The sequence below is a fragment of the Belnapia sp. AC561 genome, from assembly GCF_979252845.1.
On sequence record NZ_CEEDBP010000039.1, the window covers coordinates 1 to 55,670 of the forward strand.

General features: G+C 69.4%; 52 protein-coding genes and 3 tRNA genes (1 of these 55 running past the window's edge). 43 read left to right on the forward strand and 12 right to left on the reverse strand.

Features of this window, described 5'->3' with window-relative positions:
- Nucleotides 1-332: 332 nt before the first annotated feature.
- From AC0IW9_RS24450 to AC0IW9_RS24460, 3 genes are read right to left on the reverse strand one after another with little or no spacing between them, the layout of a single operon-like run.
- A complete protein-coding gene (locus AC0IW9_RS24450; protein ID WP_471650926.1) occupies nucleotides 333-1,322 on the reverse strand; it encodes a Bug family tripartite tricarboxylate transporter substrate binding protein in 990 nt (329 codons plus the stop codon).
- Entirely contained in the window at nucleotides 1,319-2,308 is a 990-nt protein-coding gene (locus AC0IW9_RS24455; protein WP_471650927.1) for a Bug family tripartite tricarboxylate transporter substrate binding protein, read from the reverse strand. The genes AC0IW9_RS24450 and AC0IW9_RS24455 overlap by 4 nt, the downstream gene beginning before the upstream one ends.
- Before the next feature lie 52 nt (nucleotides 2,309-2,360).
- Nucleotides 2,361-3,383 (reverse strand): Bug family tripartite tricarboxylate transporter substrate binding protein, encoded by a 1,023-nt coding sequence (locus AC0IW9_RS24460; protein WP_471650928.1) that lies wholly within the window; start codon nucleotides 3,381-3,383, stop codon nucleotides 2,361-2,363.
- A 195-nt stretch (nucleotides 3,384-3,578) separates the two neighbouring features.
- On the opposite strand from AC0IW9_RS24460, the gene AC0IW9_RS24465 reads away from it, so the two are divergent.
- The 6 genes from AC0IW9_RS24465 to AC0IW9_RS24490 all read left to right on the forward strand — a co-directional run bounded on the left by AC0IW9_RS24465 (nucleotide 3,579) and on the right by AC0IW9_RS24490 (nucleotide 9,488).
- Nucleotides 3,579-5,375 (forward strand): glucan ABC transporter ATP-binding protein/ permease, encoded by a 1,797-nt coding sequence (locus AC0IW9_RS24465; RefSeq protein ID WP_471650929.1) that lies wholly within the window; start codon nucleotides 3,579-3,581, stop codon nucleotides 5,373-5,375.
- Nucleotides 5,376-5,518: 143 nt separating this feature from the next.
- Entirely contained in the window at nucleotides 5,519-5,956 is a 438-nt protein-coding gene (locus tag AC0IW9_RS24470) for a CBS domain-containing protein (RefSeq protein ID WP_471650930.1), read from the forward strand.
- Nucleotides 5,957-6,040: 84 nt separating this feature from the next.
- Nucleotides 6,041-6,307 carry a hypothetical protein gene (locus AC0IW9_RS24475; protein ID WP_471650931.1) on the forward strand — a complete coding sequence of 89 codons (267 nt, stop codon included), beginning with the start codon at nucleotides 6,041-6,043 and terminating at the stop codon, nucleotides 6,305-6,307.
- Nucleotides 6,308-6,393: 86 nt separating this feature from the next.
- Entirely contained in the window at nucleotides 6,394-7,386 is a 993-nt protein-coding gene (locus tag AC0IW9_RS24480; RefSeq protein WP_471650932.1) for a TRAP transporter substrate-binding protein, read from the forward strand.
- Between the two features lie 258 nt (nucleotides 7,387-7,644).
- Complete coding sequence (locus tag AC0IW9_RS24485; RefSeq protein ID WP_471650933.1) at nucleotides 7,645-8,178, forward strand: TRAP transporter small permease; 534 nt, start codon at nucleotides 7,645-7,647, stop codon at nucleotides 8,176-8,178.
- A 5-nt stretch (nucleotides 8,179-8,183) separates the two neighbouring features.
- Nucleotides 8,184-9,488 (forward strand): TRAP transporter large permease, encoded by a 1,305-nt coding sequence (locus AC0IW9_RS24490; RefSeq protein WP_471650934.1) that lies wholly within the window; start codon nucleotides 8,184-8,186, stop codon nucleotides 9,486-9,488.
- 23 nt (nucleotides 9,489-9,511) lie between these two features.
- On the opposite strand, the gene AC0IW9_RS24495 is transcribed toward AC0IW9_RS24490, so the two are convergent.
- Both AC0IW9_RS24495 and AC0IW9_RS24500 read right to left on the reverse strand, forming a co-directional pair.
- On the reverse strand, nucleotides 9,512-10,057 hold the full coding sequence (locus tag AC0IW9_RS24495; protein ID WP_471650935.1) for a hypothetical protein: 546 nt from the start codon (nucleotides 10,055-10,057) through the stop codon (nucleotides 9,512-9,514).
- 151 nt (nucleotides 10,058-10,208) lie between these two features.
- Nucleotides 10,209-10,628, reverse strand: a complete 420-nt coding sequence (locus tag AC0IW9_RS24500) for a VOC family protein (protein WP_471650936.1) — start codon at nucleotides 10,626-10,628, stop codon at nucleotides 10,209-10,211.
- 87 nt (nucleotides 10,629-10,715) lie between these two features.
- Here AC0IW9_RS24500 and mscL point away from each other — a divergent pair, with 87 nt between their 5' ends.
- Nucleotides 10,716-11,198: a large conductance mechanosensitive channel protein MscL gene (mscL, locus tag AC0IW9_RS24505; protein ID WP_471650937.1), complete on the forward strand. Its 483-nt coding sequence runs from the start codon at nucleotides 10,716-10,718 to the stop codon at nucleotides 11,196-11,198.
- 13 nt (nucleotides 11,199-11,211) lie between these two features.
- On the opposite strand, the gene AC0IW9_RS24510 is transcribed toward mscL, so the two are convergent.
- Nucleotides 11,212-12,870 carry a Na+/H+ antiporter gene (locus AC0IW9_RS24510; protein ID WP_471650938.1) on the reverse strand — a complete coding sequence of 553 codons (1,659 nt, stop codon included), beginning with the start codon at nucleotides 12,868-12,870 and terminating at the stop codon, nucleotides 11,212-11,214.
- 69 nt (nucleotides 12,871-12,939) lie between these two features.
- On the opposite strand from AC0IW9_RS24510, the gene AC0IW9_RS24515 reads away from it, so the two are divergent.
- Nucleotides 12,940-13,890, forward strand: coding sequence for a S1C family serine protease (locus AC0IW9_RS24515; RefSeq protein WP_471650939.1), 951 nt, complete (start codon nucleotides 12,940-12,942; stop codon nucleotides 13,888-13,890).
- A 55-nt stretch (nucleotides 13,891-13,945) separates the two neighbouring features.
- Complete coding sequence (locus tag AC0IW9_RS24520) at nucleotides 13,946-15,166, forward strand: MFS transporter (RefSeq protein ID WP_471650940.1); 1,221 nt, start codon at nucleotides 13,946-13,948, stop codon at nucleotides 15,164-15,166.
- Between the two features lie 15 nt (nucleotides 15,167-15,181).
- Here the strand turns inward: AC0IW9_RS24520 and AC0IW9_RS24525 are convergent, their stop codons facing one another.
- The 4 genes from AC0IW9_RS24525 to AC0IW9_RS24540 all read right to left on the reverse strand — a co-directional run bounded on the left by AC0IW9_RS24525 (nucleotide 15,182) and on the right by AC0IW9_RS24540 (nucleotide 18,745).
- Nucleotides 15,182-15,835: an ABC transporter permease gene (locus AC0IW9_RS24525; protein ID WP_471650941.1), complete on the reverse strand. Its 654-nt coding sequence runs from the start codon at nucleotides 15,833-15,835 to the stop codon at nucleotides 15,182-15,184.
- Nucleotides 15,835-16,890 carry an alginate O-acetyltransferase AlgX-related protein gene (locus AC0IW9_RS24530; RefSeq protein WP_471650942.1) on the reverse strand — a complete coding sequence of 352 codons (1,056 nt, stop codon included), beginning with the start codon at nucleotides 16,888-16,890 and terminating at the stop codon, nucleotides 15,835-15,837. Before AC0IW9_RS24530 ends, AC0IW9_RS24525 begins: the two co-directional genes overlap by 1 nt.
- A gap of 114 nt (nucleotides 16,891-17,004) precedes the next feature.
- Nucleotides 17,005-18,135, reverse strand: a complete 1,131-nt coding sequence (locus AC0IW9_RS24535; protein ID WP_471650943.1) for a glycoside hydrolase family 5 protein — start codon at nucleotides 18,133-18,135, stop codon at nucleotides 17,005-17,007.
- A 55-nt stretch (nucleotides 18,136-18,190) separates the two neighbouring features.
- A complete protein-coding gene (locus AC0IW9_RS24540) occupies nucleotides 18,191-18,745 on the reverse strand; it encodes a type 1 glutamine amidotransferase domain-containing protein (protein ID WP_471650944.1) in 555 nt (184 codons plus the stop codon).
- Between the two features lie 168 nt (nucleotides 18,746-18,913).
- On the opposite strand from AC0IW9_RS24540, the gene AC0IW9_RS24545 reads away from it, so the two are divergent.
- The 3 genes from AC0IW9_RS24545 to AC0IW9_RS24555 are packed head-to-tail and all read left to right on the forward strand — an operon-like array spanning nucleotide 18,914 to nucleotide 22,023.
- A complete protein-coding gene (locus AC0IW9_RS24545) occupies nucleotides 18,914-19,882 on the forward strand; it encodes a Bug family tripartite tricarboxylate transporter substrate binding protein (protein ID WP_471650945.1) in 969 nt (322 codons plus the stop codon).
- A 22-nt stretch (nucleotides 19,883-19,904) separates the two neighbouring features.
- Nucleotides 19,905-20,879: a tripartite tricarboxylate transporter substrate binding protein gene (locus tag AC0IW9_RS24550; protein ID WP_471650946.1), complete on the forward strand. Its 975-nt coding sequence runs from the start codon at nucleotides 19,905-19,907 to the stop codon at nucleotides 20,877-20,879.
- Nucleotides 20,880-20,889: 10 nt separating this feature from the next.
- On the forward strand, nucleotides 20,890-22,023 hold the full coding sequence (locus AC0IW9_RS24555; RefSeq protein WP_471650947.1) for a zinc-dependent alcohol dehydrogenase family protein: 1,134 nt from the start codon (nucleotides 20,890-20,892) through the stop codon (nucleotides 22,021-22,023).
- Nucleotide 22,024: 1 nt separating this feature from the next.
- On the opposite strand, the gene AC0IW9_RS24560 is transcribed toward AC0IW9_RS24555, so the two are convergent.
- Together AC0IW9_RS24560 and AC0IW9_RS24565 are read right to left on the reverse strand one after the other, a co-directional pair.
- Entirely contained in the window at nucleotides 22,025-22,798 is a 774-nt protein-coding gene (locus tag AC0IW9_RS24560) for an arginyltransferase (protein ID WP_471650948.1), read from the reverse strand.
- A gap of 81 nt (nucleotides 22,799-22,879) precedes the next feature.
- Nucleotides 22,880-25,285, reverse strand: coding sequence for a penicillin acylase family protein (locus AC0IW9_RS24565; protein WP_471650949.1), 2,406 nt, complete (start codon nucleotides 25,283-25,285; stop codon nucleotides 22,880-22,882).
- 184 nt (nucleotides 25,286-25,469) lie between these two features.
- Between AC0IW9_RS24565 and AC0IW9_RS24570 the strand changes: the two genes are divergently transcribed.
- The 31 genes from AC0IW9_RS24570 to AC0IW9_RS24720 form a co-directional block, all read left to right on the forward strand.
- Nucleotides 25,470-25,554 (forward strand) — tRNA-Leu (locus AC0IW9_RS24570).
- A gap of 55 nt (nucleotides 25,555-25,609) precedes the next feature.
- Nucleotides 25,610-26,938 carry a trigger factor gene (gene tig / locus AC0IW9_RS24575; protein WP_471650979.1) on the forward strand — a complete coding sequence of 443 codons (1,329 nt, stop codon included), beginning with the start codon at nucleotides 25,610-25,612 and terminating at the stop codon, nucleotides 26,936-26,938.
- Nucleotides 26,939-27,150: 212 nt separating this feature from the next.
- Nucleotides 27,151-27,798, forward strand: coding sequence for an ATP-dependent Clp endopeptidase proteolytic subunit ClpP (gene clpP, locus AC0IW9_RS24580; protein ID WP_471650950.1), 648 nt, complete (start codon nucleotides 27,151-27,153; stop codon nucleotides 27,796-27,798).
- A 241-nt stretch (nucleotides 27,799-28,039) separates the two neighbouring features.
- On the forward strand, nucleotides 28,040-29,296 hold the full coding sequence (clpX, locus tag AC0IW9_RS24585) for an ATP-dependent Clp protease ATP-binding subunit ClpX (protein ID WP_471650951.1): 1,257 nt from the start codon (nucleotides 28,040-28,042) through the stop codon (nucleotides 29,294-29,296).
- 166 nt (nucleotides 29,297-29,462) lie between these two features.
- A complete protein-coding gene (gene lon / locus AC0IW9_RS24590; RefSeq protein WP_471650952.1) occupies nucleotides 29,463-31,880 on the forward strand; it encodes an endopeptidase La in 2,418 nt (805 codons plus the stop codon).
- A 201-nt stretch (nucleotides 31,881-32,081) separates the two neighbouring features.
- Complete coding sequence (locus AC0IW9_RS24595; RefSeq protein WP_471650953.1) at nucleotides 32,082-32,354, forward strand: HU family DNA-binding protein; 273 nt, start codon at nucleotides 32,082-32,084, stop codon at nucleotides 32,352-32,354.
- 32 nt (nucleotides 32,355-32,386) lie between these two features.
- A tRNA-Val gene (locus tag AC0IW9_RS24600) sits at nucleotides 32,387-32,458 on the forward strand.
- Nucleotides 32,459-32,569: 111 nt separating this feature from the next.
- Nucleotides 32,570-33,373 (forward strand): hypothetical protein, encoded by an 804-nt coding sequence (locus AC0IW9_RS24605; RefSeq protein WP_471650954.1) that lies wholly within the window; start codon nucleotides 32,570-32,572, stop codon nucleotides 33,371-33,373.
- 19 nt (nucleotides 33,374-33,392) lie between these two features.
- The gene (locus AC0IW9_RS24610; protein WP_471650955.1) at nucleotides 33,393-34,337 is read left to right on the forward strand and encodes a tetratricopeptide repeat protein; all 945 of its coding nucleotides are present in this window, start codon (nucleotides 33,393-33,395) and stop codon (nucleotides 34,335-34,337) included.
- Between the two features lie 67 nt (nucleotides 34,338-34,404).
- Nucleotides 34,405-34,481, forward strand: a tRNA-Asp gene (locus AC0IW9_RS24615).
- 241 nt (nucleotides 34,482-34,722) lie between these two features.
- On the forward strand, nucleotides 34,723-35,091 hold the full coding sequence (locus AC0IW9_RS24620; protein WP_471650956.1) for an NADH-quinone oxidoreductase subunit A: 369 nt from the start codon (nucleotides 34,723-34,725) through the stop codon (nucleotides 35,089-35,091).
- A 28-nt stretch (nucleotides 35,092-35,119) separates the two neighbouring features.
- Nucleotides 35,120-35,677, forward strand: coding sequence for a NuoB/complex I 20 kDa subunit family protein (locus AC0IW9_RS24625; RefSeq protein ID WP_471650957.1), 558 nt, complete (start codon nucleotides 35,120-35,122; stop codon nucleotides 35,675-35,677).
- Entirely contained in the window at nucleotides 35,670-36,311 is a 642-nt protein-coding gene (locus AC0IW9_RS24630) for an NADH-quinone oxidoreductase subunit C (protein ID WP_471650958.1), read from the forward strand. Before AC0IW9_RS24625 ends, AC0IW9_RS24630 begins: the two co-directional genes overlap by 8 nt.
- On the forward strand, nucleotides 36,308-37,519 hold the full coding sequence (locus tag AC0IW9_RS24635; protein ID WP_471650959.1) for an NADH-quinone oxidoreductase subunit D: 1,212 nt from the start codon (nucleotides 36,308-36,310) through the stop codon (nucleotides 37,517-37,519). The genes AC0IW9_RS24630 and AC0IW9_RS24635 overlap by 4 nt, the downstream gene beginning before the upstream one ends.
- Nucleotides 37,516-38,130: an NADH-quinone oxidoreductase subunit NuoE gene (nuoE, locus tag AC0IW9_RS24640; RefSeq protein WP_471650960.1), complete on the forward strand. Its 615-nt coding sequence runs from the start codon at nucleotides 37,516-37,518 to the stop codon at nucleotides 38,128-38,130. The genes AC0IW9_RS24635 and nuoE overlap by 4 nt, the downstream gene beginning before the upstream one ends.
- A 3-nt stretch (nucleotides 38,131-38,133) precedes the next feature.
- Nucleotides 38,134-39,441, forward strand: a complete 1,308-nt coding sequence (gene nuoF / locus AC0IW9_RS24645; protein WP_471650961.1) for an NADH-quinone oxidoreductase subunit NuoF — start codon at nucleotides 38,134-38,136, stop codon at nucleotides 39,439-39,441.
- A 5-nt stretch (nucleotides 39,442-39,446) separates the two neighbouring features.
- Entirely contained in the window at nucleotides 39,447-41,450 is a 2,004-nt protein-coding gene (gene nuoG, locus AC0IW9_RS24650) for an NADH-quinone oxidoreductase subunit NuoG (RefSeq protein WP_471650962.1), read from the forward strand.
- Between the two features lie 5 nt (nucleotides 41,451-41,455).
- Nucleotides 41,456-42,466: an NADH-quinone oxidoreductase subunit NuoH gene (gene nuoH / locus AC0IW9_RS24655; protein WP_471650963.1), complete on the forward strand. Its 1,011-nt coding sequence runs from the start codon at nucleotides 41,456-41,458 to the stop codon at nucleotides 42,464-42,466.
- A gap of 10 nt (nucleotides 42,467-42,476) precedes the next feature.
- Nucleotides 42,477-42,965 carry an NADH-quinone oxidoreductase subunit NuoI gene (nuoI, locus tag AC0IW9_RS24660; RefSeq protein WP_471650964.1) on the forward strand — a complete coding sequence of 163 codons (489 nt, stop codon included), beginning with the start codon at nucleotides 42,477-42,479 and terminating at the stop codon, nucleotides 42,963-42,965.
- Between the two features lie 13 nt (nucleotides 42,966-42,978).
- Nucleotides 42,979-43,665 carry an NADH-quinone oxidoreductase subunit J gene (locus AC0IW9_RS24665; RefSeq protein ID WP_471650965.1) on the forward strand — a complete coding sequence of 229 codons (687 nt, stop codon included), beginning with the start codon at nucleotides 42,979-42,981 and terminating at the stop codon, nucleotides 43,663-43,665.
- Nucleotides 43,665-43,973: an NADH-quinone oxidoreductase subunit NuoK gene (gene nuoK, locus AC0IW9_RS24670; protein WP_471650966.1), complete on the forward strand. Its 309-nt coding sequence runs from the start codon at nucleotides 43,665-43,667 to the stop codon at nucleotides 43,971-43,973. The genes AC0IW9_RS24665 and nuoK overlap by 1 nt, the downstream gene beginning before the upstream one ends.
- A 4-nt stretch (nucleotides 43,974-43,977) precedes the next feature.
- Entirely contained in the window at nucleotides 43,978-45,888 is a 1,911-nt protein-coding gene (gene nuoL, locus AC0IW9_RS24675; protein ID WP_471650967.1) for an NADH-quinone oxidoreductase subunit L, read from the forward strand.
- Between the two features lie 2 nt (nucleotides 45,889-45,890).
- Nucleotides 45,891-47,402, forward strand: coding sequence for an NADH-quinone oxidoreductase subunit M (locus AC0IW9_RS24680; protein WP_471650968.1), 1,512 nt, complete (start codon nucleotides 45,891-45,893; stop codon nucleotides 47,400-47,402).
- Between the two features lie 4 nt (nucleotides 47,403-47,406).
- Nucleotides 47,407-48,828 (forward strand): NADH-quinone oxidoreductase subunit NuoN, encoded by a 1,422-nt coding sequence (nuoN, locus tag AC0IW9_RS24685; protein ID WP_471650969.1) that lies wholly within the window; start codon nucleotides 47,407-47,409, stop codon nucleotides 48,826-48,828.
- Complete coding sequence (locus AC0IW9_RS24690; protein ID WP_471650970.1) at nucleotides 48,825-49,562, forward strand: biotin--[acetyl-CoA-carboxylase] ligase; 738 nt, start codon at nucleotides 48,825-48,827, stop codon at nucleotides 49,560-49,562. Before nuoN ends, AC0IW9_RS24690 begins: the two co-directional genes overlap by 4 nt.
- 3 nt (nucleotides 49,563-49,565) lie before the next feature.
- Nucleotides 49,566-50,369 carry a type III pantothenate kinase gene (locus AC0IW9_RS24695; protein ID WP_471650971.1) on the forward strand — a complete coding sequence of 268 codons (804 nt, stop codon included), beginning with the start codon at nucleotides 49,566-49,568 and terminating at the stop codon, nucleotides 50,367-50,369.
- Between the two features lie 121 nt (nucleotides 50,370-50,490).
- On the forward strand, nucleotides 50,491-52,161 hold the full coding sequence (locus AC0IW9_RS24700; RefSeq protein ID WP_471650972.1) for a ribonuclease J: 1,671 nt from the start codon (nucleotides 50,491-50,493) through the stop codon (nucleotides 52,159-52,161).
- Nucleotides 52,162-52,227: 66 nt separating this feature from the next.
- Nucleotides 52,228-52,488: a DUF1467 family protein gene (locus tag AC0IW9_RS24705; protein WP_471650973.1), complete on the forward strand. Its 261-nt coding sequence runs from the start codon at nucleotides 52,228-52,230 to the stop codon at nucleotides 52,486-52,488.
- A gap of 491 nt (nucleotides 52,489-52,979) precedes the next feature.
- Nucleotides 52,980-54,290, forward strand: a complete 1,311-nt coding sequence (proS, locus tag AC0IW9_RS24710; protein WP_471650974.1) for a proline--tRNA ligase — start codon at nucleotides 52,980-52,982, stop codon at nucleotides 54,288-54,290.
- Nucleotides 54,291-54,298: 8 nt separating this feature from the next.
- Entirely contained in the window at nucleotides 54,299-55,555 is a 1,257-nt protein-coding gene (locus AC0IW9_RS24715) for a lipoprotein-releasing ABC transporter permease subunit (RefSeq protein ID WP_471650975.1), read from the forward strand.
- Nucleotides 55,548-55,670: the 5' end (the start) of an ABC transporter ATP-binding protein gene (locus tag AC0IW9_RS24720; RefSeq protein WP_471650976.1), read on the forward strand. Its footprint extends 558 nt past the window's final position; only the first 123 of its 681 coding nucleotides appear in the window; it begins with the start codon at nucleotides 55,548-55,550; the stop codon falls past the right edge of the window. The genes AC0IW9_RS24715 and AC0IW9_RS24720 overlap by 8 nt, the downstream gene beginning before the upstream one ends.

The window sequence follows — 55,670 nt, forward strand, 5'->3', positions numbered from 1 at the left end:
GGACAAGATGGGGCGGGGCAGGGTCATCAGGGTCTCCCGGGGTTTGCGGGCGCCCTAACCCCTGGGACCCCGCAAGGCAACCCGGCCCGGGCGCGGCGAACGGCATCGTCATCGCCGGCCTTGCACCGCCGGCCGCACCAGGCTATAGGAATATAGTCAAAGGCACCGTCGCGCCCGGCCAGGGCCTGGACCAGCTGGAATCACCTATCTCGCCGGGATGAATCCAACAAAATCAGTCACTTACCGCGATAAATTTTAGTCAATTTGAGCCGAATTTTAGCGAATTGAGGCGAATTTTACGGAATTGAGCAGGTTTTAGCGGAATTGAGCGCTCATTCCACCCGCGCCCCGCTCCGCTTCGCCACGTCCAGCCACTTCGCCCGCTCCGCCGCCAGGAAGGCCTCGAAGGGGGCCGGGGCGCTGCCGCCACCCGGCGTCAGCGCCGGCAATTCCGCCCCGAGCACCCCCATCCGCGCCCGGAAATCGGCATCCCGCGCGGTCTCGTCCACCGCCCGGCCGAGCGTCTCGATCACCGCCCGCGGCGTTCCCGCCGGCGCCAGGATCCCGAACCAGGCCGTCGCCTCGAACCCCTTCAGCCCCGCCTCGTCCAGGGTCGGCACGTCGGGCAGCACCGCGCTCCGCGTCGCGCCGGTGGTGGCGATCGCCCGCAGCTTGCCGTCCTTGATGAAGGGCAGGGAGGACGGGATATTGTCCATGCCGGCATCCACCCGCCCGGCCGTCAGTTCGGTGATCATCGGCGCGCTGCCGCGATAGGGCACATGCGTCAGCGCCGCCCCGGTCATCAGCCCGAACAGCTCCATGCAGACATGCGGGGAGGAGCCGATGCCGGCGGTGCCGTAGTTCAGCCCGCCGGGGCGTGCTTTGGCCTGGGCCACCAGCCCGGCCACGTCGCGCACGGCAACCTCGGGCGGCACCATCAGCACGTTGGGCACCCGGATGAACAACCCGACCGCGGCGAGGTCCGCCGGCTTGTAGGGCATCTTGTCGCCATAGACGGCGAAGTTGATCGCCCCGGTGCCGATCGTGGTCAGCAGCAGCGTATAGCCATCCGGCTCCGCCCGGGCGACGTATTCCGCCCCGACGTTGCCGCCCGCGCCGGCCCGGTTCTCGACCACCACCGGCTGGCCCAGCCGCCGGCCGAGCTGTTCCGCGCCCAGCCGCCCGGTCAGGTCGGTGGTGCCGGCCGGGGTGAAGGGGATCACCAGCCGGATCGGCCGGTTGGGGAAGCCTTCCTGGGCAATCGCGGGTGCCGCCAGCAGCGTCCCCGCCGCCAGCAGGCCGCGGCGCCCGAGGCCGCTCATTCCGCGGTCGCCCCGGACTTGCGGACCACCTCGGTCCATTTGACGATCTCGGCCTTGATATAGGTCTCGAAGGCGGCCGGGCTGGTGCCGCCGTCGGGTGTCAGCCCCGGCGCCATGCCGCCGAGGTCGGCGATCTTCGCGCGGGTCTCCGGCTCCTTCACCGCCGCGTCGATCTCGGTCCCGAGCCGGTCGACGATGGCGCGCGGCGTCGCCCGCGGCACCTGGATGCCGAACCAGGCCGTCGCCTGCACGTCGGGGAAGCCGGCCTCGGCGGTGGTCGGCACATCCGGCAGCGCCGGGCTCCGCATCGCCGTCGTCACCGCCAGCGCCCGCAGCCGCCCGTCGCGGATATGGCCGATGACGCTGGGCAGGTTGTCCACCGCCACCTCGATCCGCCCGGCGATCACTTCCTGCAGCATCGGCCCGGCGCCGCGGAAGGGAACGTGCTGCATCTGGATGCCGGTGACCGCCTTCAGCAGCTCCCCGGTCAGGTGCAGCGAGGTGCCGATGCCGGAGCTGCCGTTGTTGAGCTGGCCCGGCCGGGCGCGGGCGTAGTCCACCAGTTCCTTCAGCGTCTTCACCGGCAGCGCATTGGTGACGAAGATCGCGTTCGGCACCTGCAGCATCAGCCCGGCGGCGGCCAGCTCCTCCGGCTTGTAGGGCATCTTGGCGCCGTAGAGGCTGTAGTTGATGGCGCCGGAGCTCACCGTGCACATCAGCAGGGTATAGCCATCCGGCTCGGACTTCACGACGAAGTCGGAGCCGATGTTGCCGCCGGCGCCGGGCCGGTTCTCGACGATCACGCTCTGCCCCAGCCGCTGCGTCAGCCGCTCCGCCAGGATGCGGGCGGCGATGTCGGTGGTCCCGGCCGGGGTGAAGGGCACCACCAGGCGGATGGTGCGGTTCGGCCAGCCGCCCTGGGCGAAGGCCGGCGCGGCCAGCAGCGAGGCCCCCGCCACGAGGGTGGCGCGACGCGTGACTGTCATTGAACGGACTCCCCGGATTTTTCGGCAGGCTAGCACCCTGCGATCCGGAAGGTCAGTCCACTTGCGCGCCGGAACGCCGGATCACCGCGGCCCAGCGATCATTTTCCTGGGCGATGAAACGGGCGAAATCCGCGGGTGAGCCGCCGCGCATCCGGGCACCGACGCTGGTGACGCGCTCGATCGTCTGCGGCTCGGCGCAGATCGCGTTCACCTCCCGGTTCAGCCGGTCGATGATCGGGGCAGGCGTGCCGCGCGGCACCTGCAGGCCGAACCAGGCGGTCGCGGCGTAGCCGGCCAGGCCGGGGACGCCGCTCTCGGCGATGGTCGGCACCTCCGGCAGCGCCTCGCTCCGCTCCGGGCTGGTCACCGCCAGCGCCCGCAGCTGCCCGCCGCGGATCAGGGCGATGACCGAGGGGACGTTGTTCATCCCGAGGTCGATCCGCCCGCCCATGATCTGGTTGGCGGTATCGGCGCCGCCGCGGAAGGGTACGTGCAGGATATCGACGCCGGCATCCGCCTTCAGCATCTCGCCCGAGAGATGCAGGCTGCTGCCGCTGCCCGAGGAGGCATAGGTCAGCTCCCCCGGCTTGGCCCGGGCCGCCGCCACCACATCCGCCACGCTGCGGAAGGGGCTGTCCCGCCGCACCACCAGCACATTGGGCAGGTCGGCAAACAGCGCGACCGGCAGCAGGTCCTCCGGCCGGTAGCTCAGCTTGCTGTGGAGATGCGCATTGATCGAGGCGGTGCCGATCGAGCCGAAGAACAGCGTGTAGCCATCCGGGTCCGCCCGGCTGGCGGCCTCGGCCGCGATCACCCCGGCGGCGCCGCCCCGATTCTCCGCCACCACGGTCTGGCCGAGCCGCGTCCCCAGCCGGTCCGCCAGCACCCGCGCCAGCAGGTCGGTCGCGCCGCCGGGCGGGAAGGGGATGATCAGCCGCATCGAGCGGGTTGGCCAATCCGCCGCGGTGATGGCGGGTTGCGCCGGGCTCGGGCGGGGGGACAGCAGCAGAACGGCGGCAGCGGCCAATCCTTGCCGCGCCAACCTCCGCCGCAGGTGGCTCCTTGACAGCATCATTCCGGCATCTCCTCCGCCGCTGGGGAACTCCCGCCCCCTTGCGCCGATCCAACCCTGTTCCTGCCGCATCGGCGGTGGGGCGGGCAAGCCCCGCCGCCTTGGCACTGACGAGCCTTGCCGTCGGGGGTGGCTCGCCTGTAGGCAAGGCCGCGCCCGGACTTCGCGGGCGCGGGATCTGAGCAAGGGCGCTGCGGGATGCAATTTATCAGGCTCTATGGCCGGGTCCTGCGTGTGCTGGCACCGGACCGCTGGGTCGCGGTCGGCCTCGCCATCGCCAACATCGCCCTCGCCGGGCTGCTGTTCCTGGAACCGGTCCTGTTCGGCCGGGTGGTCGACGTGCTGTCGCATGCCGCAGGGATGGGGCGGGAACAGGTCTGGGAAAGGGCGCTGGTGCTGCTGTCGCTCTGGGGCGCGGTCGGCCTTTCCGGCATCGGCGCGACGGTCGCCGTCTCGCTGCTCGCCGACCGCATGGCGCATCGCAACCGTCTCACCTCCATGCACCGCTACTTCGAGCATGTGCTGTCCCTGCCGCTGTCCTTTCACGGGGATGTGCAATCCGGCCGGCTGATGAAGGTGATGCTGGTCGGTGCCGACAACCTGTTCAGCATCTGGCTGTCCTTCTTCCGCGACCATTTCTCGACCTTCGTCGCCGCCATCGTGCTGCTGCCGCTGACCCTGGCGATGAACTGGCGGCTCGGCCTGCTGCTGATCTCGCTGGTGGTGGTCTTCGCCATCATCACCGCCATCGTCATCCGCAAGACCGAATTCGCCCAAGGGCGGGTGGAGATGTTCCAGTCCCGCCTCGCCGGCACCGCGCAGGATGCGCTCTCCAACGTCATCGTCGTGCAGTCCTTCACCCGGCTGAACTCCGAGGCGCGGATGTTCGGCGATATCGTGCGTCAGGTGCTCGACCACCAATTCCCGGTGCTGAACTGGTGGGCCGTGGTCAGCGTGCTGACCCGCGCCGCCAGCACGCTGACGGTCATTGCCATCTTCATCCTCGGCACCGTGCTGCATCTGGACGGCAAGGCGACGGTCGGCGAGATCGTCAGCTTCATGGGCTTCGCCACGCTGCTGATCGGCAAGCTGGAAGGCGCCGTCGCCTTCGTCTCCCGCCTGGTCTTCCAGGCACCCGGCATCGCGGAATTCTTCGAGGTGATGGATGCCCAGACCAGCGTGCCGGAACGCCCCGGCGCCCTGGCCATCGGCCGCGCCGAAGGCGAGGTCGCCTTCGAGGACGTCGCCTTCGCCTATCCCGGCGGCAACCGCATCCTCTCGGACGTCAATTTCAAGGCCGCCCCGGGACGCACCCTGGCCCTCGTCGGCCAGACCGGCGCCGGCAAGTCCACCGCCATGGCGCTGCTGCAGCGGCTCTGGGATCCGGTCGGCGGGCGGGTGACGCTGGATGGCCGGGACCTGCGCGACATCACCCTGGAAAGCCTCCGCCGCAACATCGGCGTGGTCTTCCAGGAGAGCATGCTGTTCAACCGCACCATCAAGGACAACCTGCTGATCGGCCGGCCCGAGGCGACCCAGGCCGAGATCGAGCGGGCCTGCCAGATGGCCGAGGCGCATGACTTCATCATCCGCCAGCCGCAGGGCTACGACACCATGGTGGGCGAGCGCGGGGCCAGCCTCTCGGGCGGCCAGCGCCAGCGCCTGGCCATCGCCCGCGCCCTGCTGAAGGACCCGCCGGTTCTGATCCTCGACGAGGCGACCAGCGCGCTGGATGCCGCGACCGAGGCCCGGGTGCAGATCGCGCTCAAGGCGCTGATGGCCGGGCGCACCACCTTCATCATCGCCCATCGGCTGTCCACCGTGCGCGACGCGGACGAGATCCTGGTCTTCGAGGGCGGCCGCATCCTCGAACGCGGCAGCTTCGACACGCTGGTCCAGCAGGGCGGCCGCTTCGCCGAGCTGGTGAAGACCCAGCTCACCGCGGCGCCGCTGCCGGTGCCGCCGGCCACGGCGCCGGTGAAGGCGGCGGAATGACGCGGCGGCGGGGCTGGTTTTTCTTGCAAGCGCTCCATCCGGTGGCGCAGCCTTTCGCCCAAGGCCGCGACTGATGCTGGCCAGGGCGGGGCGGGGCATCCCGCCGCCCAGCCAGCAAGGCCCGGTCCATGGGAGGGCTTCGCATGATCATCGCCTCGATCCTCAAGGGCAAGGGCAACGCGGTCGTCTCGGTCGGCCCCGACGACACCATACTGGACCTCGCCAGGCTGCTGGCCCGCCACCGCATCGGCGCGGCGCTGGTGCGCGACCCCGACGGCCGGCTGCGCGGCATCGTCAGCGAGCGTGACGTCATCCGCGGCATGGCCGGGCATGGCCCCGGCACCACCGGCCTGCCGGTGCACCAGTTCATGACGCGGGACCTGGTGACGGTGCGGCCGGAGGCGCTGGTGGTGGAAGCGCTCACCCTGATGACCACGCGCCGGGTACGGCATCTGCCGGTGCTGGATGCCGGCGGCGGGCTGGTCGGCATGGTCTCGATCGGCGACCTGGTGAAGGCGCGCATCGAGGCGGCGGAGCAGGAGGCGGAGGAGCTCAAGCACTACGTCACCGCCGCCGGCTAGCCGCCGTGCCGGGGGCGGCTTGACCTGGCGCAAGGACGGCGGGCGTTCCGGGTGCTTCAGTGCGGCAACCCCGAGGAGGCCCGCATGAACCACCATCACCGCAAGGTCCTGCACGCCCTGTTCAGCCACCCCGTCAGCAGCAACCTGGACCCGCGGCAGGTCCAGTCCGCGCTGGAGGAGATCGGCGCCACCGTCGCCCATGGCGGCCATGGCCAGATGCTGATCAGCCTGAACGGCCATACCCAGGGCTTTCCCGCCCAGCACCATAGCCTGTCGAAGGAGGAGGTCGGGGCGATCCGCAGATTCCTGGCCGGGGCAGGGGTGGACCCGGCGCGCGACTGGCCGCTCTAGCCCGGAAGTTGCAAGGAGCGGAGACTTGCCAGGGCGGCGCCGCCCGCGCATCTCTGCGACCAGGCAATGTTTTCGGGAGTGTTTCGATGCCGCATCTTCACCGCCGCATGCTGCTGGCGGCCCCCGCCCTGCTGGCCGCCCCCGCCCTGTTGCGCGGCGGGGAGGCCCATGCCCAGACCAAGTGGCAGATGGCCACCGCCTATCCGGACGGCAATTTCCACACCCGCAACATCCGCGAGTTCTGCGCCGACGTCGAGCAGACGACGGGTGGCAAGCTGCAGATCCAGCTCCACAGCAATGCCTCGCTGCTGCCGATGCCGCAGATCAAGCGCGGCGTGCAGACCGGGCAGGTGCAGATCGGCGAGATCCTGCTGACCGCCTATTCCAACGAGGACCCCTTCTTCGACGCCGATGCGGTGCCCTTCCTGGTGCCCGACTTCGCCGGCGCCAAGAAGCTGGCGGAGCTGCAGAAGCCCTATATCGAGGCGCGCTTCGGCCGCCAGGGCCTGTCGCTGCTCTATTCCGCCACCTGGCCGGCGGCGGGCTTCTATACCCAGGTGCCGATGACCTCGCTGGACGTGCTGAAGGGCAGCCGCTTCCGCACCTTCAGCCCGCTGACCAACCGCTTCGCCGCGCTAGTCGGCGCCAACCCGGTGCTGGTGCAGCAGGCGGAGCTGGCCCAGGCCTTCGCCACCGGCATCGCCACGGCCATGGTCACCAGCGCCCAGACCGGCGTCGATACCTCCGCCTGGGACTATGCCAAGATCTTCACCCCGGCGGTCTTCTCGATGACGAAGAATGCCGTGCTGATCTCCCGCCGGGCGCTCGAAGGCCTGCCGGCCGACCAGCAGGCCGCCGTCCGCGCCGCCGCCGCCCGCGCCGATGCCCGCGGCTGGACCTATGCCGCCGAGGCGCAGGAGCACAGCCAGGCGCGGCTGGCCGAGAAGGGCCTGACCATCGGCACCATCCCGGCAGATGTGCGCGCCGGGCTGCTGGCGATCGGCGCCACCATGACCGAGGAATGGGTCGCCCGCACCGGCGAGGACGGCAAGAAGCTGGTCGAGGCGCTGCGCGCCTGACGTCGACCGGCGCCTGACCACCTGCCGGGCAGCCGCCGCCATGGCTGCCCGGATAGCGGGCAGAGCCCGCCTTGGTCGCCGATGGCGCCGCCGTCCGGCCCCTTGCGCCGGCCGTTTGTCGCAGCGCATGGTTGGAGGACGGGGATACCGACCCATCGCGGGTCGTCATGAGGGGGCTTCGATCATGCCATTCACCAGCCGCCATCCGGGCGCGGCGCCCCCCGTTCATGCCCATTCGCATGGGGCCGGCTGAGCCGCATGCGCCGCCTGCTCGATACCCTCTACAGCGCCGGGGCCGGCCTCGCCGCGCTGTCGCTGCTCGGCATCTTCTGCATCATGATGGCGCAGGTGGTGATGCGGGAACTGCAATTGCAGCTTCCCGCCGCGGATGACATCAGCGCCTACCTCTGCGTCTCCACCACCTTCTTCGCGCTCGCCGCCACCTTCAAGCGGGGCGAGCTGATCCGCGTCGGCATGCTGCTCGACAAGCTGGCCCCCGGGCCGCGCCGGCTGGCGGAGATGGCGGTGCTCGCCCTGGCGGCGGCGCTGATGGCCTATGTCACCTTCTGGACCGCGCAGGACATGTGGTTCAGCTGGGAGATCGAGGAGGTGGCGCAGGGCACCGTGCCCATCCCGCTCTGGATCCCGAAGATCGCGGTGCCGGCGGGGGCGGGCCTCCTGCTCATCGCCATCATCGACGAGCTCATCATCGTCCTTGGCGGTGCCAAGCCCAGCTACGTGGTGGCCGCGGAAGAACGCGCCGCCGCCGGCGACTTCTCGGCGGAGGTTTAGGCACCATGGATCTCTTGACCTTCGCGCTGCTCCTGCTGGTGCTGCTCTGCCTGCTGCTCGGGGCCGGGCTCTGGATCTCGATGGCGCTCGCCGGCGTCGGCTATATTGCCATGGTCTTCGTCCACCCCAGCCCGGGGCTCTTCCTCGCCTCGGCCTTCTGGGAATCGACCGGCTCCTGGACGCTCGCGGCGCTGCCGATGTTCGTCTGGATGGGCGAGATCCTGTTCCGCACCAAGCTGTCGGAGGAGCTGTTCAACGGCCTCGCCCCCTGGGTGCGGCGCATCCCCGGCGGCCTGCTGCACGTGAACATCCTGGCCTGCGGCATCTTCGGCAGCGTCTCGGGCTCGAGCGCGGCGACCTGCGCCACCGTCTCCAAGATCGCGCTGCCCGAACTCAAGCGCCGCGGCTACGACGAGAACGTGGCGATCGGCTCGCTCGCCACCTCCGGCACGCTCGGCATCCTCATCCCGCCGTCGATCATCATGGTGGTCTATGCGGTCGCGGCCGAGGTCAGCATCATCCGCGTCTTCATCGCCGGCTGCATTCCCGGCCTGCTCGTGATGCTGCTGTTCAGCGCCTATATCGCGGTCTGGGCGCTGCTGAACCCGGACAAGCAGCCGCCGCGCGACGCGAAGATGAGCTTCGCGGCGAAGCTGCGCGCCAGCGCCCAGCTCATCCCCTGCGCGCTGCTCATCATCGGCACCATCGGCACCATGTTCGTCGGCTGGGCCACGGCGACGGAGGCCGCGGCCTTCGGCGTGCTGGGGTCGCTGATCCTCGCCGCCGTCACCGGCACGCTGTCCTGGCGGGCCTTCGTCGACAGCCTGAAGGGCGCCACGCGGCTGTCCTGCATGATCATGTTCATCCTGGCCGGCGCCGCCTTCCTCACCAAGGCCATGGCGCTGACCGGCATCCCGGCGGCGCTGGCGGAAGGTGCCGCGGCGCTGAACCTCGGCCCCTATGGGCTGATCGCCATCCTGACCGTGGTCTATGTGCTGCTGGGCACCGCGCTCGACGGCGTCTCGATGATCGTGCTCACCACCTCCATCGTCATCCCGATGGTCCAGGCCGCCGGCTTCGACCTGGTATGGTTCGGCATCTTCATCGTGCTGCTGGTCGAGATCGCCGAGATCACCCCGCCGGTCGGCTTCAACCTGTTTGTCATGCAGACGATGACGGGCAAGGAGCAGACCGAGGTGGCGATGGCCAGCCTGCCCTTCTTCCTGATGCTGGTGCTGACCGTCGTGCTCTGCACGGTCTTCCCGGTGACGCTGGTCACCGGGCTGCCGGAGCTGCTGCTGGCCCGCTGATCCGGGCCCGAGACCTGCGCCGCTCAGCGCACCGCGGGCGGCGGCACGACCGCCGGGGCGGTGCTCATGGGGGCCGCCGTCGTGGGGCCGGAGGCCATGGGCGCCGTGGTCATGGGGCCCGTCATCGGCGGGGCATTTACCGGGGCGGTGGTCGTCGCCGTGCCGCCGCCGGCCGCCGGGGCGGGGTTGGCCGTCGTGCCGGTCGCCGCATCGGTGCCGACCATGCCGCCGCCCATGTAGGCCTTGTTGGGATCGTTCGCCCGCGCCGTGGCGGTGCGGCCACGGCGGGCACGGCGGCCCTCGCCGACCGGGGTGCGGACTTCCGGGTTGCTCCAGGGCGGCGTGCCGAGGTTGACGTCGCGCGGGCTGGTGGTGGCACCGGTGACCGCGCCGACGCCGCCGCCGATCGCGGCGCCGGCCAGCGCCCCGACCGGGCCGCCGAAGGCGCCGATGCCGGCGCCCGTCGCCGCACCCGCCGCGGCGCCGCCCTGGGTCCGGTCCTGGCTATTCGTCCCGCAGGCGGCCAGCGCGAGGGCCAGACCAGCGGCACCCACCCATTTCCAGCTCATCGTCCTCTCCTTCGCATCGTGGTGCGTCGGGCGGCGATGCCGTCTCGGCATGACCTGCCCGGCCAGGTCGGAACGCCGGCGGGCCGATGGGGTTGCGGGCCGCACCGCAACCTCAAGGCGAAGTCAGCGTGGCAAGGTCAGCTTGGCAAGGTCAGCCTGGCGGGGGCCAGTCCGGCCGGTCGAAGCGCTGGATCTCCAACAGGTAGCCGGCCGGGTCGCGGAAGAAGAAATGGGTGATGCCCATGGCCGCGGCATGGCGCGGCGGGGCCTCGAGGGCGATGCCGGCGGCGGCCAGGTGGTCGTGCCAGGCATCCACCTCCGGCGTGACCAGCGTGACCACCACGCCGCCCTCCCGCCGTGGGTCGGTCACCTCCCGCGGGCCGCGCGCCTGGACCACGCCGAGGAAGCCGCGATGCCCGCCGACCGCGTAGATGGCGGCGAAGCCCTGGTCCTGGACCAGCTCCAGCCCCAGCACGGTGCCGTAGAAATGCCGGCAGGCGGCCGGATCCTCGGCATAGAGGAAGGTGATCTGCTGCGCGAAGGCCGGGGGCGGCGATGGGGGTCGGCTCATGCGGTATTTTTCCGCCGGCGCGATGGTTGCGGCAATCCCCCGGTGCGATTCCGCGTTGCAGCAGGAGGAACCCTTGGGGAGTCGCCGATGCCGCCGTCCATCCCGTTGCACGAGCCCGCTTGGCTGCGTGAGTTCAAGGCCTTCCTCATGCGCGGCAGCGTGGTGGACCTGGCGGTCGGCCTCGTCATCGGCGCCGCCTTCACCACCATCGTCACCTCGCTGGTCGAGGATCTGATCAACCCGCTGATCGGCCTGGCGATCGGCGGCGTCGATTTCTCCAATATCTTCGTGGTGCTCAAGGGGGAACGCATGGCCTCGCTCGAGGCGACGCGGCAATCCGGCGCGGCGGTGCTGGCGGTCGGCAAATTCCTCAACACGATCATCAAGTTCCTGATCGTCTCCTTCGCCATCTTCTGGGTGGTGCGGCTGCTGTCGAAGCTGCGGCTGGACCGGCTCGGCGCCGCCGAGAAGGCGACCCCGCCGGCCGAGCTGCTGCTGGCCGAGATCCGCGACGAGCTGCGGACGGCAAGGCTCGGCCCGGTGGCGACGGTCCGGCCCCCCGCCGGCTGAGCCGGCCGGGCTTTCAGGCCGCGGCGGCGGCGGCCCGGTCGGTCACCTCCGCCGCCTTGCGCTTCGCCGCATCGGCCCGCTTCTGCCCCGCGGTGCGTTCGTCGCCGAGGACCTGGCGGACCCGGATCTCCTCCAGGTCCAGCTCCTGCTCCAGCCTCACCAGGCCTTCCTCCTGCAGGTGCCCGGCCTGGTAATGCGCGATCAGCTCGGCCCGGGCGGCCTCCAGCGCCGCCAGCCGGATGCGCCGCCGCCCCGCGCGCTCCGCCATCGCGGCGCCCTGGCTGCGGGCGGTGCGGTGCAGATGCCCGGCGCGGTCGCGGAACTCGGCCAGCATGTCGGCGGCGATGGCGCCTTCCAGCGGGTCCTCCGCCCGGCGCTCGATCTCCGCCAGGGATGCGATGGCGATGAGCCGGCGGCCCTCCGCCTCCTCCGGGTCGATCCCGTTCGGATGCGGCGGCAGCTCGGCCCCCAGCTTGCGGATCACCCATTCCAGGGTGGTGCCCTGCAGCACCAGGGTCGCCAGGATGGCGGTGAAGGCGAGGAAGATGAGCAGGTCGCGCTCGGGGAAGTCCTCCGGCAGGGCGAGCGCGGCGGCAAGGCTGACGACGCCGCGCATCCCCGCCCAGGAGATGATGGTGACATAGCTCCAGGGCGGCACCGGGTCCCGGCGACTGAGGCCCGGCAGGCAGCGGGGCAGCCGCGTCGCCGGGAAGACCCAGAGGAAGCGGGTCAGGATGAGCGCTGCCGAGAGGCCGAGCGCGATGCCCGCGAGTTCCGGCACGCCGCGGTCGGCAATGCGGTGGAGGATCTGGTTGAGCTGCAGGCCGATCAGCAGGAAGACCAGGCTGTTGAGGATGAACTCGACGAATTTCCAGACCGCGCTGGCATTCAGCCGGGCGCTGTAGCTGAAGACCGTGTGCTGCGCCCGGCCATAGAGCAGCCCGGCCGTCACCACCGCCATCACCCCCGAGACATGCAGCGCCTCCCCCGCCAGATAGGCGGCATAGGCGGCGAGGAATCCGGTCGTCGTCTCCAGCATGACGTCGTCGAGCCGGGCGAGCACCCAGAGCGTCGCCTTGCCGACCACCCAGCCGACGGCGATGCCGCCGAGCGCCAGCGCCACGAAGGTCGCCACGCCATTGGCCGCGCCGAGCCCGCCGCTCGCCAGCGCCGCCGCGACGGCGAGCTTGTAGAGCACGAGGGAGGAGGCATCGTTGATGAGGCTCTCGCCCTCGAGCACGGTGACGATGCGCTTGGGCAGCCGCAGCCGCTGCAGCACCGCGCCGGCGGCGACCGCATCCGGCGGGGCGACGATGGCGCCGAGCGCCAGGGCGGCGGCGAAGGGCAGGCCGGGGACCAGCCAGGTGGCGACGAGGCCGATGCAGAAGGCGGTGAAGGCCACGGCACCGACCGCCAGCAGCAGGATGGGGCGCAGGTTGCTGCGGAAGGCCCGCCAATCCGTGCGATAGGCCGAGAGCTGCAGCAGCGGCGGGAGGAAGAAGGCCAGTGCCAGCTCCGGATCCAGCGGCACCTCCGGCACGCCGGGGATGAAGGCCAGGACCATGCCCCCGAGCACCAGGATGACGGCGTAGGGAAACTGCAGCTTCCGCGCGATCAGGGCGAAGCCGATGCTGGCGGCGATCAGCGCGAGCAGGATTTCGAGCAGGTCCATGCCTGCTTCTACCCGGCCGGATGGCCGGCTTGCGAGGGGGCCGGATGGCGCACCACCTCTCCGCTTGCCATGTCCGATGCCGATTTGCTCTTCCCCGACGCCGAACTGCTCGATGCCTATTCCAGCGCGGTCACCGCGGCCGTCGCCCGGGCCGGGCCGGCCGTCGTGCATGTCGCGGTGCGCGGGGCGCGCGGCGGCGGCACCGGCTCCGGCGTCGTCGTTTCCCCGGATGGGCTGGTGCTGACCAATGCCCATGTCGTGGCCGGCGCCGAGGCTGTGCAGCTGACCGCCGCCGACGGCCGGCCGATGCCGGCGCGGCTGCTGGGGGAGGACCGCGACACCGACCTGGCGCTGCTGCGGGCCGAGACCGGCGCGGCGCTGACGGCGGCCAGCCTCGGCGATTCGGCGGCGCTGCGGGTCGGCCAGCTGGCGATCGCCATCGGCAATCCGCTGGGCTTCTCCTCGACGGTGACGGCCGGCGTAGTGAGCGCCATCGGGCGCAGCCTCGCCGGCCGCGGCGGGCGGCCGATCGAGGATCTGGTGCAGACCGATGCGGCGCTGAACCCGGGCAATTCCGGCGGGGCGCTGGTCGACAGCGGCGGCCGGGTGATCGGCATCAACACCGCCATCATCGCCGGCGCCCAGGGCCTCTGCTTCGCGGTCGCGGCCAATACCGCGCAGCTCGTGCTCGGCCAGCTCATCCGCTTCGGCCGGGTGAAGCGGGCCAGCCTCGGCCTGACCGGGCAGCGGGAGGCGGTGCCGCGCCGCTTCGCCCGCGCCATCGGGGTGGCGCAGGAGACGGGCGTGCTGGTCGCCGCGGTGCAGCCGGGCGGGCCGGCCGACCGGGCCGGGATCGCCGCCGGCGACCTGCTGCTCTCGGTTGGCGGCCAGCCGGTGACCGGCGTGGATGCGCTGCTGCGCTGGCTGACCGGGGAGCGGGTGGGGGAGCCGGCCGAGGTGCTGGTGCTGCGGCGGGGCGACCCCCGCCGGCTGCGGGTGGTGCCCGCCGAGCGGCCATAGGCAGGCGATCCGCGCCGGCGCTATGCTGACGGCATGGCGCGCAAGGCGATGGCGGTTGGCTGAACCCGAAAGTCCCCAGCCGAGCATCCTGCGGCATCGCCCCTTCCTGCTGTTCTGGTGTTCCCGGGTCCTCTCGACCCTCTGCTTCCAGATGCTGGCCGTCGCGGTCGGCTGGCAGCTCTATGCGCTGACCGGCAGCGCGCTCGACCTCGGGCTGGTCGGGCTGGTGCAGTTCATCCCGGTGCTGGTGCTGACCCTGCCGGCCGGGCATTGGGCGGATCGCGGCGACCGGCGGGCCATCGTCGCCGGCTGCCAGGGGCTGGTCGCGGTGCTGGCGGCGCTGCTGCTGCTGGGCAGCCTGCAGGGCTGGCTGGGGCGGGAGCAGATCTTCACCCTCATCGGCCTGGTCGGCTGCGCCCGCGCGGTGGAGGCGCCGAACATGGCCTCGCTGCTGCCGGGGCTGGTCCCCCGCGCGGTCTTCCCGCGGGCGGCGGCCTGGTCGGCCTCGGCCAACCAGACGGCGCAGATCCTGGGGCCGGCGCTGGGCGGGGTGCTGTACGTCTTCGGCCCGGCGGCGGCCTATGGCACGGCGGCGGGGCTGCTGCTGCTGGGCGCCGGGGCGGCCATCGCCATCCGGGCGCCGCGGCTGCCGCCAAGCGATGCGCGGGGTCTGGCGGCGCTGCTGATGGGCTTCGGCTTCGTGCGGCGGCACCGGCTGGTGCTGGGGGCCATCTCGCTCGACCTGTTTGCGGTGCTGCTGGGCGGCGCGGTGGCGCTGCTGCCGATCTTCGCCCGCGACGTGCTGGGGACGGGGCCGGCCGGGCTCGGGCTGCTGCGGGCCTCGCCGGCGCTGGGGGCGTTGAGCATGTCCGTGCTGCTGGCCAACCGGCCGCTGCGGGCGCCGGTGGGGCCGAAGATGTTCGGCGCGCTGCTGGTCTTCGGCGTCGCCAGCACGGTCTTCGCGCTTTCGGCCAGCCTGTGGCTCTCGATCGCGGCGCTGGCGGTGGTCGGCGCGGCGGATGTGGTCAGCGTGGTGGTGCGGTCGTCGCTGGTGCAGCTGCAGACGCCGGACGAAATGCGCGGGCGGGTCTCGGCGGTGAACTCGCTCTTCGTCGGGGCGTCCAACCAGCTCGGCGACTTCCGCGCCGGGGCGGTGGCGGCGCTGGTCGGGGCGGTGCCGGCGGCGGTGCTGGGCGGCCTCGGGACGGTGGCGGTGGCCTTGCTCTGGATGAAGCTCTTCCCGGAATTGCGGAAGCTGCGGGACCTGGACGGCTAGGCTTTCGGCGCCGCGTCAGGGCGCCCAGGGCTTGTTGCCATCGGCGGTGACGAAGGCGGTGAGCCGGCCGCCCGGCGCCATCAGCCAGATCGAGTAGCCGGCGCCGACCTCGAGGTTGCGCAGCGCGATGGCCGGGGCCTCGCCGGCGGCGCAGCCGGCCTGGACCTCGGCGGTCACCGGATTGACCGCGCGCATCCGCGCCTCGCCCGGCGGCACCTCGGCGAAGACCCGGGCGCCGGCGGGCTGCACCGAGAGCGATGCCGCGTCGCAATCGGAGGTGGCGTTGTAGAAGCGCAGCCGGGCGCGGGTCTGGTTGAACTCCACCTCGTCGGCGATGACCTGGGCGCGCGGGCCCTCGGCGCCGGCGACCAGCAGGACGGTCACCTGGCGATCGGGCGGCAGGCTGAGCGGAATGGCGTGGCCGCCGATGCCGACCGAGAAGGCCTTGCCCGCGACTGCCGGCACCACGGCGTAGCGGCCGATGCGGGCGGCGGGATCGGTGCCGAGGTTCAGCGGCTGGGCGAAGCTGGGGCGCAGTTCCACCGGCTCGGCCAGGGCATTGACGAAGCGGACCTGGGCGGCGCCGCGGGGTGGCGGCGGTTCGTACAGGAACTGCTGGGCCGACGCCGGGCCGGCGAGCAGCGCCAGGGCAACAGCGGCGCGGCGCATCAGCGGCCGCCCAGGGCGGTGCCGAGCGCAGCGAGGAAATCCTGCGACGCCATGGCGCCGCTCTCGCCCCACCAGTCCTTCGCCTCCGGCATCTGGTCGGCGCTGCCTTCGAGGAAATGCCAGAGGATCAGCCTGGGCTTGGGCTGGGCCTTGAACTGGCTGCTGCCGAGGTAGTCCAGCATCACCTTGAAGGGCCCGACCCGCTGCGCCTTCAGCGCCAGCCCGACCGGGCGGTCGAGCTGGTTGGAGAGCATCTGCGGAAAGCCGAATTGCGGCAGCATGTAGCTGTTGCCGACGATGACGACGTCGTTCCCATCCTCCTCCACCAGCTCCCCGGCGGCGCTGGCGTAGCGGAAGCGGCCGGCATGGACCTTGTAGGATTCCTGCGCCGGGACCTTGGCCGCCTCGGCGGGAGTCATCAGGCTGCGGAATTCGCCGGGATAGGTCCGGGTCTCCCAGCCGCCGAGCGCCGTGCCCTTCCTGGCGGCGGCGGGCAGGGTCACGCGCTCCTTGATGAGCTTCGCGGTCTCGATCGCCGCGGCCTCGGCGCCGACGCCGGTCCAATGCGTATCGGTGCGGAAGAAGACGAGGTCGGGGCCGGCCTGGCGCTGAGCGTCCAGCGCGGCGGCGAGGTCCGGGACCAGGGTGCCGCTGCGGCGGAGCGCGGTCAGCAGGGCGGCGTAGCGCTGCCTGGCATCCTGGTTCGGCTGGAAGTCCGGCGGCAGCATGTCGGCATAGGTGCGGGCGCGGGTGGGAGAGAGGGTCAGCAGCAGCTCGATCCCGCTGCGGCGGAATTCATCGGCGGTGCGGTTCAGGAAATTGGCCGCGGTGCGGGTATGCTGCAGGTTGACCCGGCGGATGTCCTCCCAGGCGCCGAAGAGCCAGCCCTCCTTGCCGAAGACGGCGCGGCCGCGGATCTCGGCGCCGGCCCGGTGCGGTGCCAGGGTCCCGAGTCCCAGCGTTCCGAGGCCCAGGGTTCCGGCTCCGCCCAGCAGGCCGCCCGCTGCCAGGAGGCGGCGGCGCGAGGGGCGCGGGTCGGGACGGATCGGGCTCATCGCGGCAGCTCCTGCGGGCATCCCGGCCGCAGCATCCTGCGCCGGCCCGGTGGAGGCTTCCCGTATTCATAATGATTTTGCAAGAGTTGTGCATCAGGGTTGCGGCAGGCGGCCCTAGGTGGCGATGAAGACCCCGCGCACCGGGCCGATCGGCGGGGCGCGCTGCCGCAGCGCCTGCAGCACCACCAGCCCGTAGTCGGTTGGCCGATAGGTCCGGGCATCCTGCAGCAGGGCCGGGGTGAAGCTATGCGAGAAGGCCCAGGCGGCCCAGCCGATGCCGGCCGCGTCGAAGGCCTCGAAGATCGCCTCCCGGTACGGCCTGGGACCGCGATGGGCGCTTTCCGGATGGTCCTTGGCGTCCCAGCCGAATTCGGTGGCGATCACCGGCAGGGTCCGGGCCGGGCCGAGGAAGGCCTCCTCCCAGCCGCGCCGCCAGTCGGAGCCGGCATAGGGATGCGTCGCATAGACGATGTTGTCCCGCCGCACCGGCGCGGCCGGGGCATGGGAAAGGTCGTAGCTGTACTGCAGCCCGCCGACGATGATCGGCTTGCGGAAATCGACCAGCCGGATGGCATCGACCAGCCCCTCGGCATAGTCGCGCCAGCGCAGCCAATGCTCCGGCCCATCCGCGTCGGAGGGGGTGCGGTCCGGGTTGACCAGGGTCGGTTCGTTGAAGAGTTCGTAGAAGGCGACGGTGGGATTGCCGGCGTAGCGCCGGGCGACGGTCTGCCAGAAGCGGTAGATCTCCGCCCCATCGGTCGCGTGCAGGTCGCCGTAGAAGCCGTCCCGCGTCAGGGTGTAGCGGCCATCGGGCGGGAAGCCGATCGAGTGGAAGCAGATGATGAGATAAAGGCCGTAGCGCCGCGCATAGGCGACGCCCGCATCCAGCACCCGCAGCATCACCGCCTCCCCCTGGTGCCGCAGCACCGCGGGCATGACGGAGAGCCGCACGATATCCGCCCGCCATTCGGCCGCGGCGCGGAAGAGGTTGCGGTTGAAATGGCCCAGCTTGTCGTCCTGCCGCTGGGAAAGCCAGACCGCCTCCGGCACCGCCACCCCGTGGAAGCTGCGGGGCCGGCCGGCCTCATCGATGATGCGGTTCCGCAGGGTGCGGAAGCTCTGCGGGTAATCGGCGGCGACCGGCCAGGGGGGCTCCGGCGCGTCGAGGTCCTGCGGCAGGGGCAGGGTGCAGCCCCCGGCCAGCAGGCCGAGCGGCAGGGTCGCAAGGGCGGCGCGTCGGTTCATACGATAGCGTTATAGACCGTCCGCGCCGCCGCTGTCTTGGTTCAGCCGGTGGCTGTCACCGGTCGTGACGGCCTTCGGCGAATTCCTCGATCATCTTGCGGCTGAAGGCCGGGATGTCGTCCGGCTTGCGGGAAGTGACGAGGCCGCGGTCGGTGACCACCTCGCTGTCCTCCCACTGCGCCCCGGCATTGGTCAGGTCCACCTTCAGCGAGGGCCAGCTCGTCATCCGCCGGCCGCTGACGCCGCCGGCATCGATCAGGGTCCAGGGTCCGTGGCAGATCGCCGCGATGGGCTTCTTCGCCTGGACGAAATGCCGGATGAAGTCGATCGCCTTGGGCTCCAGCCGGAGCTGGTCCGGGTTGACCACGCCGCCGGGCAGCAGCAGCGCGTCGAAGCGCGTCGGGTCCGCCCCATCCAGCGCCTGGTCCACGGCGATGGCATCGCCCTTGTCCATGTGGTTCCAGCCCTGGATCGTGCCGGACTTCGGCGAGACCACGGTTACCTGCGCCCCGGCCTGCTTCAGCGCCTTCACCGGCTCGGTCAGTTCCACCTGCTCCACGCCATCCGTCGCCAGCACGGCGACCGAGCGGCCATTCAATGCGGCTGCCATGTCAATCTCCTGAGGGGGGGGTGATGAGGGGAGAACGGCGGCGGTTGCGGCGGGTTGCGCCGCCGCGTGCCCGGCGCCCCCTTGCTTGGCGCCCCCTTGCTTGACGTCCGGAACCGCACGGCGGATCGTCCGGGCAAGGGCACAAGCCGGACGCAGGCGGGGAAACGGATGATCGAGCGACGCGGGATGCTGGCCGGAGCCGGCGCGATGATGCTGGCCGCGCGGCCGGGCGCTGCCCAGGCGAGCTGGCCAGACCGGCCGGTGCGGCTGATCATCGGCTATCCCGCCGGCGGCCCGACCGATTTCGCCGCCCGGCTGCTGCAGCCGCATCTCCAGGCGCTCTGGGGCCAGCCGCTGGTGATCGAGAACCGCGCCGGGGCCAATGGCATCATCGGCTCCGAGGCGGTCGCCCGGGCGGCGCCGGACGGCTATACGCTGCTGCTCGGCAATAGCCCGAATACCATCAACCCGGCGATCCAGCCGCGGATGCCCTTCGACAGCCTGACCGACCTGGCGCCGGTGGTGCTGATCTACTTCTCGCCCACCGTGCTGTTTGCCGGGCCGGAGACGAAGCTGCAGTCCGTGGCGGATGTGGTGGCCGCGGCCAAGGCGCAGCCGGGGATGGCCTATGCGGTCTCCGGCATGGGCTCGCCCGGGCATTTCGCCGGCGAGGTCTTCAAGCTTGCCGCCGGGATCGACATCATCCCCGTCGTCTATCGCGGCGCGCCGCCGGCGCTGGCGGATGTGGTGGGCGGCCGCGTCGCCATCACCTTCAGCACGCTGTCGGGCGCCATCGCGCTGATGCGGGACGGCAAGCTGCGGCCGCTGGCGGTCTCCGGCCCCGACCGGATCGAGAGCCTGCCGGGCGTGCCGACCTTCGTCGAATCCGGCTTCGACGTGGCGGATACCAATGGCTGGTACGGGCTGATCGCCCCGGCCGGGACGCCCGCCGCCATCCAGCAGAAGATCGCCGACGACATCGCCGGGCTGCTGGCCCGGCCGGAGATCCGCCAGCGATTCCTCGACAGCGCCGCCATCCCGCTGGCCGAGGGCCCGGCCGCCTTCACCGCGCGCTACCGCGCCGAGATCGGCCGTTGGACCGCCATCGCCCGGGCCGCCAATATCAAGGCCGAATGAACAAGAACAAGGGACGTCCAGGATGAACCTGACCCGCCGCTCGCTCGCCGCTGCCGCCGCCCTGCTGCCCGCCGCCGCCCGCGCCCAGGGCCAAGCGGCCGGACCATGGCCGGACCGGCCGATCCGCCTGCTGGTCGGCTTCCCCGCCGGCGGCCCGACCGATTTCGCCGCCCGCATCCTGCAGGATGCCCTGCAGCAGCTCTGGGGCCAGCCGCTGGTCATCGAGAACCGGCCCGGCGCCAGCCAGATGATCGCGGCCGAGGCGGTCGTGAAGTCGCCGCCCGATGGCTATACGCTGATGCTCTGCACCAGCAACCTGACGACCAATCCGGCGGTCTTCTCCCGGCTGCCCTACGACACGATCCGCGACTTCACGCCGATCGTCGTCATCTATTCCTCGCCCACCGTGCTCTTCACCGGGCCGGACCAGCCCTACCGCACGGTAAAGGACGTGGTGGAGGCGGCGAAGCGTCAGCCGGGCATGGCCGCGGCGACCTCCGGCGTCGCCACCTCCGGCCACTTCGCCACCGAGATGTTCATGCGCGCCGCCAAGGTGGAGCTGACCCACGTGCCCTATCGCGGCGCCATGCCGGCGGTGCAGGACGTGATCGGCGGGCGGGTGCCGATCACCTTCTCGACCCTGTCGGGGGTGATCGCCCTGGCCCGCGACGGCAAGCTGCGGCCGCTGGCGATCGCCGCGCCGCGCCGCTCCCCGGCCTTCCCCGAGGTGCCGACGATGGAGGAGGCGGGCTTCCCGATCCGCGATACCTCCCCCTGGTACAGCTTCGTCGCGCCCGCGGGCCTGCCCGCGCCGCTGCTCGACCGCATCGTGCGCGACGTGCAGGGGCTGCTGAAGCGGCCCGACATCATCGCCCGCATCGAGGACAGCGGCGGCGTGGTGGAAGGCGAGGGACCGGACGCCTTCCGCGCCCGCATCCCGCGCGAGATCGCCATCAATACCGAGGTCGCCCGCGCGGCCAATATCCACATCGAATAGGACCCGTCCCATGCGCATGCAGGCCGCCATCATGTTCGAGCAGGGGCTGCCCCGCCCCTATGCCAGCAGCAATGCCCTGGTGATCGAGGAAGTGAACCTCGAGGGCCCCGGTCCCGGCGAGGTGCTGATCGAGGTCGCCGCCGCCGGGCTCTGCCATTCCGACCTCTCGGCGATCGAGGGCATCCGGCCGCGGCCGCTGCCCGTCGTCATCGGCCACGAGGGCGCGGGGATCGTGCGCGAGGTCGGCCAGGGCGTGACCGACCTGAAGAAGGACGACCATGTCATCACCGTCTTCGTCGCTTCCTGCGGGGTCTGCCGCAATTGCGTGCGGGGGCGGCCGAACATCTGCAACGTCGGCAATGCGGCGCGCGCGGCGGGGACGCTGCTCTCGGGCGCCAAGCGGATCAGCCGGCTGGACGGCACGCCGATCAACCACGGCAGCGGGCTGTCGCTGTTTGCCCAGTATGCCGTGGTCGGCCGCCGCTCCGCGGTGAAGATCGACCCGGCGGTGCCGCTGGACGACGCCGCCATCTTCGGCTGCGCGGTGATGACCGGCGCCGGGGCGGTGCTGAACACCGCGGGGATGCGGGCGGGGGATACCATCGCCGTGCTGGGGCTGGGCGGCGTCGGGATGAATGCGCTGTTCGCGGCCGTCGCCGGCGGGGCGGAGCGGATCATCGCCATCGACACCAGCCCGGAGAAGCTCGGCCTCGCCCGGCAATGGGGGGCGACGGATACCTTCCTCGCCACCGACCCCGACGTGGTGGAGCAGATCAAGGCGGCGACCGATGGCGGCGTCGATACCGTCGTCGAGACGGCGGGGAACATCCGGGCGATGGAGCTCGCCTATGCCGTCACCGCGCGCGGCGGCAGCGTGGTCAGCGCCGGGCTGCCGGCCCAGGGCGCCAATTTCAGCTACATGCATTCGGGGCTGGTGGGCGACGAGAAGTCGATCCTCGGCAGCTACATGGGCAGCTGCGTGCCGGAACGCGACATCCCGCGCTTCCTCGGCATGTACAAGCGCGGCAAGCTGCCGGTGGAGCGGCTGAAGTCGGGCAGCCTGCCGCTGTCCGAGATCAACGCCGGCTTCGACCGGCTGGCGGATGGCAACGTGCTGCGGCAGGTGCTGCGGCCGAACGGCTGATTCAGCCCGGCTCGACCACTTCCCCGACCGCCTCGCTCTCGGGCGTGGCGGCCGGTTCCTCCAGCACCCGCCAGGTGCCGCCGATCAGCACCTCGCTCGGCCGGTAGCGGCTTTTGTAGGTCATCTTGCGGCTCTCGGGGACCCAGTAGCCGAGGTAGACATAGGGCAGGCCGAGCGCCTGGGCCCGGGCCACCAGCCAGAGGATGGCCCAGCCGCCCAGCGAACGCCGCGCCGCCGCCGGATCATAGAAGGAATAGACCGCCGAGAGCCCGTCGCTCAGCCAGTCGGTCAGGCAGGCGCCGACCAGCTTGTCCTGGCTGTCGCGAAACTCGATCATGCCGGTGGTGATCGGCGTGTCCTCGACCATGGCGCGGTAGTCGTAGAAGCCCATGGCCGCCATGTCGCCCTCGCCGTGCCGGGCCTGCTGGTAGCGCTGGAACAGGGCGAACTGCTCCGCCGTGGCGCGGGCCGGCATCTCGAAGGCGGCGATATCGGCGTTGATCCTGCCGAGCTTCCGCTGCGCCCGGTTGGGCTCGAATTGCGGGGCCAGGATGCGGATGGGGATGCAGGCGGTGCAGCCGGGGCAGACCGGGGAATAGGCGATGTTGTGGCTGCGGCGGAAGCCGGCGCGGGAGAGCCTATCGTGCAGCGCTTCCGAGTCCGGGCCGGTCAGCTCGGTCACGATCTTCCGTTCCGTCCTGCCGGCCAGATAGGGGCAGGGCAGGGGCGCGGTCGTGTAGAAGAACTGCGGACGGCGGTTGGGGCGGTGGAGCATAGGTCCGGTAGTCTCGGCGTGCCGGGCGGCGGAATCAACCGCCCTGCGCCGTCCCGGCGGGGGAAATCCGGTCCCGGCCGGTCACGGGCTCAGGCGCAGCCGGCCGGAGACCATCTCCGGCGTGCGGCCGAGCCGCTGCATGCCGCCGTCGCGCCCCCCGTCACGCCCCCCGTCACGCCAGGGTGCCAGCAGGTCGCCCCAATGCGCCGAGAGCGGGTGGCCCGATTGCCCGGTGGCGATGCTGGCGAGAAGCCCATCCGGATCGGCGAGGTCGGCGACCAGCCTGAGCCCGGCGCCATGCACATGCGACCAGGCCTCCGGCCCCTCGCCGCCGCGCAGCCCGCCGCGGGAGACGGTCCATTCGTCGCCGCCGGTCGCCGCCTCCAGCCGGGTCAGCGCGCCGAGGCCGGGGAGGAAGCGGAACAGCGGATGCTCGAATCGGGCGACGTGGCGGTGCCCCCAGCGCCAGGCGGCGGGATCGGGCCCCTCGCTGGCCTGCAATTCGGTGACGGCCTCGGCCAGGGCGCGGGCGGCAAGCGCCGGGCAATCGCCCGCGCACCAGGCGGCGCCGGCATTGTCCGGGGCCAGGACGCGCTGGAGGAAGCCGCTGGTGGCCGCGGCACCGCCTTCGGGGACTCCGCCGGCGGCCAGCGCCAGCCGGCCGAGCCGGCGCAGCCAGGCATTGAAGATCAGCGGCTCCGGCCGGTCCGCGGCGATATCGCCGTCCCAGCCGAGCAGCAGCGCCTGGGCGGTGCCGGCCGCGCCCTGCTGCGGCGGCAGGTCCCGCAGCAGGGAGCCGGGGCCGGTCAGCGCCTGGGCGAAGGGGGAGAGCGTATCCCGCTGCATGGCGGCGAAGCCCGCAGCATCATGCCGGGGCTGGGCTGCGAGCAGTGCCCGGATGCGCTGGAAGCGCCAGTCGGCGATCCAGTCCCGGCCGAGGAAAACCGGGAAATCCGCCGGGGCGACCCGGTTGTTGGCATTGGCCAGCGCCCCGCCGGGGGGCGAGACGGCATGGGGCAGCGCATCGAAGGGCGCCCAGCCCAGCCAGTCATGGCTGCCGTCCCAGCCGGGGACGGGGCGGGTGCCGTCGCCGGCGCGGCGGACCGGGGTGCGGCCGGTCAGCAGCATCCCGATCGGGCCGGCGGCATCGGCGACCATGAGGTTCTGCGAGGGGCTGGTGATCAGCGCCGCCGCCGCCCGCGCCTCGGCGAGCGACCCGGCTTGGTTCAGCGCCTGCAACCCGGCGGCGGCGGTATCGGCCGGGGCGAGGTTGGCCATGGCGACGGCGAGCACCGTGCCCGATTCCTGAGCCATGCCCTCGCCCGTCATGCCTTCGAGGTCCGAGAGGACCGGGCCGTGCCGGGTCTCCCGCACCCGCAGCACCACCGGCTCAGCGCCGCGCACCCGGATGGTCTCCTCGGTCACCTGGAAGGGGCGGGGGCCTTCCGGCGTTTCATAGGCATCCGGCCCGGCCAGGCGCTCGACGAAGACATCCTGAGTATCCGACTGGGTGGTGGTGAAGCCCCAGGCCAGCCGGGCATTGCGGCCGATGACCAGGAAGGGCACGCCCGGGCTGGTGGCGCCGGCCAGCATCCGCCCATCCGGCAGGTCGATCCGGGCGAGGTACCAGAGAATCGGTGCCTGGAAGCCGAGATGCGGGTCGGATGCCAGCAGCGGCGCGCCCGAGGCCGAGCGGGACGCGTCGACCGTCCAGGCATTGCTGGCGGAGGCGGGCAGGGTGCCGATGCCGGGGAAGCGGGGCAGCGCCTCCGCGAGGCGGCCGAGGGTGCCGGGGTCCAGCGCGGCGCGTGGGTCGCCCGCGCTGCGGTCCTCCGGCCAGAGGTCGCGCAGGCGCTCGGGCGGCAGGATGGCGGCCAGCCGGGCGCGGTCCAGCTCGCTCCGCCAATTGCCGGAAAGCCAGAGGCCCATGACCTTGCCCCAGAGCAGGCTGTGCTCGGGCCGCCAGGGCTCCGGCGCGCCGAGGGCGAGGAATTCCGGGGCGGCGAAGCGGCCGCGGGCGCCGATCCAGGCATTCACCCCGGCGGCATAGGCCTCCAGCAGCTCCCGCGTTTCGGCCGGCAGGGTGGCGAGGTCGGCCTCCGCCCGCCGGGCCAGGCCGAGGGTGCGGGTGAAGCGGTCCACCCGCAGCGCCGGCTCGCCCACCAGCTCGGCCAGCCGGCCGGCGGCGCCGCGGCGCATCAGCTCCATCTGGAACATCCGGTCCCGGGCATGCAGCCAGCCGAGCGCCATGGCGGCATCCCGCGGCGAGCCGGCGGCGATGCGGGGAATGCCCCGGGCGTCGAGGGTGATGGCGACGGGGGCGGAGAGGCCGGGCAGGCGAAGGCTCGCCTCGGCGGCGGGCAAGGTCCACCAGACGGCGCCGGCCAGGCTGCCCAGCGCCAGCAGGACCAGGGCCAGCAGGCCGAGGCCGATCCGGGCGGGCCAGCGCCGGCCGCGCCGGGCTGGGGGCTTGGGGCTTGGGGTCATGCGGCGATATGGCGCCAATGGCCCGCGTCCGTCCACGCGGTCGGAGCGGGGTTTCACGCCGCCGTCATGCCGATTTCGCCGCGGCAGCCCGGGGTGCCTTGGAAACCGGCGCCTGCTGCGCTAAACGCCGCAATTCAGCGCTGTCGCGGCCGGCCAAAACCCATGGCCCGGCCCTGCGGCGTGGGCGGGCGTGGTGGAATTGGCAGACACGCTGGATTTAGGTTCCAGTGGCGCAAGCCTTGGGGGTTCAAATCCCTCCGCCCGCACCACCCCCGCCGGACTGGTCGATGCCGCGACATGGATTTTGGGAAGAGAGTGACGACGATGCAGGTGACCGAGGTCGCGAACGACGGGCTGAAGCGGGCCTATACCATCCTGGTCCCGGCGGCCGATATCGCGGCCGAGCGGACCCGCCGGCTGGCGGAGCTGGGCCGTGACCTGCGCCTGCCCGGCTTCCGCCCCGGCAAGATCCCGGCGACGGTGGTGCAGCAGCGCTATGGCCAGGCGGTGATGAGCGAGGTGCTCGAGCAGTCGGTCAACAAGGCGACGCAGCAGACCATCACCGACCGCGGCCTGCGCCCGGCGCTGCAGCCCAAGATCGAGCTGGTGAATTTCGCCGATGGCGCCGACCTGGAGTTCAAGGTCGAGGTCGAGATCCTGCCCGAGATCCCGATGCCCGACTTCGCCGGGATCGAGGTGGAGCGGCTGAAGGCCGACCCGACCGAGGAGCAGGTGGCCAAGACGATCGAGCAGATCGCCTCGCGCAACCGCACCATGGTCGACATCACCGAGGACCGCGGCGCCGCCAAGGGCGAGGTCGCGGTGTGCGACTTCGTCGGCACGCTCGAGGGCGATGCCGAGCCCTTCCCGGGCGGCACCGCCAACGACATGCCGATCGAGGTCGCCGGCACCGGCTTCATCCCCGGCTTCACCGAGCAGCTCGAGGGCATCAAGGCCGGCGAGAGCCGCACCGTGAACGTGGCCTTCCCGGAAGAATACGGTGCCAAGGAACTGGCCGGAAAGTCCGCGGTCTTCCAGGTGACCTGCAAGGCGCTGAAGACCCCGACCAGCCCGGCCGCCGACGACGAGCTGGCCAAGACCATGGGCTTCGAGGACCTCTCGAAGCTGCAGGAGGCCGTCCGCGGCAGCCTGCAGCAGGAATACGACGGGCTGTCCCGCCTGAAGGTGAAGCGCGCGCTGCTCGACGGCCTGGCCGAGCGGGCCAGCTTCCCCGTGCCGGAGGGCATGGTTGAGGCCGAATTCGCCCAGATCTGGCAGCGGATCGAGGCCGACATGAAGGCCGAGCGGCTGGACGAGGACGACAAGGGCAAGGACGAGGACACGCTGAAGGCCGACTACCGGGCCATCGCCGAGCGCCGCATCCGGCTCGGCCTGCTGCTGTCCGAGATCGGCCGGACCAACAACATCTCGGTCTCGGCCGACGAACTGTCCCGCGCGATGCGGCAGGAAGCCGCCCGCTACCCCGGCCAGGAGCAGCAGGTCATGGAGTTCTTCCGCAAGAACCCGCAGGCCGCCGACAACCTCCGCTCCCCGATCTTCGAGGAGAAGGTGGTCGACTTCATGCTGGAACTGGCCAAGGTGACCGAGCGGTCGGTGGCGCCGGAGGAACTCTCCGCGGCGGCCGCGGCCTGATTCACTGACGGGAAAGGCTCTGGGGCCAAGCTGGGTGACCAGGCCGGGACCCCCGCCGATTGGCGGGGACTTCCGGCACGGCCCCGGTTGCACCACATTAACGGCCTCGGGTTAGGATGGAGGGCGGCGGCGCCTCCTTCGGCCAACCCCGGGTTCCCGGTTCGGGGCCCTGGCGAAGGCCGGGGTGCCCCCTTTGTCTGAAAGGTACGTCCATGCGGGACCGTGATCCTGTCGAGGTCTTCAACAATACCCTGGTCCCCATGGTCGTCGAGCAGACGGCGCGGGGCGAGCGGTCCTACGACATCTATTCGCGCCTGCTGAAGGAGCGGATCATCTTCCTGACGGGTCCGGTCTTCGACCAGGTCTCCTCGCTGATCTGCGCCCAGCTGCTGTTCCTCGAAAGCGAGAATCCGAACAAGGACATCGCCTTCTACATCAACAGCCCGGGCGGCGTCGTCTCCGCCGGCCTCGCGATGTATGATACCATGCAGTATATCCGTTCCCCGGTCAGCACCGTCTGCATCGGCCAGGCTGCCTCCATGGGCTCCCTGCTGCTGACCGCCGGTGCCGCGGGCAAGCGCTTCTGCCTGCCGAACAGCCGGGTCATGGTGCACCAGCCCTCGGGCGGGGCCCAGGGCCAGGCGACGGACATCGAGATCCAGGCCAAGGAGATCCTGAAGCTGCGGCAGCGGCTGAACGAGATCTACGTGAAGCACACCGGCCAGCCGATCGAGGCGATCGAGAAGAAGCTGGAGCGGGACAGCTACATGTCCGCCGAGGAAGCCCGGGACTTCGGTCTGGTGGACCAGGTGGTCGACCAGCGGCCGCTGGCCCCGGGTGCCGAAGCCGGCAAGAGCTGAGCCGGAGCCCCGAGATGGGGTCAGGGCCGGGGGATGGCGCCACGGGATGCCCTGCCAAGGGGCATCCTTTCCGCGTGACCCCCCGGCCCGTGACCCCACAAAGCTTTTCCCCCGATGACAGGGGGGCTACAGTCCCGTGGAAAGCCCCCCTTTGGGCCCGCAAGGGCCATGGGGGGCGCGGCCTGCTGGCTGCCCGCACAATTCGCGGGCGTTACGGCCGGCCCTTTCAGGCGGAGTGCCCATGAGCAAGTCCGGCGACTCGAAGAATACCCTCTATTGTTCGTTCTGCGGCAAGTCGCAGCACGAGGTCCGCAAGCTTATCGCCGGGCCCACCGTCTTCATCTGTGATGAATGCGTCGAACTCTGCATGGATATCATCCGTGAGGAGCACAAGACGCATCTGGTGAAGTCGCGGGACGGGGTGCCGACTCCGAAGGAGATCTGCAAGGTCCTCGATGATTACGTCATCGGCCAGGATCATGCGAAGAAGGTGCTCTCCGTCGCGGTGCACAACCACTACAAGCGGTTGGCGCATGGCGCGAAGAACAACGACGTCGAGATCGCCAAGTCGAACATCCTGCTGCTGGGCCCGACCGGCTCCGGCAAGACCCTGCTGGCGCAGACGCTCGCGCGCATCCTCGACGTGCCCTTCACCATGGCCGATGCGACCACGCTGACCGAGGCCGGCTACGTCGGCGAGGATGTCGAGAACATCATCCTCAAGCTGCTGCAGGCGGCCGACTACAACGTCGAGCGGGCGCAGCGCGGCATCGTTTACATCGACGAGGTCGACAAGATCAGCCGCAAGTCGGACAACCCCTCCATCACCCGCGACGTGAGCGGGGAGGGCGTCCAGCAGGCGCTGCTGAAGATCATGGAAGGCACGGTGGCCTCCGTCCCGCCCCAGGGCGGCCGGAAGCATCCGCAGCAGGAATTCCTCCAGGTCGATACCGCCAACATCCTGTTCATCTGCGGCGGGGCCTTCGCCGGCCTCGAGCGGATCATCGGGGCGCGCGGCAAGGGCTCGGGGATCGGCTTCGGCGCCGAGGTCCGCTCGCCGGACGACCGCCGCGCCGGCGCCGTGCTGCGGGAGGTCGAGCCCGAGGATCTGCTGAAATTCGGCCTGATCCCCGAGTTCATCGGCCGTCTGCCGGTCATCGCCACGCTCGAGGACCTCGACGAGAAGGCGCTGATCGAGATCCTGACCAAGCCGAAGAACGCCATCGTCAAGCAGTACCAGCGGCTGTTCGAGATGGAGGGGACCAAGCTCACCTTCACCGAGGATGCGCTGCGGTCGGTCGCCACCCGGGCGATCCAGCGTAAAACCGGGGCGCGCGGGCTGCGTTCGATCATGGAGCAGATCCTGCTGACCACCATGTTCGAACTGCCCGGCCTGGACGATGTCGACGAGGTCGTGGTGAACCGCGAAGTCGCGGAAAGCCGTGCCAGCCCGCTATTCATCTATGGCGAGCGTGCGGCCGAGCAAAGCTCCGCCTGACGGGCCAGCCGGGGGGCGGTACCCCCGCCATCCGGCTGATCGGGCTTGCGGGGGGGTGTCAGGCAGACCATTTGCCTAGGCATCCCCGTGGCGCCGCGGGTCACGCCGCCAACCAGCACCTGCTGGGGGTGGCCCGCGGGCCGACTGTCCTACAGTGAGGTCCATAATGGCGGATAACAACCCAGACCTGATTCGCGGCGATTTGCTGCCTGTCCTGCCGTTGCGGGACATCGTGGTGTTTCCGCATATGATCGTGCCGCTCTTCGTAGGGCGCGAGAAGTCCGTTCGCGCGCTGGAAGCGGTGATGCGCGACGACAAGCAGATCCTGCTGGTCGCCCAGAAGAATGCCGCGCAGGACGACCCGGAAGCCGAGGATCTCTATACCGTCGGCACCGTCTCCACCGTGCTGCAGCTGCTGAAGCTGCCGGACGGCACCGTGAAGGTGCTGGTCGAGGGCGGCAAGCGCGCGCAGATCACCGGCTTCAAGGAGACCAAGACCCACTTCGAGGCCTATGCCGCGCCGCTCGAGGAGCAGCCGGCCGAGCCGCCGGAGACGGAGGCCCTGGCCCGCACCGTGGTTGGCCAATTCGAGCAGTACATCAAGCTCAACAAGAAGATCGCGCCTGAGGTGCTGGTCTCGATCAACCAGATCGAGGATCCCGCGAAGCTGGCCGATACCGTCGCCAGCCACCTGTCGCTGAAGATTCCCGAGAAGCAGGAGCTGCTGGAGATCGGCGGCGTCGCCGCGCGGCTCGAGCGCGTCTTCGGCCATATGGAATCCGAGATCGGCGTCCTGCAGGTCGAGAAGCGCATCCGCAACCGCGTCAAGCGGCAGATGGAGAAGACCCAGCGCGAGTACTATCTGAACGAGCAGCTCAAGGCGATCCAGAAGGAGCTGGGTGAGGGCGAGGACGGCAAGGACGAGATTGCCGAGCTGGAAGCCCGCATCAAGGCGACGGCGCTGAGCAAGGAAGCCCGCGAGAAGGCGCTGCAGGAGCTGAAGAAGCTCCGCACCATGTCGGCGATGAGCGCCGAGGCGACGGTGGTGCGCAACTACCTCGACTGGATGCTCTCGATCCCCTGGAAGAAGAAGACCCGGGTTCGGCGCGACATCGTCGCGGCGGAGAAGGTGCTCGACGCCGACCACTATGGCCTGGAGAAGGTCAAGGAGCGGATCATCGAGTATCTGGCGGTGCAGTCGCGCTCGCCGAAGATCCGCGGCCCGATCCTCTGCCTGGTGGGTCCGCCGGGCGTCGGCAAGACCTCGCTCGGCAAGTCGATTGCCAAGGCGACCGGCCGCAACTTCGTCCGCATGTCGCTGGGCGGCGTGCGTGATGAGGCCGAGGTGCGCGGCCATCGCCGGACCTATATCGGCTCCATGCCCGGGAAGGTCATCCAGGGCATGAAGAAGGCCAAGATGTCGAACCCGCTCTTCCTGCTGGATGAGATCGACAAGCTGGGTGCCGATTGGCGTGGCGATCCGTCCTCCGCACTGCTCGAGGTGCTGGATCCGGAGCAGAACGCGACCTTCGCCGACCATTACCTGGAGGTCGACTACGACCTCTCGGACGTGATGTTCGTCACGACGTCCAATAGCCTGCGCATGCCGCAGCCGCTGATGGACCGCATGGAGATCATCCGCATCCCCGGCTATACCGAGGATGAGAAGGTCGAGATCGCCAAGCGCCACCTGATGGCCAAGCAGTCGCAGGCGAATGGCTTGAAGCCCGGCGAGTGGAGCGTCTCCGAGGAGGCGCTGCGCGACCTGGTCCGCTACTACACGCGGGAAGCCGGCGTCCGCAGCCTGGAGCGCGAGATCGGTGGCCTCGCCCGCAAGGCGGTGCGCGAGATCGTCTCCAAGAAGGCCAAGAAGGTCACGATCACCGCCAAGAACCTCGAGAAATTCGCCGGCGTGCGCAAGCACCGCTATGGCGAGGCCGAGGCGGAGGACATGGTGGGCGTGGTCACCGGCCTGGCCTGGACCGAGGTGGGCGGCGAGATCCTGACCATCGAGTCGGTGACCGTGCCCGGCAAGGGCAAGGTGCAGACCACCGGCAAGCTGGGCGACGTGATGCAGGAAAGCGTCTCCGCCGCCATGTCCTATGTGCGGTCGCGCGCGACGAGCTTCGGCCTCAAGCCGACGCTCTTCGACAAGCGGGACATCCATGTGCACGTGCCGGAAGGTGCGACGCCCAAGGATGGTCCGAGCGCCGGCATCGCCATGGCGACCAGCATCGTCTCCGTCCTCACCGGCATCCCGGTGCGGCGGGAAGTGGCGATGACGGGCGAGATCACCCTGCGTGGCCGCGTGCTGCCGATCGGTGGCCTGAAGGAGAAGCTCCTGGCGGCGCTGCGCAGCGGCATCACCACGGTCTTCATCCCGAAGGACAACGAGAAGGACCTCGCGGAGATTCCGGACAACGTGAAGAAGGGCCTGACCATCAGGGCCGTCTCCCACGTGGACGAGGTCATCTCCGCGGCGCTGGTGCGCAAGCCGGAAGCGATCTCCTGGGAGGAGCCGCCGGATGCGCCGGCACCGCGGGCCGCGGAAGCCGATGGCACTGTGCCGACATTACCGCACTGACAGATGTGCGTTGGTGCGGGGTGAAAGCCCCGCACCAACGCGCCTCACAAGCCACGATGCGCCAGGAAATGGCGGATAACTGCGGCGCAGGACATGCGCCGTGATTGACGCCCAAGAATTCGCACCCGTACAGTCCCCCGCGAGTGACAGCCTGGAATCGTCCGGGCAGGCTGATGCATAACGGCGAAGGGGGGCTGGCCTATGAACAAGCAGGATCTCATCACGATCGTGGCCGAGGCAGGCGATCTGCCGAAGGCGAAGGCCAGCGATGTACTTGACGCGGTTTTCGACGCGATCACCGAATCGTTGAAGACCAAGACGGATGTCCGGCTCGTCGGCTTCGGCACCTTCTCGACCTCCAAGCGCAAGGCCGGCAAGGGCCGCAATCCCCGCACCGGCGAGGAAATCAAGATTCCGGCGACCACCACCGTCCGCTTCAAGGCCGGTAAGGGCTTGAAGGACGCGGTGAATTAAGCAGGCCGGTCTGGTCCTGCCGCCCGGGTGACGGGCGCTTAGCTCAGCGGTAGAGCGCCTGTCTTACACACAGGTGGTCGGCGGTTCGAACCCGTCAGCGCCCATTCCTCCCGCCACGGTCCGCCACGGGCTTTCTATGAACGTAACCAATGCTCGTGTAGGCTTCCCCCGTTAGAATGTCTGGCAGAGGCCAGCAGGTATCGGCGGAGGCGAAGTTGCGGACTGGTCTCGTACAATTCGGTGTTGCGGCGCTTGCCCTGGTGTCCCTGGGCGGCTGCATCCAGCAAGGGAATGCCAGCGGCCCGGTGACCGGGGCCGCCGGCGGCTCCGCCAGCGTCGGTGCCAGCGGCGTCGAGCGTTGCGCCGAGCCGCTCGGCACCGTCGCCGTCGACGACGGGCGGGAGCAGAGCTGGTGGGGGCCCTTCACCGCCCGCACCCAGATCACCACCATCGAGCCGATGGTGCGGCTGGTCATCCAGCAGTCCAACTGCTTCGTCATCACCGCGCTCGGCAACAACCGGCTGGAAGGCCGGATGCGCGGCATGGTGGGCGACATGCGCAACAGCGGCGAATTCCGCGCCGGCTCCAACATGCAGCGCGGCCAGCGGGTCGCCGCCGATCTCTTCATCGAGCCGGCGATTCTCTTCTCGAACCAGGACCTGGGCGGGCTGGGCGGCGGCATCGGCGGCTGGGGCGGGCTGGCCGTGGGCCTGGCCGGGGCGGCGATGTCGACGTCGGCAACCTCGGTCACCATGTCGGTCTTCGACATGCGTAGCGGCGTGCAGGTCGCGGCCTCGGAAGGCTCCGCCACGGCTACCAACTTCGGCGCGGTGATGGGCGGCTTCGGCGCCACGGCGGGCGGCGTGCTGGGCGGCTACCAGCGCACGCCGGCGGGTCAGGCGACGGTCGCGGCCTTCGTCGATTCCTACAACAAGTTGGTCGTCGCGGTGCGGAACTACCGCGCGCAGGACGTCCGCGGCGGGCTCGGCACCGGTGGCGGCGCGCTTCGTTCGCGCTGAGGCGGGTGGCCGCGGTGGCATGGCCACCGCGGCGCTCGGCTTCGGCCTGCTGCTGGCGGGATGCCAGCCGCAGATGGTCGGCGGCAGCGGCTTCGGCCCCGGCATGCAGGTCTGCGACCAATCCGGCTGTCGGATCCAGTCGAGCCAGGCGCAGACCCTGGTCGTTGCCGACGATGCCCGGCTGCAGCGCCAGGCGGACCCCGATCTCTACAAGGGCGAGTCGGTGGCCGAGCTGCGGGCCGGGGCGGCGGCGGGCGATCCCGGTGCGGCCTATCGGCTGGGCCAGGCCTATGAGTTCGGCGCCGGCGGGCTGCCGCGCAACGCCGCCCAGGCGGCGCAAAATTACGAAGTCGCGGCCAGCGCCGGCATGCCCTTCGCCATGTACCGCCTCGGCAAGCTGGCGGAGCAGGGGGCGGCCCCGGGCGGCCGGGCCCGGGCCATCCAGCTCTATACCGATGCGGCCAATGGCGGCGTGGCCCAGGCGGCGCACAACCTCGGCTTCCTGTTCCTGCAGGGCCGCGGCCTGCCGCGCGACTCGGCCGAGGCAGCCAAATGGTTCACCCTGGCGGCCGAGAAGGGCGTGCCGGAAAGCCAGTACAACCTCGGGCTCATGTATTTCCGCGGCGACGGCGTCTCCCGCCGCTCCTACGAGGCGCTGCAATGGATGCGGCGCTCCGCCCAGAACGGCTTCCTGCCGGCGCAGAAGGCGGTCGGGCGGCTCTACATGACCGGGCTCGAGGAAATGGGCCAGGACCTGCAGGAGTCGCGGAGCTGGCTGTCGCTCGCGGCAAGCCGGGGCGATGCCGAGGCCCGGCGCTGGCTGCAGCAGGTGGACCAGGCGGTGCAGGCCGAACAGGCCTTCCAGCAGCGACTTGCCATGCAGGCACAGGAAACTGCGACGATGTGGGCCTCGGTCGCCCTGGCCGCGGCGCTCACCCCGCCGCCCATCGTGGTGATTTACTGAGGCGGGATGCTTCGGGGGCGCTTGACACCATCGGCTCCTCCCCATAAACCCCGGCTCCTGTTCGCGGGCGGGTGTAGCTCAGTTGGTTAGAGCGCCGGCCTGTCACGCCGGAGGTCGCGGGTTCGAGCCCCGTCACTCGCGCCACGCGGACAGCAAGGCACCAGAGGCGCCGTTCCTGTGAAGGGACGGCGCCTCTGCCGCATTCTGGCCCCTTTTCGTTCCAGTTCAGCGACCCCAAATGCAGGCTGTTAAAGGCTGCTCCCCCTATGGCGGAGCGCGCGGGGCAGGGCTAATGTCCGGCCGCGCTGCGCTGCGGTAAAGCTTGCCTCTGGTCTCTTGAAAGGCTGCGGCTTGCTCCCAATGCGCGTCTGAAGGCGGAGCACACATGACCCAGCCGCTGCTGGCCGAATATTTCCCGATCCTGGTCTTCCTGGGCATCGCCGGGGGCATCGCCATCGCCATGGTGGGCGGCAGCCTGCTGGTGGCCCGGCAGAAGCCCAATCCGGAAAAGCTTTCCGCCTATGAATGCGGCTTCGAGCCCTTCGACGATACGCGGCGGCGCTTCGACGTGCGCTTCTACTTGGTGGCCATCCTCTTCATCATCTTCGATCTGGAGGTGGCCTTCCTGTTTCCCTGGGCGGTGGCGCTGGGCGGCATCGGCTGGTTCGGCTTCCTGTCGATGGTGGCCTTCCTTGGCGTGCTGACGGTCGGCTTCGTCTATGAATGGCGCAAGGGCGCCCTGGACTGGGAGTGACGGCTTGGCCGTCGCACCGGAGGATCCCATGAGCGACAACACCGATACCATCGCCTGGAACCGTGACCATCTGGCGCCCGGCGCGGCGCAGGATGCCGTCGTGAAGGGCATCACCGGCGAGATCGAGGACAAGGGCTTCGTCGTCGCCAACCTCGACAAGGTGGTGAACTGGGCCCGCACCGGCAGCCTTTGGCCGATGACCTTCGGCCTGGCCTGCTGCGCGGTGCCGATGATCCACGCCTATATGGCGCGCTACGATCTCGACCGGCTGGGCATCATCCCGCGCGGTTCGCCGCGGCAATCGGACGTGATGATCGTCGCCGGCACGCTGACCAACAAGATGGCCCCCGCGCTGCGCAAGGTCTACGACCAGATGTCGGAGCCGCGCTGGGTCATCAGCATGGGCAGCTGCGCCAATGGCGGCGGCTACTACCACTACAGCTACAGCGTGGTGCGCGGCTGCGACCGGATCGTGCCGGTCGATGTCTATGTGCCGGGCTGCCCGCCGACCGCCGAGGGGCTGGTCTACGGGATCATGCAGTTGCAGAAGAAGATCCGGCGTCAGGGGACCATCCTGCGTGGCTGAGAACGAGACACTGACCGGGCTCGGCGAAGCCCTGCTCGCCGCCATCCCGGGTGGCGCCACCGAGATCGAGCGCAATGCCGAGCTGGTGCTGACCCTGCCGCGCGAGGGGCTGGTCGAGGCCATGACCACGTTGCGCGACCGCTTCGGCTTCGAGCAGCTCATGGACCTCTGCGGCGCCGACTGGCCGGAGCGGCCACTGCGCTTCGAGGTGATCTACAACCTGCTGAGCCTGTCGAAGAATCAGCGCCTGCGCGTCATCGTCTCGACCGACGCGACGACGCCGGTGCCGAGCCTCATCCATGTCTGGCCCTGCGCCACCTGGTACGAGCGCGAGGCCTGGGACATGTACGGCATCGTCTTCGAAGGTCAGACCGATCTCCGCCGGTTGCTGACGGACTACGGCTTCGAGGGCCATCCGCTGCGCAAGGACTTCCCGCTGACCGGCCACGTCGAGGTCCGCTACGACGAGGAACGCAAGCAGGTGGTCTATGAGCCGGTGAAGCTCACCCAAGACTTCCGCAACTTCGACTTCCTCAGCCCTTGGGAAAACATGACGACCTTGCCGGGCGACGAGAAGGTGTTCCTCAACCGGGTCGAACCGCCGGTCGCCAAGGTCGAGGGTCCGAAGCCATGAGCCTCACCTCCCCGAACGAGCCGACCCGCACCGTCGAGGTCGATAGCCACACCATCAACTTCGGCCCGCAGCATCCGGCCGCGCATGGCGTGCTGCGCCTCATCCTCGAGATGAAGGGCGAGATGGTGGAGCGGGCCGATCCGCATATCGGGCTGCTGCACCGCGGCACCGAGAAGCTGATCGAGTACAAGACCTACCTCCAGGCGCTGCCCTACATGGACCGGCTGGATTACGTCAGCCCGATGTGCATGGAGCACAGCTTCGCCATCGCGGTGGAGCGGCTGCTGGGCATCGAGGGCGACGTGCCGATCCGCGCCCGGGTTATCCGCACGATGTTCGCCGAGCTGACACGCATCCTGAACCACCTGTTGAACGTCACGACCTATGCGCTGGATTGCGGTGCCATCACGCCGGCACTCTGGGGCTTCGAGCAGCGCGAGCACCTGCTGGAATTCTACGAGGCGGTCGGCGGCAGCCACTACCACGTGAATTACTTCCGCCCCGGCGGCGTGGCGAAGGACCTGCCTGCCGGGCTCGACGAGCGGATCGCCGGCTGGTGCGAGCAATTCCCGAAGTTCCTCGCCGACCTCGAGGGGCTGCTGACCAACAACCGCATCTTCAAGCAGCGTACCGTCGACATCGGCATCATGACCGCCGAGATGGCGATGGAATGGGGCTTCTCCGGCCCCTGCCTGCGCGCCTCGGGCGTGCCTTGGGACCTGCGCAAGTCGCAGCCCTACGAGATCTACGACCAGCTCGACTTCGAGATCCCCGTGGGGCGGCAGGGCGACTGCTACGACCGCTACCTCGTGCGCATGCTCGAGATGCGCCAGAGCCTCAGCATGGTGAAGCAGTGCCTGGCACGGCTGAAGCCGGGGCCGATCAAGGTGTTGGACAACAAGATCGTGCCGCCCTCCCGTGGCGAGATGAAGCGGTCGATGGAATCGCTGATCCACCACTTCAAGCTCTATACCGAGGGCTATCACGTGCCCGCCGGCGCGACCTATACGGTGACCGAGGCGCCGAAGGGCGAGTTCGGCGTCTACATGGTCGCCGACGGGACCAACCGGCCGTATCGCTGCAAGATCCGCGCGCCGGGCTATGCCCATCTGCAGGCCATGGAAGTGCTCTCGAAGGGGCACATGCTGGCCGATGCCGTGGCGATCATCGGTTCGCTCGACATCGTCTTCGGGGAGATCGACCGGTGACGGACTTCATCCAGCCCGACAGCTTCGCCTTCGACGACGAGAGCCTGAAGGCGATCGACACCATCGTGAAGCGCTATCCGCCGGGCAAGCAGGCCAGCGCGGTGATCCCGCTGCTGTACGTCGTGCAGAAGCAGATGAGGCGCCAGACCGGCAGCGCCTGGGTCCCGAACAAGGGCATGGATGCGGTCGGCGAGCGGCTCGGCATGCCGGCGATCCGCGTCTACGAGGTCGCCACCTTCTACTTCATGTTCAACATGAAGCCGATCGGCAAGTATCACTTGCAGGTCTGCGGCACGACGCCCTGCTGGCTGCGCGGCTCGGATGACGTGGCGCGCGCCTGCCGCGATGCCGGGCATCTCTCGGGCTATGGCCAGACCAGCGAGGACGGCATGTTCACCATGACCGAGGTCGAATGCCTCGGCGGCTGCGTGAACGCGCCGATCCTCTGCGTCGACGACGACTACTACGAGGACATGGACTACGACAACACGGTGAAGCTGCTCGAGGCGCTGCGGCGCGGCGAGCGGCCGGAGCCGGGTTCGGTCATCGGCCGCCAGACCAGCGCCCCGGTCGGCGGACCGCAGACCCTGACCGATGTGGCGGGAGAATAGGTCGTGGCACTGAGCGACAAGGACCGCATCTTCACCAATCTTTACGGCCTGCACGACTGGCGCCTGGCTGGCGCGCGCAAGCGCGGGCAATGGGACGGCACCGGCGCGCTGATCGCCAAGGGCCGCGACTGGATCATCGAGGAGTTGAAGAACTCCGGCCTGCGCGGCCGCGGCGGCGCCGGCTTCCCGACCGGGCTGAAATGGTCCTTCATGCCGAAGCAGGCGAGCGACCGGCCGCATTACCTCGTGGTGAACGCGGATGAGTCCGAGCCCGGCACCTGCAAGGACCGCGACATCCTGCGGCATGACCCGCATACGCTGGTCGAGGGCTGCCTGATCGCCGGCGTGGCGATGGGCGCGCATGCCGGCTACATCTATGTCCGCGGCGAATACTACAACGAGCACTTGGTGCTGCAGGCCGCCATCGACGAGGCCTATGCGGCGGGGCTGCTCGGGCCGAATGCCTGCGGCGGCGGCTGGGACTTCGACCTCTACGTCCACCGCGGCGCCGGCGCCTATATCTGCGGCGAGGAGACGGCGCTGATCGAGAGCCTCGAGGGCAAGAAGGGGATGCCGCGGCTGAAGCCGCCTTTCCCGGCGGCCGTCGGGCTCTATGGCTGCCCCTCGACGGTGAACAACGTCGAGACCATCGCGGTGGTGCCGACCATCCTGCGCCGTGGCGCCGCCTGGTTCGCCGGCTTCGGGCGGCCGAAGAACAGCGGCACCAAGATCTTCTGTATCCAGGGCCATGTGAACAAGCCCTGCAACGTCGAGGAGGAGATGAGCATCCCGCTGCGGGAGCTTATCGAGAAGCACGCCGGCGGCGTGCGCGGCGGCTGGGACAACCTGCTGGCGGTGATCCCCGGCGGGTCCTCCACGCCGATGATCCCGAAATCCGTCTGCGACGACGTGCTGATGGATTTCGACGCGCTGCGGGAGCACAAGACCGGCCTCGGCACCGCGGGCGTCATCGTGATGGACAAGTCCACCGACCTCATCAAGGCGATCGCCCGGCTCTCGACCTTCTACAAGCATGAGAGCTGCGGCCAGTGCACCCCCTGCCGCGAAGGCATGGGCTGGGTGAAGCGCATGATGGACCGCATGGTCGAGGGCCGCGCCGAGGTCGACGAGATCGACATCCTCGAGCAGGTGACGCGGCAGATCGAGGGGCACACGATCTGTGCGCTCGCCGATGGCGGCGTCTGGCCGGTGCAGGGCTTGATCCGGCACTTCCGGCCGATGATGGAAGAACGCATTGCCGCCTTCAAGGCATCGCGCGGCACGCGCGCCCTGCCCATGGCGGCGGAGTAGCACCCATGGCGAAGGTTACCGTCGACGGGATCGAAGTGGAGGTGCCGAACGGCGTCTCCGTGCTGCAGGCCTGCGAAGCGGCCGGCAAGGAGATCCCGCGCTTCTGCTACCACGAACGTCTGAGCGTCGCCGGCAATTGCCGGATGTGCTTGGTCGAGGTTGAGAAGGCGCCGAAGCCCATCGCCTCCTGCGCCTATCCGGTCGCGGATGGCATGAAGGTCTTCACCGACAGTCCGATGGTCCGCAACGGCCGCCGCGGCGTCATGGAATTCCTGCTGATCAACCACCCGCTGGATTGCCCGATCTGCGACCAGGGCGGCGAGTGCGACCTGCAGGACCAGGCGGTCGCCTTCGGCAAGGATGCCAGCCGCTACCGCGAGGAAAAGCGGGCGGTGAAGGACAAGTACCTGGGCCCGCTGGTCAAGACGATCATGACCCGCTGCATCCAGTGCACCCGCTGCGTGCGCTTCGCGACGGAGGTTGCCGGCGTGCCGGAGCTCGGCGCGACCAACCGCGGCGAGAACATGGAAATCGGCACCTATGTCGAGAAGGCGCTGACCACCGAGCTGTCGGGCAACCTGATCGACATCTGCCCGGTCGGCGCCCTGACCAGCCGGCCCTATGCCTTCGTCTCCCGGCCCTGGGAGCTGCGGAAGACCGATAGCGTCGACGTGCTGGATGCGACGGGCACCAACATCCGAATCGACGCCCGTTCGGGCGAGGTGCTGCGGATCATGCCGCGCACCAATGACGACGTGAACGAGGAATGGATGGCCGATCGCGGCCGCTTCGCCTTCGACGGGCTGAAGCGTCGCCGGCTGGACCGGCCCTGGCTGCGCAAGGGCGGCAAGCTGGTGCCGGCGACCTGGATGGAAGCCTTCACCGCCATCGCCGAGGGCTTCCGCGGCAAGAAGCTCGGCGCCGTGGTCGGCGACCTGGTGGATGCCGAGGCGACCGTGGCGCTGCGCGACCTGATGGCGGCGCTGGGCAGCACCCATCTCGAATGCCGGGTCGACGACGCGGCGATCGATGCCTCGCGGCGCGACTTCTACACCTTCAATACCGGCATCGCCGGGATCGAGGAGGCGGATGCGCTGCTGATCATCGGCAGCAATCCGCGGCTCGAATCGCCGGTGATCAATGCCCGCATCCGCAAGCGGGTGGTGGCCGGCAACTTCCCCATCGGCTTCATCGGCCCGCGCGGGCTGGACCTGACCTATGGCCATGACTGGCTGGGTGAGGGGGGCGCGGCGCTGACGGCGATCGCCGGCGGCAGCCACCGCTTCAACGAGGTGCTGCGCGCGGCCAAGAAGCCGATGCTCATCCTCGGCCGCGGCGCGCTGACCCGCGGCGACGGCGCCGCGGTGCTGGCGGCGGCCTGGCAGATCGCGGCGCAGAACAACATGCTGCAGGCGGATTGGCACGGCTTCAACATGCTGCACCAGTTCGGCGGGCAGGTGGCGCCGCTCGACCTCGGCTTCACCACCGGCATCCCGGCCGATGTGCAGGGGCTCTGGCTGCTGGGCGCCGAGCCCGGTGGCGTGCCGGATGGGGCCTTCGTGGTCTATCAGGGCCACCATGGCGAGGCCGGCGCGGCACGGGCCGACGTCATCCTGCCGGGCGCGGCCTATACCGAGAAGGACGCGACCTGGGTGAATACCGAGGGCCGCGTGCAGCGCGGGCGCCTCGCGGTCTATCCGCCGGGCGAGGCGCGGGAGGATTGGAAGATCATCCGCGCCGCTTCCGAACTGCTCGGCGCCCGGCTGCCCTATGACAGCCTCGACGGCGTGCGGGCCCGGCTGGCCGAGGTGAATCCGGTCTTTGCCGGCGACGGCTTCGTGCCGCATGGCTGCACCGATCAGGCCGGCCCGGCGGGCGAGGTGGCGACGGTGTCCGCCGCGGCCTTCACCCCGGCGGTCGCCAACTACTGGCAGGCCGATGTGATCAGCCGCGCCTCCGCCACCATGGCGGAATGCGCGCGGACCTATCTGCCCCAGGCTGCGGAGTAGGCGGGATGGATGCTTTTCTCGCCTCGCCCATCGGGATCCTGGCGATCACGGTGGCGCAGACCCTGGCGCTGCTGGTGCCGGTGCTGATCGGTGTCGCTTACCTGACCCTGGCGGAACGCAAGGTGCTGGCGGCGATGCAGCTGCGGCGCGGGCCGAACGTGGTCGGCCCCTTCGGCCTGCTGCAGCCCTTCGCCGATGCCATCAAGATGCTGATGAAGGAAACGATCATCCCCTCCGGGGCCAATCGCTTCCTCTTCGTGCTGGCGCCGATCCTGCTGTTCATGCTGGCGATGATCGCCTGGGCGGTGATCCCGGTGCAGGATGGCTGGGCCATCGCCGACATCAACGTCGGGATCCTGTACCTCTTCGCGGTCAGCTCGCTCGGCGTCTATGGCGTCATCATCGCCGGCTGGGCCAGCAACTCGAAATACGCCTTCCTCGGCGCGCTGCGCTCGGCGGCGCAGATGGTCAGCTACGAGGTCTCGATCGGCTTCGTCATCGTGACCGTGCTGCTTTGCGTCGGCTCGCTGAACCTCTCGGACATCGTCCGGGCGCAGGAGCGGGTGTGGTTCTTCATCCCGCTCTTCCCGATGTTCGTCATCTTCTTCATCAGTGCATTGGCCGAAACCAACCGGGCCCCCTTCGACCTGCCGGAGGGCGAGTCCGAGCTGGTGGCCGGCTTCTTCGTCGAATACTCCAGCATGTCCTTCGCGCTGTTCTTCCTCGGCGAATACGCGAACATGATCCTGATGTCGGCGCTGACCACCATCCTCTTCCTGGGTGGCTGGCATCCGCCGATGCATGTGGAGCCCTTCATCTGGATCCCGGGCTTCGTCTGGTTCGCTCTGAAGATCGCGCTGCTTCTCTTCGTCTTCATCTGGGTACGGGCCACCTTCCCGCGCTACCGCTACGACCAGCTGATGCGGCTGGGCTGGAAGGTCTTCCTGCCTTTCAGCCTGGTCTGGCTGATCCTGACGGCGGCGGTGCTGAAGCTTGCCGGCTGGCTCCCGGCCTAAGGATCGCGTCATGGCAACCCTCGACCGCGTCGCCCGCAGCCTGCTGCTGACCGAGATCGTCTCGGGCATGGCGCTGACCTTTTCCTACCTCTTCAAGCCGAAGGTCACGATCAACTACCCCTTCGAGAAAGGGGCGATCAGCCCGCGCTTCAAGGGGGAGCACGCGCTGCGCCGCTACCCCAATGGCGAGGAACGCTGCATCGCCTGCAAGCTGTGTGAGGCGGTCTGCCCGGCGCAGGCCATCACCATCGAGGCCGAGCCACGCGAGGACGGCAGCCGCCGCACCACGCGCTACGACATCGACATGACCAAGTGCATCTATTGCGGGATGTGCGAGGAAGCCTGCCCGGTGGATGCCATCGTCGAGGGGCCGAACTTCGAGTTCAGCACCGAGACCCGGGAGGAGCTGCTCTACGACAAGAACCGGCTGCTCTCGAACGGTGACCGCTGGGAGCCCGAGCTGGCCAAGCGGCTCGAACTCGACGCCCCCTATCGCTGAAGCGGATACCCCGATGATCGCCGCTCTCGCCTTCTACCTGTTCGCCGCCATCCTGATCGCCTCGGCGGTCATGGTGGTGACGGCACGCAACCCCGTCCATAGCGTGCTCTTCCTCATCCTCGCCTTCTTCAATGCCGCGGCGCTGTTCCTGATCGCGGGGGCGGAGTTCCTGGCGATGATTCTGGTCATCGTCTATGTCGGCGCGGTCGCGGTGCTGTTCCTCTTCGTCGTGATGATGCTGGACATCGACTTCGCCCGGCTGCGGGAGGGCTTCCAGCGCTATGCCCCGGTGGGCGCGGTGGTCGGCGCCATCCTCTTCCTCGAGCTGCTGCTGGTGCTCGGCAGCTGGACCTTCGCCGACCAGTCGGCGGAGCTGCGGCTCTCGCCCAATCCGGGCGGGGACGTGACCAATGCCATGGCGATCGGCCGCATCCTCTATACGGACTACGTCTACCTCTTCCAGGCCTCGGGCCTGATCCTGCTGGTGGCGATGATCGGGGCGATCGTGCTGACCCACCGGAAGTCCACCGCCTCGCGCCGGCAGAACATCGGGGCGCAGGTTTCGCGCAGCGGCTCCGTCTCGCTGGAGAAGGTGCCGAGCGGCGTCGGCATCGGCGTGCTCGGCATCCGCCGGCCGCCGGAACCCGAGCCGGAGAAGCCGGCGGTCACGCATGATACCGGGCACGGGAGCCACCACTGATGGAGATCGGGCTCGCCCATTACCTGACCGTCAGCGCGATCCTGCTGGTGCTCGGCATCTTCGGCATCTTCCTCAACAGGAAGAATGTCATCGTCATCCTGATGAGCGTGGAGCTGATCCTGCTCGCGGTGAACCTGAACTTCGTGGCCTTCTCGGCCTGGCTGAACGACCTCACCGGCCAGATCTTCGCCATGTTCGTGCTCACCGTCGCCGCGGCGGAAGCTGCCATCGGGCTCGCCATCGTCGTCGTCTACTTCCGCAACCGCGGCAGCATCGAGGTCGAGGATATCTCGACGCTGAAGGGCTGAACCCATGTTCGTTGGCGCGATCTTCTTTCCCCTGCTGGGCGCCTGCCTCAGCGGATTCCTCGGACGCTGGCTTGGCGACAGGCTGGCCCAGTGGTGCACCGTGGCCTGCATGGCGCTGGCCGCCGTCTGCGGCAGCCTCGCCTTCGGCCAAGTGGCCTTCGACAGCCATCCGGCGACCATTCCGCTGCTGACCTGGATGGACGTGGGTGGCCTCGAGTTCTCCTGGGCGCTGCGCTACGACACGCTCAGCGTGGTGATGGTGGCGATGGTCACCTTCATCTCGACGCTGATCCATCTCTACTCGGTCGGCTACATGTCGCATGACGCGACGCCGGCGCGCTTCTTCGCCTATCTCAGCCTCTTCACCTTCATGATGCTGATGCTGGTGACGGCGGATAACCTGGTCCAGCTGTTCTTCGGCTGGGAGGGCGTCGGCCTCGCCTCCTACCTGCTCATCGGCTACTGGTACGACCGCGAGAGCGCGAACCGCGCGGCGATGAAGGCCTTCATCGTCAACCGCGTCGGCGACGTGGCCTTCATGCTGGGCGTGGCGCTGACCTTCTTCGTCTTCGGCAGCGTCGAGTTCGACACCATCTTCGCCAGCGTCGCCGAGCACGCGAACGACCGCTTCGCCGGCCTCCCGGCGATCGAGCTGATCGGCGTGCTCCTCTTCCTCGGTGCCTGCGGCAAGTCGGCGCAGCTCGGCCTGCATACCTGGCTGCCGGATGCGATGGAGGGGCCGACGCCCGTCTCCGCGCTGATCCATGCGGCGACCATGGTGACGGCCGGCGTCTTCCTGATGGCGCGCATGTCGCCGATCATGGAATACGCCCCCGTCGCCCTGCAGATCGTCACCGTGGTGGGCGCCAGCACGGCGCTGTTCGCCGCGACCATCGGCTGCGTGCAGAACGACATCAAGCGGGTGATCGCCTATTCCACCTGCTCGCAGCTCGGCTACATGTTCTTCGCCGCGGGCGTGGGCGCCTATCAGGTGGCGATCTTCCACCTTTTCACCCATGCCTTCTTCAAGGCGCTGCTCTTCCTCGGCGCCGGCAGCGTGATCCATGCCATGTCCGACGAGCAGGACATGCGCAAGATGGGCGGCATCTGGACCAAGATCCCGGTGACCTATGTCGTCATGTGGATCGGCAGCCTAGCCCTGGCCGGCATCCCCTTCTTCGCCGGCTACTATTCGAAGGACGCCATCCTGGAAGCGGCCTTCGCCTCGCATAGCGTGGTCGGCCTCTATGCCTTCGTCTGCGGGCTGGTCGCCGCCTTCCTGACCGCCTTCTATTCCTGGCGCCTGCTGATCATGACCTTCCACGGCAAGCCGCGGGCGGATCACCACACCATGGAGCATGTGCACGAAAGCCCGGCGGTCATGCTGATCCCGCTGCTGCTGCTGTCGGTGGGTGCGGTGCTGGCCGGCGCGGTCTTCGCGCCCTTCTTCATCGGCGAGCACGAGCACGAATTCTGGAACGGCGCGATCTTCAACGGCGCGCACAACCACATCCTGCATGCGATGCATGAGGTGCCGGAATGGGTGCCGCTGGCGCCGACCGTCATCGGCGTGGTCGGCATCGCGCTGGCCTATGTCATGTACATGTTCGCGCCGGGCATCCCGGCGCGGCTGGCGTCCAGCTTCCGCGGGATCTACCTGTTCCTGCTGAACAAGTGGTACTTCGACGAGCTCTATGACGCGATCTTCGTGCAGCCGCTGCGTCGCCTGGCGCGGCAGCTCTGGAAGGTCGGCGATGCGCAGATCATCGACGGCATGCCGAATGGCGCGGCGGGGCTCGCCGCCGGCGTGGCGCGCGGCGCGGTGCGGCTGCAGACCGGCCGGGTGGCGAACTACGCCTTCACCATGATCATCGGCCTCGTCATCTTCGTCTCTCTCTTCCTGATCGGGCGCTGAGAATGAACGCCGCCGGCTTCCCGCTCCTCTCGCTGCTCACCTTCCTGCCGCTGGCGGGTGCCGCCATCATCATGTCCGTCCGCGGGGATGAGGCGGTGGTCGCCCGCAATGCCCGCTGGGCGGCGCTCTGGACCAGCCTCATCGTCTTCCTGCTGAGCCTCATCCTCTGGGTGAAGTTCGACCATGCCTCCTCCGGCTTCCAGTTCGAGGAGAAGCTGGCCTGGCTGCCGGAATTCGGCGTCGGCTACCACATGGGCGTCGACGGCATCTCGGTGCTGTTCGTCCTGCTGTCGACCGCGCTGACGCCGCTCTGCATCCTTGCCTCCTGGGAATCGGTCACCACCCGGGTGCGGGACTACATGGTCTCCTTCCTGGTGCTGGAGACGATGATGGTCGGCATGTTCGCCGCCCTCGACTTCATCGTCTTCTACGTCTTCTTCGAGGCCGTGCTGATCCCGATGTTCCTGATCATCGGCATCTGGGGCGGGCCGCGGCGGGTCTATGCCGCCTTCAAGTTCTTCCTCTACACGCTGCTCGGCAGCGTGCTGATGCTGCTGGCCATCCTGTATCTCTGGTACAATGCCGGCACGACCGATATCCCGGCGCTGTTCGAGTATGCCGTGCCGCGCTCGGCCCAGACCTGGATCTTCTTCGCCTTCCTCTGCTCCTTCGCGGTAAAGGTGCCGATGTGGCCGGTGCATACCTGGCTGCCGGATGCGCACGTGGAAGCCCCGACCGCCGGATCCGTCATCCTCGCCGGCGTGCTGCTGAAGATGGGCGCCTATGGGTTCCTGCGCTTCACCCTGCCGCTGCTGCCCAATGCCAGCGCCGAATTCGCGCCGCTGATCTTCGTCCTGTCCATCGTCGCCGTCGTCTACACCTCCCTGGTGGCGCTGGCGCAGGAGGACATGAAGAAGCTCATCGCCTATTCCTCCGTGGCGCATATGGGCATCGTCACGCTCGGCATCTTCACCTTCAACCAGCAGGGTCTCTCGGGCGCGCTCTTCACCATGCTGGCGCATGGCGTCGTCTCCGGCGCGCTCTTCCTCTGCGTCGGCGTGCTCTACGACCGGCTGCATAGCCGCGAGATCCTGCGCTACGGCGGCACTGCCAAGGTGATGCCGGCCTATGCGCTGGTCTTCATGCTCTTCACCATGGCCTCCATCGGCCTGCCGGGGACCGCCAACTTCGTCGGCGAGTTCCTGGTCATCGTCGGGGCCTGGGGGGTCAATCCCTGGGTCGCCTTCGGCGCCGCGACCGGCATGGTGCTGGGGGCCTGCTACATGCTCTGGCTCTATCGCCGCGTTTCTTTCGGGGCCATCACCCGGGACGACGTGCGGGCGCTGCTCGACCTCAGCCCGCGCGAATATGCGGTCTTCGCGCCGCTCATCATCCTGACCCTCTGGATGGGCATCTATCCGCAGCCCTTCCTGTCCTTCTTCGAGGCGACCGTCGCCGCGCTGGTCGCGCGGCACGAGGCCGCCCTGAGCATCAGCCGCCTGGCGGGAATGTAAGACCATGGAATGGACCCTTGCCCTGCCGGAGCTCGTCCTCGGCTGCGCCGGCCTGCTGCTGCTGCTGGTCGGCGTCATCCCGAAGAAGGAAAGCTTCTTCCCCATCACCATGGGCGCCATCGGCGCGCTGCTCTTCACCGCCGTGCTGGTGCTCGGCCAGGGGGAGGGCACGGCGCTCGCCGGCCACTACGTCGCGGATGGCTTCAGCAACTTCATGAAGGTGCTGACCCTCGGCGCCGCCGCGGTCAGCCTGCTGCTCTCGATCGACTTCAACGAGAAGGAAGGCCTGGGCCGCTTCGAGTATCCGGTGCTGGCGGTCTTCGCCACGCTCGGCGCCATGGTCATGATCTCGGCCAACGACCTGATGTCGCTCTACATCGGGCTCGAGCTGCTCTCGCTGCCGCTCTATGTCATCGCCGCCTTCAACCGGGACAATGCGCGCTCGGCCGAAGCCGGGCTGAAGTATTTCGTCCTCGGCGCGCTGGCCTCGGGCCTGCTGCTCTATGGCACCTCGCTGGTCTATGGCTTCGCCGGCACCACCAACTTCGACCGGCTGGCGGATGCCTTCTCGGCGCAGCAGGGCGTCTCGGCCGGCGTCATCGTTGGCGTGGTCTTCGTCATCACCGGCCTCGCCTTCAAGATCTCCGCCGTGCCCTTCCACATGTGGACGCCGGATGTCTATGAGGGCGCGCCGACGCCGGTGACCGCCTTCTTCGCCTCCGCCCCCAAGGTCGCCGCCATCGCGCTGCTGGCGCGCGTCCTGCTCGGCCCCTTCGGCGACCTCATCGCCCAGTGGCAGCAGGTGATCCTGCTGATCTCCATGGGCTCGATGATCCTCGGCGGCTTTGCCGCCATCGGCCAGACCAACCTGAAGCGGCTGATGGCCTATTCCTCCATCGGCCACGTCGGCTATGCGCTGATGGGCCTCGCGGTCGGCTCGGACATCGGCCTGCGCGGGTTGCTGGTCTACATGGCGATCTACGTCTTCATGAACCTCGGCACCTTCGCCGTGCTGGTCGCCATGCGCCGGCAGGGCCGGGCGGTGGAGCGGATCGAGGATCTCGCCGGGCTCGGCCGCACCGATCCGACGACCGCCATGTGGATGGCGATCTTCATGTTCTCCATGGCCGGCATCCCGCCGCTCGCCGGCTTCTTCGGCAAGCTGTATGTCTTCCTCGCGGCGGTGCAGGGCGGCTTCTGGACGCTGGCCGTCATCGGCGTGCTGACCAGCGTGGTCTCGGCCTACTACTACCTCCGCGTGGTCAAGGTGATGTACTTCGACCAGCCGGTCGGCGCGCTCGACCAGGCGCCCGCCAGCCTCACCATCGTCATGGCCGGCAGCGGGTTGTTCACCCTGCTGTTCTGCCTCTGGCCGGCACCGATGCTGGCGGCGGCCCAGGCCGCGGCGGCGGCGCTGCTGGGGTGACACTTCCGCCCGGTTGGCGGCTGGAGGTGCATGAGGCGCTGCCCAGCACCTCCGACCGCATCGCCCAGGCGGCGGAAGCGGGGGAGGCCGCGGGGCTGGCGGTGCTGGCGCTGCGGCAGACCGCGGGGCGGGGCAGGGCAGGCCGGGCCTGGACCTCGCCGCCCGGCAATCTCTATCTCTCCATGCTGCTGCGCCCGCCGGGTCCGGTGCGGGAGGCGGGGCAATGGTCCCTCCTCGCCGGCGTCGCCCTGGCCGAGGCGGCCCGGTCGCTGGACCCCGCGCCGGCGGCACTACGGCTGAAATGGCCGAACGACCTGCTGCGGCATGGCGCCAAATGCGCGGGCATCCTCACTGAAAGCGCCCTGGCGGCGGATGGCACGCTGGACTGGATCAGCCTCGGCATCGGGGTGAACCTGGCGCATGCCCCGGCGCTGCCGGACCGGCCGACCACCTGCCTCGGCGCCGTGGAAGCTCCGGAGGATTTCGCCGCCCGGCTGATCGTCCGGATCGACCATTGGGCCCGGCGCCAGGCGGCCGAGGGATTCGCCCCGGTCCGCGTCGCCTGGATGGCGCATGGGCCTGAGCTCGGCGCGCCCCTGGTCCTCCGCGCCGGGCCGATTCCCGGCGGGGCCTATGCCGGGCTTGCCGAGGACGGCGGGCTGCTGCTGGAGGTCGACGGCCAGTGCCACATCATCCGCAGCGGCGAGATCCACCATCGGGCGGAGGGCCCCTAGGCCATGCTGCTGGCCATCGACGCCGGGAATACCAACGTCGTCTTCGCCGTGCATGACGGCCAGGAATGGCGCGGCCGCTGGCGCATCGCCACCCGGCCCGACCGCACCTCGGATGAATATGCCGTCTGGCTGCTGGCGCTGCTGCAATACTCCGGCCTCAAGCCCGGCGACGTCCACCGCTGCGTCATCGGCACGGTGGTGCCGGCGGCGCTCTACAACCTCCGCCGCCTCTGCCGGGAGTGGTTCCTGGCCGAGCCCCTGGTCGCCCGCGCGGTGCTGGACTGGGGATTCGAGATTCGGGTGGACCGCCCCGGCGAGGTCGGCGCCGACCGGCTGCTGAACTCCCTGGCGGCGCACCGGCATTACGCCGGTCCCCTGGTGGTGGTCGATTTCGGCACCGCGACGACCTTCGACGTGGTCGATGCCGATGGCGCCTATCTCGGCGGCGTCATCGCCCCGGGGATCAACCTTTCGCTCGAGGCGCTGCATGGCGCCGCCGCCCGGCTGCCGCGCATCGGCATCGGCCGGCCGCAGGCGGTCATCGGCCGGGATACCGTGGCCGCCATGCAATCCGGCATCTACTGGGGCTATGTCGGGCTGATCGAGGGCATCATCGGCCGGATCCGGGCGGAACAGGAGGCCGGGATGAAGGTCGTCGCCACCGGCGGCCTCGCCCCGCTGCTGGCCGAGGGCACGGCGGTGATCGAGCGGATCGACCCCGATCTCACGCTGGAGGGGCTTCGCCTGTTGGCGGATCGCAACCCGGTCCCCACCTTAGGGAAAACACCCCTGCGCGATCCGGGTTGAAGCGGCCCCCTTGACCGGGACCAAGGTCAGCGCTCCGGACCGCGAAGGAATCGATCGCGGTATGAAAGGCTGGGGCCAAGTTGCCGGCGCAACCGGCGCGACTATGCCCTAGAAGGGAAGCATGAACGATTTTATTGGCTCGGCCGCACCTGATGCGGCCGATGATCTTGCCTTCATCCCGCTCGGCGGGACCGGCGAGATCGGGATGAACCTCAACGTCTACCGATGCGACGGCAAGCTTCTGGCCATCGATTGCGGGATCGGCTTCGGCGGGCCCGAGATGCCGGAAGTCGAGGTCATGGTCCCCGACCCGGTCTGGCTCTCCGAGCGCCGGGACCGCCTGGTCGGCCTGGTCATCACCCATGCGCATGAGGATCACGTCGGCGCCGTGGCCCATCTCTGGCCGCAGCTGCGCTGCCCGATCTATGCCGGGCCCTTCGTCGCCGCCGTGCTGCGGCGGAAGCTGGGCGAGGCCGGGCTGAACGGCGAGGCCAAGGTCATCACCGTGCCGCTCAGCGGCAGCGTCTCCCTCAAGCCCTTCGACCTGCAGTTCCTCCGGGTCGCCCATTCGGTGCCGGAGGCCCAGGCGGTCGCCATCCGCACCCGGCATGGGCTGGTGGTGCATACCGGCGACTGGAAGCTGGATCCGGAGCCGCTGATCGGCCTGCCGACCGACGAGGCCGCCTTCGCCAAGCTGGGCGAGGAGGGCGTCCTCGCCATGGTCTGCGATTCGACCAATGCGCTGGTCGAGGGCCATTCCGGCTCCGAGGCCGAGGTGCGGCGCAACCTCGCCGCCATCATCAAGGGGCTGCGCGGCCGGGTCGCCGTGACCTGCTTCGCCACCAACGTCGCCCGGGTCGAGAGCATCGCCCGCGCCGGTCAGGCGGCAGGGCGGCAGGTGGCGCTGTTCGGCCGCTCGCTCCGCAACGCCGAGGCCGCGGCGCGGGAATGCGGCTACCTCCGGGAGATCGAGCCCTTCGTCTCCGAGGAGGAGGCCGGCTTCATCCCCGACGACAACCTGCTCATCATCTGCACCGGCAGCCAGGGCGAGCCGCGCTCGGCGCTGGCCAAGATCGGCGCCGATACCCACCCCGCCATCGCCCTGGGGGAGGGGGATACCGTCATCTTCTCCTCCCGCATGATCCCGGGGAACGAGCGCGGCATCCTGAAGCTGCAGGACGAGCTGGCCCGGCGCGGCTGCCGGATCATGACCGCCGACGACCATATGGTGCATGTCTCCGGCCATCCGGCGCGGGACGAGCTCAAGCGCCTCTATGCGCTGGTGAAGCCGAAATACGCGGTGCCGGTGCATGGCGAATGGCGCCACCTGTCGGAACATGCGGCGCTGGCCCAGGACCTCGGCGCCATCCCGGTGCTGGTCGAGGATGGCGACGTGCTGCGGCTGTCCCCGGGCAAGCCGGATGTGGTGGAGGGGGTGCCGACCGGGCGCCTCGCGCTGGACAATGGCCGGCTGCTGCCGCTCTCGGGCGGCGTGCTGGCGGCGCGCAAGCGGATGCTCTTCAACGGCGTGGTGGTGGCGAGCTTCGCCGTCGACCAGAACGGCCGGGTGCTGGGCACGCCGCAGGTCTCGGCCCCCGGCCTGTTCGAGGGCGGCGACCATGATTCGGTCCAGCTCGCGGCCGATCTGGCCCGGGCGGTCGGCGACCTGCCGAACTCCCTGCGGCGGGAGGACGACGCGCTGCGCGAGGCGGCGCGGACCGTGCTGCGCAAGGCCATCGGCCGGCGGCTGAAGAAGCGGCCGAATGTCGAGGTGCATCTGCTGCGCGTCTGATTATTCCGGCACCCTCCGGGCCGCCGCGGCCTTGTCGCGGCGGCAAACCGGGACCACACACGGCGCATGAGCCTCGTCAGCGCCGTCGTCGTCTATTTCCTCATCTGGTGGGTGGTGCTTTTCACCATCCTGCCGATCGGCACCCGTCCGGATCCGGAGAGCGATGCCGAGAGCGGCTGGCGCGGCACGCCGCAGGCGCCGCGACTCTGGCGCAAGGCGCTGATCACCACGCTGGTGTCGGGGGTGATCTTCGTCGGAGTCTACCTGTGGATCTCCAGCGACTTCATGAGCTTCCGCAGCGGCTGGTGGGCGATGCCCGAAAATTGAGCGACTTTCCCGCCAATTGGCGGGTGTCGCTTTCTTTTTGAACTTTTCGGGTCTAGCAGCTTCTTTTTTCGGCGACCCGGGCATCGATTGCGGTTGTGCCTCGTTAGTCACCGGCGCCATCATGATGACAGAGAGAGGGTTGGTCCTCTTTCTGCCGTGTGACTGGCGTTTCCTCCCTAAACTCGGGCCGTATCCTACGGGGTACGGCCCTTTTTTTCGTTTACTGCACCGCTGGCGTTTCGCCAAGGCATATCCAATGCCGAGGCACAAATTTCTTTCACATTCGTGCGCACCGCAGCGCAGCATCGAAAGAAAATTGCGGCAGTGCAGCAGCGCAGTCGACCGACCGGGGAGGGCGCCGGGCATCCCGGCCCAGGCAGCCGGGGACCGGCCCTTTGCTTCGCCGGGGCGGGGTGCGGTCTGGCCCCTGGCGGAGCGGGCCCGCCGCCCCTAGTGTCCCGCCGCCATATCCTCTCCTCCAGGAGCCTGCCTTGCGCCTGTCCCGCGCCTTCCTGCCGACCCTCAAGGAAACCCCGGCCGATGCGCAGATCGCCTCGCACCGGCTGATGCTGCGCGCGGGCATGGTCCGGCAGACCAGCGCCGGCATCTATGCCTGGCTGCCGCTCGGCTGGCGGGTGCTGCAGAAGGTCGAGCAGATCGTCCGCGAGGAGCAGGACCGCGCCGGCGCTCAGGAAATCATGATGCCGACCATCCAGACCGCCGATCTCTGGCGGACCAGCGGGCGCTACGACGCCTATGGGCCGGAGATGCTGCGGCTGAAAGACCGGCACGACCGGGAGATGCTCTACGGCCCGACCAACGAGGAAATGGTCACCGACATCTTCAAGACCTACGCCAAGTCCTACCGGGACCTGCCGCGCAACCTCTACCACATCCAGTGGAAGTTCCGGGACGAGGTCCGCCCGCGCTTCGGCGTCATGCGCGGCCGCGAATTCCTGATGAAGGACGCCTACAGCTTCGACCTGGACTATGCCGGGGCGCAGAAGTCCTACCGCCAGATGTTCGTCGCCTATCTCCGCACCTTCGCCCGGATGGGGCTGAAGGCCATCCCGATGCAGGCCGATACCGGCCCGATCGGCGGCAACCTTTCCCATGAATTCCTGATCCTGGCGGAAACCGGCGAGAGCCAGGTCTACCTGCACCGCGACCTGCTCGAATTCGATGCGCTGTCCCAGCCGGTCGACTACGACGGCGACCTTTCGCCGGTCATGGACTTCTGGACCAGCCGCTACGCCGCGACCGACGAGAAGCACGACGAGGCCGCCTGGGCCCAGGTCCCGGCCGACCGCCAGGTCTCGGCGCGCGGCATCGAGATCGGCCATATCTTCTACTTCGGCACCAAGTACAGCGCCGCGATGGGGCTGCAGGTGGCCGGGCCGGACGGCAAGATGGTGGTGCCCGAGATGGGCAGCTACGGCATCGGCGTCTCCCGCCTGGTCGGCGCCATCATCGAGGCGAACCACGACGAGGCCGGCATCCGCTGGCCGGAAGCGATCGCCCCCTTCAAGGTCGCGGTGCTGAACCTGAAGCAGGGCGATGCCGCCACCGATGCGCTGTGCGACCGGATCTACGCGGCCTTCGACCCGGATGCGGTCTACGACGACCGCGCCGACCGGGCCGGGGTGAAGTTCGCCGATGCCGACCTCATGGGCTATCCCTGGCAGGCCATCGTCGGCCCGCGCGGCGCGGCGGCCGGCAAGGTGGAGCTGAAGCACCGCGCGACCGGCGAGCGGCTGGAGCTGTCGCTCGAGGATGCCATCGCCCGCATCAAGGGCGCCTGATCCGCATCATGTTCAATGCCTTCGAGCGGGCCGTCGCCTTCCGCTACCTGCGCGCCCGCAAGGGGGAGCGCTTCGTCTCGGTCATCGCCATCTTCTCGCTGGTCGGCATCGCCCTCGGCGTCGCCACCCTGATCATCGTGATGAGCGTGATGAACGGCTTCCGGCAGGAGCTGCTGGGCCGCATCCTCGGGCTGAACGGCCATATGGGCGTCTATGCCGCGGATGGCGGGCCGGTGCGGGACTACGACCCGGTGGCCGCGGCGATCCGCGCCGTGCCCGGCGTGGTGATGGCGACGCCCATCGTCGAGGGCCAGGTGCTGATGACCAGCGAGCAGGGCGGCGCCGCCGGCGGCCTGGCGCGCGGCATCAAGCCGGAGGACCTGAAGGCCAAGGCGATCATCGCCACCAACATCCGCCGCGGCTCGCTCGCCGGCTTCGAGGGCGAGGATGCCATCGTCATCGGCACCGGCCTCGCCAACAAGCTGCGGGTGGGCGTCGGCGACCGGGTGAGCCTGGTCTCGCCGCAGGGCCGCACCACGGTGCTCGGCACCCTGCCGCGGGTCCGTGCCTATCGGGTCGTCGCGCTCTTCAACGTCGGCATGAACGAATACGACAGCACCTTCGCCTATCTGCCGATGGCGGCGGCGCAGCTCTTCTTCCAGACCGGCGATGCCGCGACGCAGATCGAGGTCTTCGTCCAGGACCCGACCCGGGTGCGGGCGGCCAATACCGAGATCCGCCGGGCGCTCGGGGCCGAACGGCCGGTACGGATCGTCGACTGGCAGGATGCCAACAGCAGCTTCTTCAACGCGGTGCAGGTGGAGCGGAACGTGATGTTCCTCATCCTCACGCTCATCATCATCGTCGCCGCCTTCAACATCGTCAGCAGCCTGATCATGCTGGTGAAGGACAAGGGGCGGGACATCGCCATCCTGCGCACCATGGGGGCGACCAGCGGTTCGATCCTGCGCATCTTCCTGCTCTGCGGCGCCTCGGTCGGCATCGCCGGGACGCTGATCGGCTTCGGCCTCGGGCTGGTCTTCTGCCTGAACATCGAGACCATCCGCCAAGCGCTGCAGTCGCTCACCGGAACCGAGCTGTTCAACGCGGAGGTCTATTTCCTGAGCCAGCTGCCCGCCGTGGTGGACCCGCATGAGGTGGTGCAGGTGGTGCTGATGGGGCTTGGCCTCTCGCTGCTGGCGACGGTCTATCCCAGCCTGCGCGCCGCGAAGCTGGATCCGGTGGAGGCGCTGCGCAATGAGTGAGGCCCCGCTGCGCCTGCAGGGCGTCTCCCGCCGCTTCCGCACCGAGGCGGGGGAGCTGCCGGTGCTGACCGATGCCGAGATGGTGCTGCAGGCCGGGGAGATCGTCGCCCTGGTC

Coding starts and splice junctions, on each gene's coding strand:
- AC0IW9_RS24695 (WP_471650971.1), top strand. CDS start 49,566: ATGCTGCTGGCCATCGACGCCGGGAATACCAACGTCGTCTTCGCCGTG.
- AC0IW9_RS24635 (WP_471650959.1), top strand. CDS start 36,308: ATGAGCCTCACCTCCCCGAACGAGCCGACCCGCACCGTCGAGGTCGAT.
- AC0IW9_RS24500 (WP_471650936.1), bottom strand. CDS start 10,628: ATGAGCCGACCCCCATCGCCGCCCCCGGCCTTCGCGCAGCAGATCACC.
- AC0IW9_RS24705 (WP_471650973.1), top strand. CDS start 52,228: ATGAGCCTCGTCAGCGCCGTCGTCGTCTATTTCCTCATCTGGTGGGTG.
- AC0IW9_RS24610 (WP_471650955.1), top strand. CDS start 33,393: ATGGCCACCGCGGCGCTCGGCTTCGGCCTGCTGCTGGCGGGATGCCAG.
- AC0IW9_RS24525 (WP_471650941.1), bottom strand. CDS start 15,835: ATGCGCCGCGCCGCTGTTGCCCTGGCGCTGCTCGCCGGCCCGGCGTCG.
- AC0IW9_RS24530 (WP_471650942.1), bottom strand. CDS start 16,890: ATGAGCCCGATCCGTCCCGACCCGCGCCCCTCGCGCCGCCGCCTCCTG.
- AC0IW9_RS24470 (WP_471650930.1), top strand. CDS start 5,519: ATGATCATCGCCTCGATCCTCAAGGGCAAGGGCAACGCGGTCGTCTCG.
- AC0IW9_RS24455 (WP_471650927.1), bottom strand. CDS start 2,308: ATGACAGTCACGCGTCGCGCCACCCTCGTGGCGGGGGCCTCGCTGCTG.
- AC0IW9_RS24535 (WP_471650943.1), bottom strand. CDS start 18,135: ATGAACCGACGCGCCGCCCTTGCGACCCTGCCGCTCGGCCTGCTGGCC.
- AC0IW9_RS24620 (WP_471650956.1), top strand. CDS start 34,723: ATGACCCAGCCGCTGCTGGCCGAATATTTCCCGATCCTGGTCTTCCTG.
- clpP (WP_471650950.1), top strand. CDS start 27,151: ATGCGGGACCGTGATCCTGTCGAGGTCTTCAACAATACCCTGGTCCCC.
- lon (WP_471650952.1), top strand. CDS start 29,463: ATGGCGGATAACAACCCAGACCTGATTCGCGGCGATTTGCTGCCTGTC.
- AC0IW9_RS24450 (WP_471650926.1), bottom strand. CDS start 1,322: ATGAGCGGCCTCGGGCGCCGCGGCCTGCTGGCGGCGGGGACGCTGCTG.
- nuoK (WP_471650966.1), top strand. CDS start 43,665: ATGGAGATCGGGCTCGCCCATTACCTGACCGTCAGCGCGATCCTGCTG.
- nuoL (WP_471650967.1), top strand. CDS start 43,978: ATGTTCGTTGGCGCGATCTTCTTTCCCCTGCTGGGCGCCTGCCTCAGC.
- AC0IW9_RS24485 (WP_471650933.1), top strand. CDS start 7,645: ATGCGCCGCCTGCTCGATACCCTCTACAGCGCCGGGGCCGGCCTCGCC.
- nuoH (WP_471650963.1), top strand. CDS start 41,456: ATGGATGCTTTTCTCGCCTCGCCCATCGGGATCCTGGCGATCACGGTG.
- AC0IW9_RS24495 (WP_471650935.1), bottom strand. CDS start 10,057: ATGAGCTGGAAATGGGTGGGTGCCGCTGGTCTGGCCCTCGCGCTGGCC.
- AC0IW9_RS24665 (WP_471650965.1), top strand. CDS start 42,979: ATGATCGCCGCTCTCGCCTTCTACCTGTTCGCCGCCATCCTGATCGCC.
- clpX (WP_471650951.1), top strand. CDS start 28,040: ATGAGCAAGTCCGGCGACTCGAAGAATACCCTCTATTGTTCGTTCTGC.
- mscL (WP_471650937.1), top strand. CDS start 10,716: ATGCCGCCGTCCATCCCGTTGCACGAGCCCGCTTGGCTGCGTGAGTTC.
- AC0IW9_RS24700 (WP_471650972.1), top strand. CDS start 50,491: ATGAACGATTTTATTGGCTCGGCCGCACCTGATGCGGCCGATGATCTT.
- AC0IW9_RS24545 (WP_471650945.1), top strand. CDS start 18,914: ATGATCGAGCGACGCGGGATGCTGGCCGGAGCCGGCGCGATGATGCTG.
- AC0IW9_RS24715 (WP_471650975.1), top strand. CDS start 54,299: ATGTTCAATGCCTTCGAGCGGGCCGTCGCCTTCCGCTACCTGCGCGCC.
- AC0IW9_RS24475 (WP_471650931.1), top strand. CDS start 6,041: ATGAACCACCATCACCGCAAGGTCCTGCACGCCCTGTTCAGCCACCCC.
- AC0IW9_RS24565 (WP_471650949.1), bottom strand. CDS start 25,285: ATGACCCCAAGCCCCAAGCCCCCAGCCCGGCGCGGCCGGCGCTGGCCC.
- AC0IW9_RS24515 (WP_471650939.1), top strand. CDS start 12,940: ATGTCCGATGCCGATTTGCTCTTCCCCGACGCCGAACTGCTCGATGCC.
- AC0IW9_RS24460 (WP_471650928.1), bottom strand. CDS start 3,383: ATGATGCTGTCAAGGAGCCACCTGCGGCGGAGGTTGGCGCGGCAAGGA.
- nuoI (WP_471650964.1), top strand. CDS start 42,477: ATGGCAACCCTCGACCGCGTCGCCCGCAGCCTGCTGCTGACCGAGATC.
- nuoG (WP_471650962.1), top strand. CDS start 39,447: ATGGCGAAGGTTACCGTCGACGGGATCGAAGTGGAGGTGCCGAACGGC.
- AC0IW9_RS24550 (WP_471650946.1), top strand. CDS start 19,905: ATGAACCTGACCCGCCGCTCGCTCGCCGCTGCCGCCGCCCTGCTGCCC.
- AC0IW9_RS24595 (WP_471650953.1), top strand. CDS start 32,082: ATGAACAAGCAGGATCTCATCACGATCGTGGCCGAGGCAGGCGATCTG.
- AC0IW9_RS24465 (WP_471650929.1), top strand. CDS start 3,579: ATGCAATTTATCAGGCTCTATGGCCGGGTCCTGCGTGTGCTGGCACCG.
- AC0IW9_RS24560 (WP_471650948.1), bottom strand. CDS start 22,798: ATGCTCCACCGCCCCAACCGCCGTCCGCAGTTCTTCTACACGACCGCG.
- AC0IW9_RS24555 (WP_471650947.1), top strand. CDS start 20,890: ATGCGCATGCAGGCCGCCATCATGTTCGAGCAGGGGCTGCCCCGCCCC.
- AC0IW9_RS24490 (WP_471650934.1), top strand. CDS start 8,184: ATGGATCTCTTGACCTTCGCGCTGCTCCTGCTGGTGCTGCTCTGCCTG.
- AC0IW9_RS24540 (WP_471650944.1), bottom strand. CDS start 18,745: ATGGCAGCCGCATTGAATGGCCGCTCGGTCGCCGTGCTGGCGACGGAT.
- nuoN (WP_471650969.1), top strand. CDS start 47,407: ATGGAATGGACCCTTGCCCTGCCGGAGCTCGTCCTCGGCTGCGCCGGC.
- AC0IW9_RS24625 (WP_471650957.1), top strand. CDS start 35,120: ATGAGCGACAACACCGATACCATCGCCTGGAACCGTGACCATCTGGCG.
- AC0IW9_RS24680 (WP_471650968.1), top strand. CDS start 45,891: ATGAACGCCGCCGGCTTCCCGCTCCTCTCGCTGCTCACCTTCCTGCCG.
- tig (WP_471650979.1), top strand. CDS start 25,610: ATGCAGGTGACCGAGGTCGCGAACGACGGGCTGAAGCGGGCCTATACC.
- AC0IW9_RS24480 (WP_471650932.1), top strand. CDS start 6,394: ATGCCGCATCTTCACCGCCGCATGCTGCTGGCGGCCCCCGCCCTGCTG.
- AC0IW9_RS24510 (WP_471650938.1), bottom strand. CDS start 12,870: ATGGACCTGCTCGAAATCCTGCTCGCGCTGATCGCCGCCAGCATCGGC.